Raw genomic sequence first — 57,671 nt, 5'->3', positions numbered from 1 at the left:
GATGAGGGAACACTTCAGGAACATATGATAAAAGTGGATGAGATGTTCCCGGATTATCAGAAGGTGTATCTGACGCCGGAAGCTTCGGCTGCTGTGAGGAACGGCAATTCGTTCCGTCGGGGGGATGTAATCTGGATATCGGAACTTTCTGGATTTCAGAATGCGGAAAGAGTACGGGTCTATGATGAGGAACGGAATTTTATTGCCGTGTATGAATTTGAAAAAGAAAATCAATTATTTAAAATCGTAAAAATGTTTTTTGACAAAAAAGAGAAGTAAGACTGTATACTATGACATAAAGAGGAAATGAAATGGAGTATTTCAAAGGGCTTGCATCCTACCGGGGAGACGGAAGGACAGCGATTACACTTGGAAAATTTGACGGACTTCACCGCGGACATCAGAAGCTGATTCATAAGGTGCGTCAGCTGAAGGAAGCGCATGAAGTGAAGTCGGTTGTGTTTGCTTTTGACATGACACCGCTTTTTGAGCGGCTGGGGCTGCCAAGAGATGGGATCATGTCGAACGAGGAACGGCGTATGCATCTGGAAGATGAGGTGGATGCGCTTGTGGAGTGTCCGTTTACAGAGAAAATCAGCAGTATGGAGGCAGAAGTCTTCATCCGTGACATTCTTTCCGGGCTGTTTCACGCAAAGTATGTTGTGGTCGGAACCGATTTCCGGTTCGGGCACGATAAACGCGGTGATGTGAACATGCTGGCAGAATATGCCGGAGAATATGATTATGAACTGTTCGTGATCGAGAAAGAAATGTATGGAGATCGTGAGATCAGCAGTACTTATGTCAGAGAAGAATTGCGTAAAGGAAATATGCAAGTGGTAAACGAGATGCTCGGGTATCCCTATACGGTTGCCGGAATTGTGGAATATGGAAAACAGCTTGGAAGAAGACTGGGATTTCCCACACTGAATGTCCATCCTGCCAAAGAGAAACTGCTTCCGCCGAACGGAGTCTATATAGACCGCGTGAAGCTGGACGGCGTGTGGTATGACGGAATCGGCAATGTAGGTGTAAAGCCGACGGTAACAGACGAAAAGCGGATGCTGATAGAAAGCTATCTGTTTGATTATGAAGGAAATGCTTATGGAAAAAATGTGAAGATTCAGCTTTACGAATTCCGCAGACCTGAGAAAAAGTTTGCCTCTGTCGAAGAAATGCGGCAGCAGGTAGAGTCTGATATCTCTTATGGAAGAGAGTATTTCCGTCACAAAAGAGGATAAGGAGAAAACGATATGAATATCACAACGATTTTTCTGCTGCTGGGTGGTTTGGGCCTGTTTTTGTTCGGTATGGAGCTTATGAGCGACGGACTGGAGAAAGCAGCCGGTGCCCGGATGCGGGGAATTCTTGAATTCTTTACAAAAAACCGTTTTATTGGAATGCTGGTGGGAATTCTTTTCACGGCAGTAGTTCAGTCGTCCAGTGCGACGACGGTCATGGTGGTCAGCTTTGTAAATTCCGGGCTCATGAATCTGTACCAGGCCAGTGGAGTCATTCTGGGAGCCAATATCGGTACAACAGTGACCGGGCAGCTGATTGCATTTAATCTTTCGGATGTTGCACCACTGTTCGTCATGATCGGCGTGATCATGTATATGTTCTGTAAAAAGACCAATATCAAACGAGTTGGTGTGGTGGTCCTTGGATTTGGTATCTTGTTCATGGGACTCAGTACCATGGGGGATGCCATGACATCCCTGAAAAACTCTCCGCAAGTCATGGAACTTCTCCAGTCACTGACCAATCCGCTGATGGCAATCGTGGTTGGATTTGTGATTACATCCATTCTTCAGAGTTCATCGGCTACGGTCGGTATCATTATTCTGATGGCAGGACAAGGGCTTCTGGCATTTGCCATCTGTCCGTTCTTGATCCTGGGATGTAATATGGGCTCCTGTATGTCAGCCCTTCTTGCCAGCCTTGGAGGAAAGAAGGATGCAAAGCGGGCCGCATGGATTCATTTTCTGTTTAACATTATCGGATCCTTTATTATTTTCATCGTACTGATGATTGCGACCGATCCGATTACAACGGCAATCCTGAAGTTCTCAGGAAACAATCCGTCTCGTGCGGTTGCGAACGCACATACGATCATTAAGATTACAGAAGTAATCCTGTTGTTCCCGTTCATGAACTGGGTAGTGAAAGCAACTTACAAGATTATTAAGGGTAAAGATCCTTCACCGGAAGATGAATTTGAACTTCTTTACATCGGAGAAGGAAAGATGATGACACCAAGTACCGCAACAGTGAATGCCATTCAGGAAATCGAACACATGGGACAGCTTGCCTGTGATAATCTGAAGCTTGGAATGAAAACACTCTGTGATCCGAACGAGGATGAGATCAATGTGATCTACCAGAAAGAGCGGTATATCAACTTCCTGAATCATAAGATCACGGATTATCTTGTGAAGGCCAGCGAGATGGAGATGCCGATCGCCGATTCTCAGATGGTGGGAGCACTCTTTCACGTGGTAAACGATATCGAACGTATCGGTGACCATGCGGAGAACCTTGCCGATTCAGCCAAAATGATCAGGAACGGAGAGGCACAGCTCAGCGATAAGGCAAAACAGCAGCTTCAGGATATGACAGAGATGGTTATGGAAATTCTGGACTACTCACTGGATATGTTCACACACAACAATCAGGAACATATGCAGGAAATTCTGGATCTCGAGGATGCGATCGATGAGAAAGAGAAGAAGCTCCAGAGAGCCCATGTAAAACGTCTTACTAAAAACAGATGTACACCGGAAGGCGGTATGATTTTCTCCGATACGGTATCCGGTCTGGAACGTGTGGCGGACCACGCGACAAATATTGCATTTGCGATTCATCAGCCGGACGATTACAGTGACGATGATGATTAAAAGTGCTTGACTTCATACGGCTGTTGTGATATATTAAAGCGGTGTGAAAACCGGTGTTCGGCAGATGGAATCTCCAACCGCTGCTTAATACCTGGCAATTATTAGTATATATCAGGAGGTAGTGACAAATGATCACAAAAGAAATGAAAGAACAGATTATTAAGGAATACGGAAGAACAGAAGGAGATACAGGATCTCCGGAAGTACAGGTTGCTATTCTTACAGCAAGAATCAATGACCTGAACGACCACTTCAAAGCTAACCCGAAGGATTTCCACTCAAGAAGAGGACTTCTTAAGATGGTTGGACAGAGAAGAGGACTTCTTGCATACCTTAAGAAGAATGATATTGAAAGATATCGTTCACTGATTGAAAGATTAGGTCTGAGAAAGTAATTCTGATAATTATATTGGGTGACCGGGGGACGGGTGACCAGGGGAAGATGATCAGGGGATGGGTGCATAGTCACAAAAGTGGCTATTTACTCGTTTCCCCGGTCGCCCCGGTCACACCGTCCCCTAGTCACCTTTTTATAGGAGAAATAGAAAATGTTAAAAACTATTTTTGGAATTGATGGTAGCTTCACAGGATTTATGGAGAAAATAGCAGATCTATTTCTGGTTAGCATTTTGTGGATTATATGTTCACTTCCTATTGTCACGATTGTCCTGTCGACTTCGGCATTATATTATTCTGTGGTCAAATGCGTTCGTAGAGAACGAGGTACTGCGACGCACGAATTTATCCATTTCATTGGGGAAAACTGGAAACAGGGCCTGAAGCTGGGAGCTGTATATTTGATTCTGGGAGCTTTGGCAGCTTTGAACATATATGCTGTCTTTCAGATGGAGAGAGGCTCCGTGCTTTTTCGCGTTTACAGTATTGAGTCAATATGGATTGGAATTTGTTTTATTTTCGTCAGTATTTATCTGTCCCCGTTGTTTTCCAGATTTGAGTATACAACGATTGAGAATATAAAAATGAGCTTGTTTATGTCATGGAAACATATATTCAGTTCCCTGTTGTTTTCTATTATCGCTGCAGTATTTGGGTATTTGACAGTGAGGTTTATTTTTCTGCTTGTGATCATCCCGGGACTTTTCGTGTTTATTCTTTCATTCCGGATGGAAAAGATCATGTTGAAATATATGCTTGAGCCAAAAGAGGGAGAAAATCTCTCGTGGTATTATGATGAGAAGAGCATTGTGCAAAATGACGAAAAATAATAAGAAGTGAAAAAACAAAACATAGATATTGACAAAAGAGGAATGTTGAGTTATTTTATTCTTGTAACACGACATTTCTTTTTTTTAAAAAACTATTTAAACGATTAAACTCGTAATTAACAGAGGTTAAACCATGTTGATACGAGTTAAAATTTGGAAAATAGGTTAATCGTTTAAAAAGAAGAAAGCGTAAAAAAGAAGGAGGAAAGTTATGAAAACAAAAAAAATTATTGCATCAATGATGGTGGCAGCAATGGCAACCACGCTGGTTGCTGGATGTGGATCGAAAGGTCAGGAATCCACAGAATCAAGTACAGATTCCGGAAGCAAGAAAATCACGATTGCAACATGGAATGAACCAAATTCAGACGAAGCACTCAATATGTATGCTCAGTGCGAAAAAGCATTAGGTGTTGACCTTGAAGTAACTGTTATTCCGGAAAGTGATTATTCTTCAAAATTGAATCAGATGGTTGCAACAAAAGATGATTCGATTGACATTTATATTATTTGGGAATGTGATATTGCTAACTTTGCAGCAGCAGACGGAATTCTTCCATTAGATGATTACCTTGCTGATTCTGATATTGATACAAATGATTTTATCGAAGCCGTGAATACTCTGTCAGATGGACTGGGTGGAACCTATGGGCTCCCATGGTGTGCGGCAACAGAAATTATGTACTATAATCAGGATATGTTTGATGCAGCAGGTATTGAATATCCGTCAAATGATTGGTCTTACGAAGAGTTTAAAGCAGCGGCAGAAAAGTTGACCCAGAAGGATGGAGATACTACTTCCGTATACGGATGTGATCTTCCGAATGTCCAGACATGGTGGGCCGGAATTGGCGGAGCAGGTGATCAAGTATACGATCCTGCAACCGGCAAGCTGGTAATCGGTGATGGTGCAGAAGCGTTTATTTCTGATTGCGCAGATATGGTAAGCAAGGGCGTGATGCCGGAACCATCTTCTGATACAGCTGATTTATTTGCAGCAGGTAAAGCGGCAATGAGTTGGGCAGGAAGCTGGAATATTGCAACATATGGAGATGACCTTGGATTTAACTGGGATATTGCAACAATTCCGACAAATAAAGTAAAATACAATACTTTACATACAGGATTCTATACCATTAACGCAAACAGCAAAAATGCAGATACTGCATGGTCTGTAATTGAATATCTTATGGGAGAAGAAGGACAGACGATCAACTCAAAAGCAAGTGGAAATATGTCAGCTCTTATGAAGATTGCAGATGAAGGAGCATGGAAGGTTGAGTCAGCAAAAACAATCGAGAATTGGGATGCTATGACAGATTCACTTGCTGCTGGTGTGTTTGGATATACATGCCTGCCGTCCGGTGTTACAAATAACGCGATCAGTAACTTCAATTCGGCAGTGTCCGGCAATATGACACCTGAAGAAGCTGTTGAAAAATCCTGTGATTATGCAGCCGAAACAATTGGGTACTAGGAAGTCATTTAAGAAGATAACCGTAGTTGTTTTAAAAGGCGATTCCTTTAAGGAATTGCCTTTTTCAAAAAAGGAGGCAAAGAAAAGTGAGTAAAGTGAAAACAAGTCGTTCGAATAGCTGGAGAAGACGAAATACAAGAACTGCTTATCTTTTTCTTACACCATGGTTTATAGGATTTGCATGTTTTACGTTGTTTCCAATCGCTTTTATGTTCGCAACAAGCCTTACAAACCGTAAGCTGAACGGTGTCTCAGAGTATGTCGGCTTTGCGAATTACAAAAATATGTTTTCCAGTGATATATTCTGGAATTCTGTAAAAGTTACATTATTCTTCACGATTATCATGGTCCTTGTGACAACGATCTGGGCTGTGATCATGGCTCTTTTACTGAATCAGAAACAGAGATTAAATGGAATCTTCCAGTTTTGTTATTTCCTGCCATCCGTAATTCCGTCGGTAGCGCTTGCCTATGCATTCCGCACAATTTTCGGAAAAGAAGCAGGTCTGTTTAATGCATTGCTCTCTCTGTTTTCAGGAAAGAATGTAGCAATTAACTGGCTTTATAATCACAATACAGTATATCTGGTTGTATTCTTTATCACATTGTTTACCTATAATACCGGTCAGATGATGTTGATTTTCCGTTCAGGACTCAGTGACGTACCGGCAGAATTATACGAAGCGAGTGATCTGGACGGTGCCGGCGCTTTTGCAAAATTCTTCAATATCACACTTCCAATGATTTCACCGCTTGTGTTATTCAATGCAGTTAATGGTTGTGTAAGTGCTTTGAATGGATCTTTTGCACTTTTGTATCCGTTGACCGGCGAAGGCGGAGACCCGGAGGGAATGACACAGGTTCTGAGCTTGTTAATCTACAAAGAAGCTTTTAGCAGTATGAAGGTTGGATATGCATGTGCACTTTCTGTTGTATTATTCATAATCGCGGCGTTTTTTGGAATTCTTCTGTTCGGAGTTTCTAAGAAGCTTGTATATTATGAGAACTAAGGAGGTAACGGAATGAGATCTGCAAAAAGTAAAAAAAGAACCAACAATATTATTTTATATATTTTGAAGACAATCGTTGCTGTCATTATGTTCCTTCCGATTATATGGATCATTACAGGCGGTTTTAAGACACTTACTGAATTTACAACATCGTCCAATATTATTCCCAAGAATTTTACATGGGAGAATTATAAATATATTTTTACGAATTCTAACATCTGGCTGTATTTGAGAAATACATCCTTACTGATGTTTGGAACAACAGCTGGAACTTTAATATCATCTTCGTTGGTTGCCTATCCTCTCGCAAGGATGGAATTCAAGGGTCGTAACTTGATTTTTTCAATTATTATTGTTACTATGATGATACCAAATATTGCCCTTATTATTCCGCAGTATATTATGTTTGGAAAGGTTGGATGGCTGGATACACTGCTTCCGATGATTGTACCTGCCTGCTTTGCATATCCGTATAACGTTTTTCTGTTCAGGCAGTATTTCCGTTCGATTCCAAAAGAACTGGACGAATCGGCAACCATTGATGGATGCAACAAAGCACAAACATTTTTTAAGGTTATTGCGCCATTATCAAAACCGACGTATGCTACGATTGCAGTGCTTTCCTGTGTATACTGGTGGAATGAATTAACACAGCCGGTATTTTATATCAATAGTGACAAATGGCGTACACTTACGATTGCAATTATGACCAGTTATATGTACACTTCCGGAAATGCTTTTGTGATTAACTGGCCATCTATTATGGCGGCTGCCACACTGATGATTTTACCACCAATGTTATTGTATTTCTTTGGAAATCAATTTCTTGTTGGCGGAATAAAGACTTCGGGATTAAAAGGTTAGATAACTGGTAAATCCAAAAAGGAAGGTATGCTATATGACATTAAAAGAGATTGCTGAAAAGGCAGGAGTTTCAACGGCAACTGTTTCATATGTACTGAATGGCACTGCGAAAGTTAGTGATGAGACCAGGCAGAAAGTAGAGAGAATTATTAAGGAGACAGGTTATCAATCCAATATTCTGGCGAGGAGCCTTCGGAAGAACAAGACTTCGCTGGTAGGGGTTGTGGTTGAAGACGTAACAGTATGGCATACAGCATTTATTATCGATGGAATTAATGAGCTGGCCGAAAGAAAAGGATATCAGACGATACTTGGAAATCTCAGGCTGCGGAGTAAAATCGAGTCCCAGTTTGAGCACATTTCACAATATCAGGGGGATATTGACAGAGAAGTCGCGTTATTACTCGGTATGCAGGTGGACGGTATCATTTATGTAGGCATGCATGACAGAACAATTAAAGATGTGCTTCATGATATACCCAAACCGGTAGTATATTGTTATTGCTATACGTCTAATGAAGGTTCTTCTGTTACATACAGTAATGAAAAAGCGGCGTATCAGCTGACTAAGATTTTCCTTAAGAAGGGCCATAGAGAATTTGCAGTAATTAAAGGAAATGAAAAATCCGAGGCTACGGCGAATCGAATGCATGGAATCAAACGGGCATTAAAAGAATATGGAATTGATTTGAAAAATGAGAATGTTGTTGTAGGAAACTGGCAATATAAAGAAACAAGAAAAGTAATAAAACCTGTATTACAGCAGGAACATATTCCAACTGCATTCATTGCAATGAATGATGAAATGGCAGTTGCGGTCCGGGATGAAGCGAAAGATATGGGACTTGTCGTGCCGGATGATATTTCAATTTCAGGTTTTGATAATTCCGATATTGTACATTATGGTGTACCAAAGATTACAACTGTTGACAGACCACTGCAACAGATGGGGTATCGCTCTATGGAATTGCTCATTGATAAGATCGAAAAAGGAGAGGAAGGCGAGGTCAATATTATTCTTCCTTGTAAAATCATTGAAGGGACATCAATTAGAGAAATCTAGTGGAAGGGACAATCATATGGGTAATGATAAATTGAAAAATATAGCGTTAAAAGATATTCAGATTAAGGATTCTTTCTGGAATAAATACATTGATCTGGTAGATGATGTTATACTTCCTTATCAATGGGAATTGATCAATGACCGGGTCGAAGACGCCGAGAAAAGCTATTGCATCCGCAATCTTCGCATTGCAGCAAAAAAAGAAGAAGGGGAGCATGGCGGGATGGTCTTTCAGGATACAGACGTTGCGAAATGGCTGGAAGCCGTAGGATACTCACTTGCAAAAAAGAAAAATGCGGAACTTGAAAAGATCGCAGATGAGGCAATTGATCTGATAGCTGATGCACAATGTCCGGATGGATATTTTAACACATATTTTACTATTACGGGCAAACCGCGTTGGTCCAATCTGTTTGAAGGACATGAGCTTTATACAGCAGGACATTTGATAGAAGCTGCTGTTTCATATTATGAGGCAACCGGGAAAAAGAAAATTCTGGAAGTTGCGTGCAAATTTGCGGATAATATATATGATGTGTTTGGCAAAGAAGAGGGGAAATGTCACGGCTACCCGGGGCACCCTGAAATCGAACTTGCACTTGTAAAGCTGTACAAGGTTACAGGTGAGAAGAAATATCTGGAGCTTGCAGACTATTTTGTAAGGGAACGAGGGAAAAAGCCATGCTATTTCCTTGGAGAAGAAGGAATGAAGAATGGAGATTATTTTTTTCCTGAATTTGCAGACTTTGATATGGATTATGCCCAGGCAGATAAACCGATAAAAGAGCAAACGAAAGCAGAAGGTCATGCCGTAAGAGCAGTGTATTTGTATAGTGCTATGGCAGATTTGGCAGCGGAGTATCACGATGAAGAATTGCTGCATCAATGTGAAGAATTATGGGAAAATATTGTACAGAGGAAAATGTATATTACGGGAAGTATAGGATCCGCCTCCTATGGAGAACGTTTTACGACAGATTACGATTTGCCGAATAATACGAACTATTCAGAGTCATGCGCGGCGATTGGACTGGCAATGTTTTCAAACAGAATGTTTCAGATTACGAAAGATGGCAAGTATATGGACATCGTAGAGAAAGCACTGTATAATACACTTCTTTCGGGAATTGCCATGGATGGAAGACACTTCTTTTATGTAAATCCGCTTGAAGTTGTTCCAGAAGTGGCTGAACACAATCCCACGATGCGTCATGTGAAGACAACGCGGCAAAAATGGTTCGGAGTAGCATGCTGTCCTACCAATATTGCAAGAACATTAGCATCTCTTGGAAACTATATGTACGCTGTGAGCGAGAATACATTGTACTCAAACTTGTTTATTAATAGTGAAATACATGCAGAACTTTCAAATGGTACAGTAGAAATAAGTATTGATGCAGATTATCCAAAATCCGGTGAAGTGTCTTATAAAGTGACACAGGAGAAGGCATGTGAATTTACGCTTGCTATACGAAAACCGGGATATTCTGCAAATACAACTGTAAAAGTGAATGGAGTTGAAACTGAGTATACTCTTGACAAGGGATATATTTATCTGAATCGAGTGTGGGAGCCACAAGATGAGGTTATAGTAGTTTTCGATGTGGAATTTCGTTTTGTACATTGTAATCCAAGAGTGCGCGATAATATCGGTAAAATTGCATTGATGAAAGGACCTTGGGTATATTGCCTGGAAGAAATCGATAACGGTGAATATCTGAATTCCATTAAAGTCGATGAAAATTGCAAAGTGCAGGCACTGTATGATGAAAATCTGCTTTGCGGAACAATGTGTGCAGTCTTTAGCGGGGAAAGGATAGATTACGATAAGGCAGGTAATACCCTTTACGAAAATTCGAAACCAAGTTATAAGCCGGTAACATTAAAAGCGATTCCATATTGTGAATGGAATAATCGTGGAAAAGGCGAAATGATCGTGTGGATGCGAGAAGCATAGGGGTGACCGGGTGACGGGTGACTAGTGTTAGTCACCCGTCACTTTTCCCTTGCAACTAAGGACTTGCTGTGATATAATGTGTAAGATTGTGGCAGTATGTAGATCCGAGACCACTGAAAAGCGTATCTGCATCCGGAGGGGAAGATGGGTTTTTCAGTAGTTTCGGAAAAGGCTGCCGGTGACATATAGTGAATAGTAGAAAGGAAGAATAGCATGTATAAATCATTTGAAATGGAGCTTGCAGGCAGAACTCTCCGCGTTGATGTCGGTAGAGTAGCAAAGCAGGCAAATGGAGCAGCGCTTATGCATTATGGTGATACGGTTGTGCTGTCAACAGCAACTGCATCAGACAAGCCGAGAGAAGGAATCGATTTCTTCCCGCTTAGTGTGGAATACAATGAGAAATTATATGCCGTTGGAAAGATCCCGGGAGGATTTAACAAGAGAGAGGGAAAGGCTTCCGAAAATGCGGTTCTTACCTGCCGTGTAATCGATCGTCCGATGAGACCACTGTTCCCGAAGGATTATAGAAATGATGTAACTTTAGAGAACCTGGTTCTTTCTGTAGACCAGGACTGCGCACCGGAACTTACCGCAATGCTTGGTTCTGCAATCGCAACAGCAATCTCAGACATTCCGTTTGACGGACCGACAGCATCTACGCAGGTCGGACTGGTTGACGGAGAGTTTGTTTTCAACCCGACTGCAGCACAGAAGGAGAAATCCGATCTGGCACTGACGGTTGCATCTACAAAGGAAAAGGTTATCATGATCGAAGCCGGTGCAAATGAAGTTCCGGAAGATAAGATGATCGAAGCGATCTTCGCTGCACATGAAGTGAACCAGAAGGTGATCGCATTTATCGAAACTATCGTTGCAGAGTGCGGAAAGCCGAAACATGACTATGTAAGTTTCGCTGTACCGGAAGAGCTCTTTGATGCAATGAAGGAGATCGTGACACCGGAAGAGATGGAAGTTGCGGTATTTACCGATGACAAGCAGACCAGAGAAGAGAATATCCGCAAAGTGACAGAAAGACTGGAAGAAGCATTTGCAGACAATGAAGAATGGCTGGCAAAACTTCCGGATGCAGTATATCAGTATCAGAAGAAGGTAGTCCGCAAGATGATCCTCAAAGATCATAAGCGTCCGGACGGAAGAGCAATTGATCAGATCCGCCCGCTTGCAGCAGAAGTAGATCTGCTTCCGAGAGTACACGGTTCTGCAATGTTTACCCGTGGACAGACTCAGATCTGTACCGTTACCACACTTGCTCCACTTTCAGAGGCTCAGAAAGTGGACGGACTGGATGAAGCAGAAACATCCAAGAGATATATGCACCACTACAACTTCCCGTCTTACTCTGTAGGTGAGACCAGACCTTCCAGAGGACCGGGACGACGTGAAATCGGACACGGAGCACTGGCTGAGAGAGCACTGGTGCCGGTACTCCCGTCAGAGGAAGAATTCCCGTATGCGATCCGTACCGTATCCGAGACATTTGAATCCAACGGTTCTACTTCACAGGCCAGCGTTTGTGCATCTTCTATGTCACTGATGGCAGCAGGTGTACCGATCAAATCTGCAGTAGCAGGTATTTCCTGTGGTCTGGTAACCGGAGAGACGGACGATGATTATCTGGTACTGACTGATATTCAGGGACTTGAAGACTTCTTCGGAGACATGGACTTCAAGGTAGCAGGAACCAAGAAAGGTATCACAGCGATCCAGATGGATATCAAGATTCACGGACTGACAAGACCGATTATCGAAGAAGCGATTGCACGTACAAGACAGGCTAGAATTTACATCATGGACGAAGTCATGAGTAAAGCGATCGCCGAGCCGAGACCGCAGGTTGGAAAATATGCTCCGAAGATTATTCAAATGAGTATTGATCCTTCTAAGATCGGCGATGTAGTCGGACAGAGAGGAAAGACCATCAACGCGATCATCGAAAAGACGGGCGTAAAGATCGATATCACCGATGACGGTAACGTATCAATCTGCGGAACCGACGCTGAAAACATGGAAAAAGCGAAGAAGATGATTGCAATCATCGTGACCGACCTGGAAGCAGGAATGGTTCTGGAAGGTGACGTTGTCAGCATCAAGGAATTCGGTGCTTTCGTTGAATTTGCTCCGGGCAAGGAAGGAATGGTTCACATTTCCAAGATCGCTAAGCAGAGAATTGAACATGTGGAAGATGTCCTGACACTGGGCGACCATGTGAAGGTTGTCTGCCTCGGAAAGGACAAGATGGGACGTCTCAGCTTTAGTATCAAAGATGTAGCTGAATAAAGATAAAATTGAAACAGAAAAGAACTCTTCAGAGATGAAGGGTTCTTTTTTTAGCATAAATACGGCATTTTGCCCATATATTTGGTTTAAAGAGGTGGACAAGATGAGAAGAGAGAAGAAAAACCAGATTATCCGAGTGCTTGCGGAGCGGATCCGCGGGATCATATTGAATGAAGGAATTGATTTTGCAACGCTGCAGGAGATCCGACTCCGGGAAGGACAGCCATTGGTGATCCGATGTGATGGGGAGGAAAAGCTGTTTGCGCACATTGTGACGCGCGAAGAGCTGAGAGAAACGATGGAATACATAGCTAACTATTCTTTGTATGCCTATGAAGAAGAGATGAAACAGGGGTTCCTCACGATCGATGGCGGCCATCGGGTGGGAATATCCGGAAAAATTATACCAGATGGAGGACATGTGCGCAATTTTCAATATATTTCTTCTATAAATATCCGTATTTGTCATGAAGTGAAAGGATGTGCGGACCGGCTGTTCCCGGAAGTGCTGGAAAATGGGCGCCTTTGTCACACGCTGATCATATCGCCGCCGGGGAGAGGCAAAACCACACTTCTTCGGGATATGGTGCGGCAGATATCGGATGGGAATGCCTATCTTGCAGGGCAAAATGTAGGAGTGGTGGATGAACGGTCCGAGATCGGAGGATGCTATCAGGGAGTGGCACAGAATCAGGTGGGAAAACGGACCGATATTCTGGATAACTGTCCGAAAGCGGAAGGGTTGATGATGCTCATCCGATCCATGTCTCCGCAGGTCGTGGCCGTGGATGAGATTGGAACCGCTCAAGATGTGGAGGCCGTATCCTATGCCATGCACTGTGGCGCGATCATGCTTGCGACGGTTCACGGAACATCGTTGGAGGAAATCCGTGAGAAGCCGTTCTTGAAACGTTTCTGGGAAGGTCATGATTTTAAACGGTATGTGGTGATGAAAGAAAGTGGAAAGACGGGAGAAATCGAAGGAATTTATGATGACAGAGGGAACCGGATATGCTGTGGAAACTGATCGGATGTCTCTGCATTCTGACGGCTTCTTCGGGGTTGGGGTATTTTCAAGGTATAGAGTATAGAAGGCAGATCCAGGAAATGCACTGTCTGGAACAGCTGATCCGGGAGATCGGCGGAGAGATTTCCTATACAAAAGCACCGCTCCCGGAAATCTTTCTCCGTACAGCGAGATACTGCCGCAGTCCGTACAGCCTCTGGCTCCGTGAAATGGCCAGGGAAATGCAGGAAAAGGGGGCAGTGCAGCTAGGAGCGTTATGGGAGAACAGAACGCGGAAAATTCTGGGAATACTTCCTTTGGATTCGGAGGAAATGAACGAGCTTTCGCAGGTTGGATATCAGATGAATCATCTGGATATCCGTATGCAGGAGCAGACACTTATTTGGTACGTCACACGACTGGAGGAGCGGAGAGGCCGTAAAGAGAAGATTTTATATGAGAAACAGCGTCTCAGTAATCTGCTGGGGGTGTCGGCAGGACTTTTCCTTGTGATCCTGCTTATGTGACAAAAGAAATCGGAGGAGGAATTCATGAGTGTTAATCTGATTTTTAAAATCGCAGCTGTCGGGATCCTGGTGTCGGTGCTCAGTCAGGTGTTGAAACACAGCGGGCGGGAGGAACAGGCATTTCTGACCAGTTTTGCGGGCCTTATACTGGTACTGTTCTGGATCATCCCTTATGTGTATGAGCTTTTTGAAGATATCAGGAGATTATTTGCACTGTAGAAAACAGCCGGACTGTTTTTAGAAGGGAGGCATTCGGATGAACATACTGCAGATTGCAGGAATCGGGGTAGTGGGGACGCTCCTTGCCCTGCAGTTCAAAAGCGGAAAAGCGGAATACGGTATATACACAGGGATTGCCGTCAGTCTGTTTCTACTCTTTGGAATGAGCGGAAGGCTGGAGGTGATTAAAGAGGCATTTGATACCATCGGTAGTTTTGTTAAAGTGGACAATGGCTATATGAAAGCAATTCTCAAAATGCTGGGGGTGACTTATGTGTCGGAATTTGCTTCCGCGATCTGCCGGGATGCAGGATACCAGACGATCGCATCGCAGATCGAAATCTTTGCAAAGCTGACGATCCTGGCTCTCAGTATGCCTGTACTGGAAGCACTTCTGGTCACGATTCAGGGATTCCTCGGCTGAAGGCCCGGGAAAAAGAGTATGGGATTGGGAATATGGGGAAGGAGTGAAAGATGACAGGAATACTACGGCGCATGCGGCATGGAATGTATGTTCTCTTCGTGGCTCTGCTGATTGCAGTCACGGGCACGGTACACGCCGAGGGAGAGGAGGCACAGGAAAGGGTGACGCAGGAAGACGCTGCGAAATTAAGTGAGGATGCAGCAGAGAGTCTGTTCGACGAACTGGATACCGACCAGATCGACCGTGTCTTAAAAGAGGCATATTCGCGGGAAAAAGTCCGGTTCCGAGATGTGGTGCAGGCAATGATGGACGGGGAGCAAACCATTTCCCCGGAATTGATTGTGGATTTCGTCGCGGATACTCTGTTCGGTCTTGTGAGGGAAAACAGACCCGCCATGCTGCAGATGCTTCTGCTCCTGATCGTTGCAGCCGTCTTCACCAATTTCTCCGGCGTGTTTCAAAGCAGCCAGATCGCGGACTGCGCATTTTATATCGTCTATATTCTTCTGATTGCTGTCTGCCTGACCGGATTTTCTTCTACCACGGAAACGGTCGAACAGGGGCTGGAAACTCTTCTGACCTTTATGAAGGTTCTGGCTCCTGCCTATTTCCTGTGTATGACGGCGGCGACCGGTAGTGTTTCCGGAATGGGATTCTATCAGCTCATCCTGATTCTGATCTATCTGGTGGAATTGGTGATCGTGCGGTTTGTTCTCCCGCTCGTGCACGTTTATCTGATGGTGCAGATCCTGAACTATCTGTCCGGTGAAGAATATCTTTCCAAAACAGGGGAACTTCTGGAGATGCTGATCTCCTGGGTGATGAAGACGATGCTTGCCTGTGTGACCGGAGTGAGTGTGATCCAGGGAATCTTAAGTCCTGCAATTGATCAGGTGAAACGGAGTGTCTGGACAAAAGGTGCCGAAATGCTTCCCGGAATCGGGGATGCCATCGGCGGGGTGACGGAAGTAGTACTTGGAACAGCGGTACTGATCAAAAATGCGGTCGGTATGGCGGGAGCGGTGCTGGCGGTTGGAATCTGTCTGCTCCCGATCCTGAATATGGGCGTGCTGACGATTCTTTATAAAGCGATGGCAGCTGTGGTTCAGCCGATTTCCGATAAAAGGATCGTGGAAGTGCTGTCCAGCATGGGAAATGCCTGCCGGATGCTCTTTAGCATCATTTTCACAACTTCAATCCTCTTTCTGGTGACCATTGCAGTGACGGCGGCATCCACCAGTTGAAGAAAGGAGACACAGGATGTTCAACTATTTTTATGAATGGCTTCGAAATCTGGCATTTTACATGGTGCTGGTAACGGCTGTCCTGCAGCTGATCCCGAACAGAAGCTATGAAAAATATATTCGTTTCTTCTGTGGGCTGATTTTGGTCATCCTTCTTTTGACACCGGTCATGAGAGTCATAGATGCCGGATTTGAAGGCAGGATGCGGGCGTCTGTAAGTGATGACAACTGGAAGGAACTGGAGGAGATCCGAGAGCAGGCCGAGGGTCTGGAAGATTTTGTCTATTCATTTTCCGGGGAGGAGCAGGATGGAGAAGAATAAAGAGTATCTACAATATATAAAAAAGTTCTTCGGGAAAAAGGAGCAGTGGCTGATCCTTCTGCTTGTCGGGATCCTGCTGGTCGTGATCGCGATCCCGGTCCCAAAAGAAGGGGAAGAAGAGCAGGAAGAGGTACAGGACGAAACAGCGAGTTCCGGAAGCACCGACGATGAGGCGTACGTCCGACGCCTGGAACGGAGGCTGGAGGATGCACTGGTGCAGGTGCAGGGAGTAGGAAAAGTGTCCGTGATGATCACGCTTTCTGCTTCTTCGGAGAAGATCGTGGAAAAAGACAGAGAGAGTTCCAGCGAGACGAGCGGAGAAAATGAATCCGGTTCGTCGAAAAGGAGCAGTTCCTCGGAAACCTCCGTTTATACCGGAAACGGGAGCAATGAGACGCCTTACATTACGAAAGAACTGAGCCCCGCTATTGAAGGGGTTCTGGTGATTGCGGATGGGGGAGATGATGCCGTGGTGATCGAAAATATAACCGAGGCTGTCCAGGCATTATTCCCGGTAGACACGCATAGAATTAAAGTAATGAAGCGCAATCAATAAATATTAACAGGAGGAAGGAAAGTGAAACGAATATTCAAAAAGAATCAGATAGTCATTGCGGCACTTGCAGTTATGATCGCGGTGGCCGGTTATCTTAATTACTCCGGAAAAATATTTGGAAAAAACAGTACGGCCGAGGAAGCGGACAGTACACTTGCAAGCACGGAACTTCTGGATATTTCTGACGAAGATACATCTCAGACGGACGGAGGAGTGTCCGATGCGGAAACGGAAGGTACACCGGGAGAAGCGGTTCTTACCAGCGGAACTGCAAGCGGCGTAGTGGCACAGGCAAAGATCAGCCGGGAGCAGGTACGGGCGAAAAATAAAGAAACCCTTCAGGCAATCATCGATGATGCAAATGTGAGCGATGAGCAGAAAGCAGATGCCATCGCGCAGATGGTGCAGATGACTGAGTTGGCAGAAAAAGAAGTGACGATCGAAACCCTACTGGCCAGCAAAGGGTTCAGCGAGGCAGTCGTCAGCCTTTCCGAGGATTCGGCAGATGTTGTGGTGAACAGCAGTGACCTCACGGAAGCCAAACGCGCGCAGATCGAAGACATCGTGACACGCAAGGCAGGGATCAACGCGGCAAATATTGTGATCACTCCGATCCATAGCGGGGAGAATGAATGAGCTTAATTTGTGGAATCAGAGCCATCCCCAACAACTTCTCTCTTTTATTTTGGAATAAGATGTGGTAGACTAATTAAATGACCTCATTAAGTGAGAAAAGTTGAATAAATAGATAGAAAGAACGAATACTACATTATAGAATAACAGGAGTATACCATGGCAGATTTTACGAATGAAATAAAGAAAAGAAGAACATTTGCAATTATTTCCCATCCGGATGCCGGAAAGACGACATTGACCGAGAAGTTCCTGCTTTACGGAGGAGCCATTAACCAGGCCGGTTCGGTCAAGGGAAAGGCGACAGCGAAGCATGCTGTTTCAGACTGGATGGAGATTGAGAAGGAAAGAGGTATTTCGGTAACTTCGTCCGTACTGCAGTTTGAGTACGGTGGATACTGCATCAATATTCTGGATACTCCGGGACATCAGGATTTCTCGGAGGATACGTACCGTACCTTGATGGCAGCGGATTCGGCGGTCATGGTGATCGATGGTTCCAAGGGTGTTGAGGCGCAGACAAGGAAGCTGTTTAAAGTATGTGTAATGCGCCACATTCCGATTTTTACGTTTATCAATAAGATGGACCGTGAGGCGATGGACACCTTTGAACTTCTGGATGACATTGAAAAAGAACTGGGGATCGCCACTTGTCCGATCAATTGGCCGATTGGATCGGGAAAGGAATTCCGTGGGGTGTTTGACCGGGATACCAGAGAACTGGAAATCTTTTCAGATACGAAGAAAGGAACGACGGTAGGAGAAGTCAGAAAGGCGCCGATCGACAGTGAGGAAGCGAAGCAGATCGTGACGCAGGAACAGTACGAGAAGCTGGAGGAGGAGATCGAACTTCTGGACGGTGCAAGTGCCGAGTTCGATCAGGAACTGGTAAGTAAAGGAGAGTTGTCGCCGGTGTTTTTCGGATCTGCGCTCACGAACTTTGGTGTGGAGACATTCCTTCAGCATTTCCTTAGGATGACGACTTCTCCGCTCCCGAGAATGTCCGATAAAGGGCTTATTGATCCGATGAAAGAGAAAGAATTCTCTGCATTTGTATTTAAGATTCAGGCAAATATGAATAAGGCACACCGGGACCGGATCGCGTTTATGCGGATCTGTTCCGGTGAATTTGATGCGGGAATGGATGTGTATCACATTCAGGGCGGCAAAAAGGTCCGTCTCTCCCAGCCGCAGCAACTCATGGCGAGCGAGAGAAAGATGATCGACAAGGCATACGGAGGAGACATCATCGGTGTGTTTGATCCGGGAATCTTCTCCATCGGAGACACCCTCACCAATTCTCCGGAGAAATTCGCATACGAAGGAATTCCGACCTTCGCACCGGAGCATTTCGCAAGAGTGCGCCAGGTGGATACCATGAAGAGAAAGCAGTTTATCAAGGGAATCAATCAGATCGCTCAGGAAGGCGCGATTCAGATTTTCCAGGAATTCAACACCGGCATGGAAGAGATCATCGTAGGGGTGGTCGGGGTTCTGCAGTTTGATGTGCTGAAGTACCGTCTGGAAAATGAATACAACGTGGAGATCCGCATGGATACCCTTCCGTATGAGCATATCCGATGGATCGAAAATGATAATATTGATATGGACAGGCTGGTGGGTACCTCTGATATGAAGAAGATCAAGGATCTGAAAGACCGGCCGCTCCTGCTTTTTGTCAACAGCTGGAGCATCCGTATGGTGTTGGAGCGAAATGAAGGCCTGGTATTATCCGAGTTCGGGCGTTCATAATTCTTCTTTCCAACGCATGGAAAATGTGATATAGTATGAGTAGAATGTGCCCCGATAAGGGGCGGATGAACTGAGTATACAGATGAATTTTGAAGGAGGCTTATCATGAATAAAGAAGAAAGAAACACATATACAATTGAAACCGATGAGAATCTAGGCGTTGTTCAGATCGCAGATGAAGTGGTTGCGATCATTGCTGGGCTTGCGGCAATGGAAGTAGAAGGCGTTTCTTCCATGGCAGGCAACGCTACAAGAGAACTGATCGAGAAGCTTGGTATGAAGAGCCTTTCCAAGGGTGTGAAAGTAGATGTGCTTGAAGGAATCGTGACCGTTTCTCTTGCGTTGAATCTGAAGTACGGAAGAAGTATTAAAGAGACGACCATGAAGGTGCAGGAGAAAGTAAAGGCAGCAATTGAAAATATGACCGGCCTTACCGTAGCGGACGTGAACATCCGTGTAGCAGGCGTGGATATGCCGGATGAAGAATAAATTTGGAGAGAGACGATGGGAAGAAGTGAACTGAGAGAACATATTTTCAAAATGATTTTCGGACTGGAATTCACGGAGGAGGAACAGATCGAGAAGCAGTTGGAGCTGTATCTTGACCAGCTGGATGAGGTGAGCGAGAAGGATCGCAGCTATATGCTGGCAAAGGCAAAAGCGATTGCCGAAAAAGTATGTGAGATCGATGCGATGATCAATGAGAATGCGACCGGATGGAAGACAACAAGAATGAATAAGGTGGATCTTTCTATTCTGCGGCTTGCTGTCTACGAGATGAAATTCGATGACGATGTGCCGGTGAAAGTAGCGATCAACGAGGCCGTAGAGCTTGCCAAGAGATTCTCAGGTGATGAAGGGCCGGCATTTATTAACGGAGTACTGGGAAAGCTTGCTTAAGTCTTACCCGGTCTTCGGTGCAGGAGAGATCATGCAGAATGTATATACAGTAAAGCAGGTCAATGCGTATATCAGAAATATGTTTGCGCAGGACTTTATGCTGAATCGAATTTATGTGAAGGGTGAAGTGTCGAATGTAAAATATCACACTTCGGGACATATATATTTTTCTTTAAAAGATGAGTCCGGGACGATTGCCTGTGTCATGTTTGCCGGGCAACGCAGCGGACTTTCTTTTCGTATGAGGGAAGGGCAGCAGATCATTGTCCTTGGAAGCATCAGCGTTTATGAGAGAGACGGGAAATACCAGCTCTACGCGAAGGAAATCCGTCTGGACGGGGCAGGACTTCTCTATGAACGTTTTCTGGCATTGAAGCAGGAACTGGAAGAAATGGGGATGTTTGCGCCGGAATACAAAAGGCCGATCCCGCCCTACGTGCGGACACTGGGCGTGGTGACGGCTCCGACGGGAGCGGCTGTGCGTGATATCATGAATATTACGAAAAGGCGGAATCCTTATGTGCAGATTATCCTCTACCCGGCGCTGGTACAGGGAGAAGGTGCCGCTGAGAGTATCGTGAAAGGAATCCGGATGCTGGAGGAGAAGAAGGTGGATGTCATGATCGTCGGACGAGGCGGAGGCTCCATCGAGGATCTCTGGGCATTTAATGAAGAAATCGTGGCAAGAGCCGTATTTGAAAGCACAGTTCCGGTCATTTCGGCCGTGGGACATGAGACGGACATGACAATCATTGATTATGTGGCGGATCTGCGCGCGCCGACACCCTCGGCTGCGGCGGAACTTGCGGTCTGTGAGATTCGCAAAGTGGATGAGAAGATGGAGAATTATGCACGCAAGATGCACCGGAGCCTCGTGCAGAAGCTGAATATGACGCGCCTGGTGCTGGAAACATATCAGGCAAAGATGGGGTATCTAAGTCCCAGGGGAAGACTTCTGGATCTGAGACAGCAGCTTGCGGATTACGAAGAACTGATTCCGGAGGCATTTAACGCCAGAATCAGGGATTTCCGGGATAAAGTAGACGAATACGAAGAGCTCCTTCACGCCGACATGGGAAGGCAGCTGACAGATGCAAAGCATAGGCTGGCTCTCAGGATCGAGCGGATGAAGGGGGCATCACCGCTTGACAGGCTGAATCAGGGATTCTCCTATGTGCAGCGGGAGGACGGACGCACGGTCAGACGCGTTGCGGATGTCAGAGAAAAGGAGCTCCTCAACATATATGTGACCGATGGCGTGATCCACGCACAGGTCAGGGACGTCCGGAAGGAGGATTAAAGGGTGGCAGAGACGAAGAAAAAGGCAGTGCCGAAAGAAAAATTTCAAGAAGAATGGAAACAAGAGGCTGGACCGATCAAGGAAGAGAAGGAAGCTGAACAGGAAGCGGAAGAGACACTGGAGCAACTCTTTGAGAAGCTGGACGATGTGACGAACAAACTGGAAAGCGGCGAGACATCGCTGGAGGAATCGTTCCGGCTGTACCAGAGCGGAATGGAGATGTTGAAACGGTGCAGTGATAAAATCGATAAAGTAGAAAAACAGGTGCTGATATTGGAGGAGAATGGAGAAACACATGAATTTTAGTGGAGAAATGAAGCAGAAAGTAAATGAGATCGAGGCAATCCTGGATGAGTATCTGCCGGCTGCCGAAGGATATCAGAAGCAGATCATGGAAGCAATGGCGTATAGTGTGACGGCGGGAGGAAAGCGTCTCCGCCCCATGCTGATGCAGGAGACCTTCCGCCTTTTTGGCGGAGAAGGAAAAGTCGTGGAGCCATTTATGGCGGCACTGGAGATGATCCACACCTATTCACTGGTTCACGACGACCTGCCGGCGATGGATAACGACGAATACCGCCGGGGCAGGAAGACGACCCATGTGGTTTACGGGGAAGCGATGGGAATTCTTGCGGGAGACGCACTGCTCAATTATGCGTTTGAGACGGCAGTGAAAGCATTTGACATTGCTCCCGAAAAGAGCCTTCAGATTGGGAAGGCACTTAAGATCCTGGCAGAAAAGGCAGGAATTTACGGAATGATCGGCGGACAGGTTGTGGATGTGGCATCCTGCGGTAAGGGACTGGACGAAGCGATGCTGAACTTCATCTATGAGCTGAAGACCGGAGCACTCATTGAAAGTGCTATGATGATCGGTGCAGTGCTTGCCGGTGCTACGCAGGAACAGGTAAGAACGGTGGAGAAGATCGCATCGGATGTGGGAATTGCATTCCAGATCCAGGATGACATCCTGGACGTGACGAGCACGCAGGAAGAACTCGGGAAACCGATCCACAGCGATGAAAAGAATGAAAAATCGACATATGTGACCATAAAAGGTCTGGATGAGGCGGCAAAGGACGTAGAAAGAATCTCGGAAGAAGCAGTGGAGCTGCTTCAGAGTCTGAATCTTGAGAATCCTTATCTGACATGGCTGCTTCAGGAACTGGTACATAGGAGAAAATAATGAGGTGTTGGCATGTATCTGGAACAGATTCAGAAAGCAAATGATATCAAAAAATTGAAGGACGAGGAGCTGGATGAACTGGCTCTTGAGATCCGGAAATTTCTCATAGAAAAAATCAGCCGCACCGGAGGGCATCTTGCCTCCAATCTTGGTGTGGTGGAACTCACCATGGCCATGCATTTGAGTTTCGATCTTCCGGAGGATAAGATTATCTGGGATGTGGGCCACCAATCCTATACCCATAAGATTCTGACCGGAAGAAAAGACGGGTTTGATGATTTGAGAAAATATGGCGGCATGAGCGGATTCCCGAAAAGAAAGGAAAGTGACTGTGACGCATTTGACACGGGACACAGCTCCACTTCCATTTCCGCGGGGCTTGGATATGTGTGTGCGCGGGATATCCTCGGGGAGGATTATCATGTGATTTCCGTCATCGGTGATGGATCCCTGACGGGAGGAATGGCTTACGAGGCACTCAACAACGCGGCCACACTCAAAACTAATTTTATTATTGTGTTAAATGATAACAAAATGTCTATTTCCCAGAATGTGGGCGGAATGTCCCAGTATCTGGACGGACTGCGCACCGCCAAGGCCTATACTGACTTGAAAAATGCGGTTGAGACGGTGGTGGGAAGCATTCCGGTCGGCGGCGAGAAGCTCGTAAAACATATGCGCAAGACGAAGAGCAGCATCAAACAGCTCTTTGTGCCGGGTATGTTTTTTGAAGATATGGGGATCAAATATTTAGGACCGGTGGACGGGCATAACCTGAAAGCACTCTGCCGGGCGTTCAAAGAAGCAAAGAGAGTGAAAGGGCCGGTGCTTCTTCATGTGCTGACCCGCAAAGGAAAAGGATACCTCCCGGCAGAGCAGGATCCGTCGAAATTCCACGGAACCGGGCCATTTGACATCGTAACGGGAGAGCCGTTGACAAAGAGTGCGAAAGATTCTTACACGGATGTGTTTTCCAAAGTCATGCTGGATCTTGGGAAAAAGGATGAACGTCTGGTGGCAATCACGGCTGCGATGGAGGACGGAACAGGACTTGCCGCTTTCCATAAGCATTTTCCGGACCGGTTCTTCGATGTGGGGATCGCCGAAGGGCATGGCGTGACGTTCGCGGCGGGACTTGCGGCAGCCGGCCTTCATCCGGTATTTGCGGTTTACTCATCTTTCCTGCAGAGGGGATTTGATCAGATCATCCACGATGTATGTCTGCAGAAGCTTCCGGTCGTGTTTGCCATTGACAGGGCAGGTCTGGTAGGAAGCGACGGCGAGACGCATCAGGGCGATTTTGATCTGTCCTATCTTTCGATGGTGCCGAATATGACGGTGATGTCACCGAAGAATAAATGGGAACTGGCAGACATGCTGCGCTTTGCGGTAAAAATGGGAGCACCGGCCGCGCTTCGGTATCCCCGTGGCACGGCGTACGACGGATTCAAAGAATACCGTCAGCCGATCGTCTACGGCAAGAGTGAAGCGATTTTCGAGGAGGATTCCATTGCCATCCTGAGTGTGGGACATATGTTTGAAACGGCCGTGCGTGTACGTGAACAGCTGAAGGATACCGGTTACAACTGCACGCTGATCAACGCGCGCTTCGTGAAACCGATCGATGAGGAAATGCTCCTTGCACTGGCAGGTGAACATGAACTTCTCGTTACGATCGAAGAAAATGTCAAAAGCGGCGGTTACGGAGAAAGAGTGTTGGATTTTGTTTCCAGAAAAGGATTGAAGATGAAGGTACTTATGATCGCATTGCCGGATGATTATATTGAACACGGCAGTGTGGATGTACTGCGCCGGGAAGTCCTGATGGATGATGAGTCCATAGCGAAGCGAATCATGACGGAATATATGGGACGGAGAGGATAAAAAGACATGAAAGAACGGTTGGATGTATTACTTGTAAAGCAGGGTCTGGCAGCCTCCAGAGAGAAAGCAAAGGCAATCATCATGTCCGGCAATGTGTTTGTGGACGGACAGAGAGAAGATAAAGCGGGAACCACATTTTCCGAAGATGTAAAGATTGAAGTAAAAGGGCATACCCTTCCTTATGTGAGCCGGGGAGGGCTGAAGTTGGAGAAAGCGATGAAGAATTTTGATGTCTCCATGGAGGGCAAGGTGTGCACCGATGTGGGATCCTCTACGGGAGGCTTTACGGACTGTATGCTGCAAAATGGAGCCAGAAAAGTATTTGCAATTGATGTCGGAAGAGGGCAGCTTGACTGGAAGCTAAGACAGGATGAGCGTGTTGTCTGCATGGAGAAGACCAATATCCGCTATGTGGTTCCGGAAGATCTCGGCGAGCCGATTGATTTTTCTTCCATCGATGTCTCCTTCATTTCCCTTACCAAGGTGCTCCTTCCGATCCGGAATTATCTGAAAGATGATGGAGAAATCGTGGCACTGATCAAACCACAGTTTGAGGCGGGGCGTGAGAAAGTCGGTAAAAAAGGAGTGGTCAGGGAAAAAAGTACTCATGTTGAAGTGATTGAGAAAGTAACAGAATATGCCGTTTCCATAGGATTTAAGGTAAAGGCGCTGGAGTTTTCGCCGATCAAAGGACCGGAAGGTAATATCGAATATCTGGTTCATTTGCAGAAATGCCCGCCGGAAGAAGCAAAAGTGGAGGAAGGTGTACGTATCCGTCAGGTGACGGATGCGGCGTTTGACACACTTGCATAACAGGGATATGAGGCTGAAAATGGAACGATTTTATATTATTACAAATTATGCAAAAGACGAAGACTATCGAATAACGACTCGGATCAAAGAGTGTATTGAGTCTTACGGGAAGACCTGTATCCTTTGCCAGAAGGATGACTATGAGAAGATCAGACCGGAGACGATACCGAATCAGATCGACTGTGCACTGGTCGTTGGAGGCGACGGAACGTTCATCCAGGCATCCAGAACCTTGTTCGGAAGAGAGATTCCTATGCTTGGCATCAATATGGGAACGCTTGGATATCTGACGGAAGTAGAGGTCCAGAATGTGGAGCGCGCCATCGAACAGCTGATGACAGGCAACTATGCGATCGAGAACAGAATGATGCTCTATGGTTCCGGCCCGAATCAGATGCGGGATGTGGCACTGAACGATATTGTTGTCACAAGAAGCGGACTGATGAAAATCATCCAGATCAATCTGTATGTCAATGGGGAATTTTTAAATTCGTATAAAGCAGACGGAATCATTATTTCTACACCGACCGGATCGACCGCATATAACCTTTCGGCAGGCGGCCCGATTGTGGAGCCCAGGGCATCGCTCATCGTGGTCACCCCGATCTGTTCACACGGACTGAATTCACGGAGCATTGTTTTTTCGGGAGATGATGAGATCGTGATTGAGATTGGAGCTCATCGTGCAGGACAGTGTGAAGAGGCAGCGATCAGTTTTGACGGGGCAGATGTGATTCCTTTGCATACCGGAGACCGGGTGAGAATTAAAAAAGCCTGGGAGACGGCGAAAATCGTCAAATTGAGCAAGATCAGTTTCCTGGAGACTATGCGTGAGAAGATGAAGGGAAATTAGGGCATTGCCTGATAAATATGGAAAGGAACTGGAACATGAAAGTAAACCGACACGCGAAAATAGTAGAACTTATAAATAAATACCAGATCGAGACACAGGAAGAACTTGCAGAGCGGCTGAACCAGGTTGGTTTCCATGTGACACAGGCAACGGTGTCCAGAGATATCCGGGACCTCAAGCTTACGAAAGTTCCGGCTGAGAACGGAAAACAGAAATACGCAGTACTGGAAAGCGGAAATACTGCCATGGGAGAAAAGTATATCCGCATTCTGCGTGACGGATTCGTGTCCATGGATATGGCACAGAATATTCTGGTCATCAAGACGGTCTCCGGGATGGCGATGGCAGTGGGGGCCGCTCTGGACGCGATGAAATGGACAGAACTGGTGGGATGTATTGCCGGAGACGACACCGTGATGTGCGCGGTGCGAAGTGTGGATGATACCATCCTTTTGATGGAAAAGATCAAGAAGCTGCTCGCGAAGTAGCTGAAAAGTAGAACAGGAGGAAGCATGTTACAGAATCTACATGTGAAGAATCTCGCCCTGATCGATGAGGTCGAAGTGGATTTTGCGGAAGGTCTGAATATTCTGACCGGAGAGACTGGGGCAGGAAAATCAATCGTATTGGGAAGTGTGAGTCTTGCCCTCGGCGGGCGCTATTCAGCTGATATGCTGCGAAAAGGAACGGATGCGGGGCTTGTAGAGCTTACCTTTTCCGTGAATTCTCCTGAGACGATCCGCAAGCTTGAAGAGCTGGAGATTCATCCGGATGACGGGCAGATCATCATCAGCCGCAAACTGACGGGCTCCAGAAGTGTGAGCCGGATCAACGGGGAGACGGTGACAGCCTCTAAGATCCGGGAAGTGGCATCGGCGCTTATTGATATACACGGACAGCATGAGCATCAATCCCTGCTTTATAAAAAGAATCACCTGGCCATACTCGATGCATTTGCCAAGGATGCGGACGGTGTGAAAAAACAGGTACAGGAAGCGTACCGGACATATCGTGCCGTGCAAAAGGAACTGAATGAGGCGGATACGGATGAAGCTCAGAGACTGAAGGAGATTTCCTTCCTGGAATTTGAGATCGAGGAGATCCAGAATGCGGGACTATCCGAAGAAGAAGATTTGGAAATAGAAGAAACATATCGAAAGATGGTGTCCGGCAAACGAATCGCAGAGAGTCTGGAAGAGGCCTATGCCTATCTGGCAGGAGAGAACCAGGAAAATGCAGGCGAACTTCTGGGACGCGCTGTCCGTGCCATCGCAGATGCGACCGGATACGACAAGCATACGGAAGAGCTGTACGGCCAGATACTGGAAGTGGAGAATCTGCTGGGCGATTTCAGCCGGGAACTGAGAGATTACACGGATTCGCTGTCTTTTTCACCGGAAGCTTTCTATGAAGTGGAGAGCAGACTGAACGATATCAATCACCTCAAGTCCAAATACGGCAACACCGTGACGGAGATTCTCGAATACTGTGAAAAACAGCAGCAGCGACTTCAGATCCTTCAGGATTACGATCATTATCTGGATACCCTGAAAGTCCGCCTAAAAGGCGCAGAGGATAAATTAGGGGAGCTGTGTGAAAAACTGAGCCGGATTCGCCAAAAAGAGGCGAAGAAACTGCAGGAAAAGATTCGGGAAGGGCTTTTGGATCTGAATTTCCTTGAAGTACAATTTGAGATCCGGTTCACAAGAACCCAGGATTACACAGCGGAAGGAACCGATGATGTGGAGTTTATGATTTCCATGAATCCGGGACAGCCCCAAAAGCCGCTGGCGGAGGTCGCATCCGGCGGTGAACTATCCCGAATCATGCTGGCAATCAAGTCGGTTCTTGCAGATAAAGATGAGATCGAGACACTGATATTCGACGAAATCGATGTGGGGATCAGCGGACGCACGGCGCAGAAGGTCTCCGAGAAGATGGGCGTGATCGGGCGGAAACATCAGGTGATTTGCATTACCCATCTGGCGCAGATCGCAGCGATGGCGGATGCCCATTATGCGATCGAAAAAAAAGTGGAAAATCATGTGACGAAAACCAGCATTTCCCGGCTGGACGAAGAAGCATGCGTAAGAGAACTGGCGCGGATTCTGGGAGGCGCCCAGATCACGGATGCAGTGCTTCGCAATGCCGAAGAAATGAAAAATCTGGCATCCGGTTTAAAATAAAGATATTTTTTGCATACTAAAAGCAGGAACACAAGTTTCCTGCTTTTTTTGTATCTGTTCAGAGCCGAGCAGTGGTTTCAAAGTTGGCTCTGAACACTTACGTTTTTTCATCAGAATCTTCAGAAAAAGCAGGAGAAAGGGGAACAGACATGACAGTCAGATGGTATCGAAGAATGCTGATTATTTTATTGGTGTTTGCCGTGACGGTCGGCGGCAGCTACTGCTTCCTGCAGATAAAAAGGGAGGAACTGAAAAAAGAGGTGAGCGCAGGCACCGGATCCGAGAATCTGTTGATTCCGGGAGGAATGCCAATAGGCATATACATGGAGACGGACGGAGTGATGGTACTCGGCACAGACGAGATCAAAAGCAGTGACGGGAGCTCAACTTCCCCTGCAAAACATCTGGTGAAAGACGGAGATTATATCGTCGGAATCGATGAAGAAGAGGTGGAAAATAAGCAGGAACTCATCGAAGTTATGCAGAATATGTCGAAAAAAACCGTAATTCTGCACTTACGTAGAAAAATGGAGTATATTGATGTAAAGATTCATCCTGCAAAGGATGAAGAGGGGAAGTATAAACTTGGCATCTGGGTAAGGGACAATGTGCAGGGACTCGGAACCATCACATTTCTGAATGCGAACAGCGAGTTCGGAGCGCTTGGTCACGGAATCCATGATGTGGACACGAGTGAGCTTTTGGAAATATCAGAAGGTACTCTTTATGAAACCAGTATACAAAACATCAAAAAAGGGCAGAATGGCAGTCCGGGAGGCATGGAAGGAATCATTGTATATAATCACTACAATGTACTCGGAAGTATAACGAGCAATACGGAAACGGGAATCTATGGGAAAATCGACCGGGTAGATAAGGTGTTCAAGAAGCAGGAGGCCTATCCGGCAGCTTCGAAAGAAGAAATCAAAACAGGGAAAGCGTATATCCGATGCGCCGTAAGCGGTGAAGTAAAAGATTATGAGATTCAGATTGCAAAAATCGACTTACACCCGGGGGAGGTCAATAAGGGAATCGAGATCCGGGTCACCGATGAGGAACTTTTGAGAATAACAGGCGGAATTGTGCAGGGAATGAGTGGAAGTCCTATTTTGCAGGACGGAAAAATTGTGGGAGCAGTCACGCATGTTTTCGTACAGGATTCGACAAAAGGCTACGGCATTTTCATCGAAAATATGCTGGAGAATCTTGACGAATAGCGTCAAGCGCGAAAAATGTCTAATTTTTACGACTTTGTTTTCTTGTATCCGGCAAATTCAGGAGCATATAATGTTTCCCGTAACAGCCGTAAATCTGCTGTCAAATCGAAGGAGGGTATAACTTTATGGAAAGGCTGAATGTTGCGATTGCCGACGATAATGAACGAATGCTGGATTTATTGAGCGAAATTATCGAAAGTGATCAGGAATTGAATCTTGTTGGAAAGGCGAACAACGGGGAGGATATGTATCATATTATCAAAGAAGAGGAACCGGATGTTGTACTTCTGGATCTGATCATGCCGAAAATGGACGGGATCAGTGTGATGGAACTTGTGAGCCAGGATAAGGCGGTCAAAAAACAACCCAATTTCATTGTTGTGACCGCAATCGGACAGGAGCGGATTACGGAAGATGCCTTTGAAAAAGGTGCATCATACTACATTTTAAAACCTTTCAACAATGAGACTGTGCTACAGCGGATAAAAAGTACCGGCCACGGAACAAAAGCGGCGGACCGGAAAGAAGAAACGATGGTTACAAAAGGACCGGACATGCAGGAGAACCTGGAAAAACAAGTGACGGATCTTCTTCATGAGATCGGGATACCGGCACACATCAAGGGATATCATTATCTTCGGGATTCGATATTGATGGTCGTAGACGATATGGATATTCTGAATGCGATTACCAAGATTCTGTATCCGACCGTGGCGAAAAAACATCAGACCACGGCGAGCAGAGTAGAAAGAGCAATACGCCATGCGATCGAAGTTGCATGGAGCAGAGGAAAACTCGACACGCTGGAGCGGCTGTTCGGGTATACAGTAAGCAATGGAAAAGGCAAGCCTACAAATTCTGAGTTTATCGCGCTTGTCGCAGATACGATCCGATTACAGTCAAAGCACAGATAAATCTTTTCAAATCGCCGTTTTTGCGGTATAATTAGTAGCTAGAAAGCCGCAAGAGAGAAGAAGGAGGGCGCAGGATGAAAAAGATATTGTTTGTAGCATCGGAAGCGGTGCCATTTATTAAAACGGGAGGCCTTGCAGATGTTGTCGGCTCACTTCCGAAATATTTTGACAAAAAGAAATACGACGTGCGTGTGATGATTCCAAAGTATGTATGTATGAAGGAAGAATGGAAGAATCAGCTTGTTTATAAGACTCATTTTTATATGGATCTGAATTGGCGGCAGCAGTATGTGGGAATTCTGGAACTGCAGTACGAAGGTGTTACATTCTATTTTATTGATAACGAATATTATTTTAACGGACCGAAGCCGTATGGAGATATTGCCTATGATATTGAGAAGTTCGCATTTTTCTCCAAAGCAGCGCTTTGCGCACTCCCGCTCCTGGATTTCCGCCCCGATATTATTCACTGCCACGATTGGCAGACAGGACTTGTCCCGGTATTTCTTGACAACTTCCGTTACGGAAATGAGTATTTCAGAGGAATCAAGACTGTATTTACCATCCATAATCTGAAGTTCCAGGGCGTGTGGGATAAGAAAACGGTTCGTGATATCACCGGACTTCCGGATTACTATTTCACACCGGATAAACTGGAGGCATACCGGGATGCCAACTTCCTCAAAGGCGGTATCGTGTATTCAGACCGCGTGACAACGGTAAGCAATACCTACGCAGAAGAAATAAAGACACCATTTTACGGAGAAAAGCTGAACGGACTTATGAATGCCCGTTCCAATTGTCTCTCCGGAATTGTAAATGGAATTGACTACAATGAGTTCAATCCGGAGACAGACCCGAACATTGTGAAAAATTATTCTATTGAGACATTCCGCAAGGAAAAAGTGAAGAATAAGACCGCACTTCAGGAAGAGCTTGGCCTGGAAAAAGATCCTCATAAGATGCTGATCGGTATTGTATCCCGACTGACAGACCAGAAGGGATTTGACCTGGTCAACTATGTAATGGATGAACTTTGTCAGGATGAGGTGGAGATCGTCATTCTTGGTACCGGAGAAGAACGCTATGAGAACAGCTTTCGTTATTTCGCATGGAAATATCCGGAGAAAGTCAGTGCCAATATCTATTATTCCGAGCCGATGTCACACAAAGTGTATGCATCCTGTGATGCATTCCTGATGCCGTCACTTTTTGAACCTTGCGGACTGAGTCAGCTTATGAGCCTTCGTTACGGAACCGTACCGATCGTTCGTGAGACCGGTGGACTGAAAGATACGGTTGAGCCGTACAACGAGTTCGAGAAGACGGGAACCGGATTCAGTTTTATGAACTTTAATGCGCATGAGATGCTTGGAACGATCCGTTATGCAGAACGTATTTATTATGATAGAAAACGTGACTGGAACAAGATCGTGGAACGAGGCATGCAGAAAGACTTCTCATGGAGCAATTCAGCAAGATTATATGAAGATCTCTATGAAGGAATGTAATATTTGGTAAAATTATCCCTAGTAAGAGAGTCGGTATTGAGATATAATGGAAGATAAGTATGTTAGAATAGGAGATAAGAATGAAAATCAAAGAAAGACTACAGGAAAATAAAGTACATATTTCATTTGAAGTATTTCCGCCGAAGACAGATGCAGGCTTTGAATCCGTTATGGGAGCGGTGGAGAAAATCGCTGCTCTGAAGCCCTCTTATATCAGTGTTACCTATGGTGCCGGCGGCGGAACGAGCAAGAATACAGTGAAGATCGCTTCACACATTAAGAAAGATCTGGGTGTGCCGAGTCTCGCACATCTGACTTGCGCGTCTTCCACAAGGGAAGAAGTTCATGCAGTGATCGACCGGCTGAAAGAAGAGGGAATTGAAAATATTCTTGCACTTAGGGGAGATATTCCGAAAGACGCCAGTTTCCCGATTCCGGGACAGTATCACTATGCATCCGAACTGATCCGGGACATCAAAGAACAGGGAGATTTCTGTATTGGCGCAGCCTGCTATCCGGAAGGACATGTAGAATCTGCAAGCAAGAATGAAGACATTCTCCATTTGAAAGAAAAAGTGGACTGCGGTGTGGATTTTCTTACGACACAGATGTTTTTCGATAACAGTATTCTTTATAATTTCCTTTATCGCATCCGCGAAAAAGGGATCACGGTTCCGGTGCTTCCCGGAATCATGCCGGTTACCAACGGTAAGCAGATCGCAAGGATTTGTTCGCTCTCCGGAACTGTGCTTCCGCAGAGATTTCTCGCGGTAGTGGATAAATTCGGAGATAATCCGGCGGCAATGCAGCAGGCCGGAATCGCGTATGCGACAGACCAGATCATCGATCTGATTGCAAACGGAATACAGAATATCCATATTTATTCTATGAATAAGCCGGAGGTTGCAGCGGCAATCATGGCAAATCTTTCAGAAATTATGAAATAGGTGTAACTATGACAGACTTAAGGACGAAAGAAGCGATTCGTTACCTTGGTTATGGAAAACACGCGGTAGATGAGGGAACGCTTGGGCTGATTTCAGACTCTTTCAGGGATCTGGAAGCATGTGCGGCAGCGAAATCCATCTACCGCATTTTTGAATGTGAACATACAGGGGAGAACGAATTACAAATAGGAAAAATGAATATTACAAGCAGGAGTCTCGGAAGGAACCTGAAGGGATGCGGCAGTGTGGTTCTGCTTGGAGCTACACTGGGGACCGGCGTGGATCTGATGATGAAGCGGTTCTCCCTCACAGATATGGCCAAGACGGTGGTACTTCAGGCCTGCGCCGCAGCGTATCTGGAGGAATATCTGGATCAGCTCCAGGAGAAGATCGGTGAAGAGCTAAGACAACAGGAAAAATGGCTCAGACCACGATTCAGTCCCGGGTACGGGGATTTTGACATTCATCATCAGAAGGACATTCTGCAAATGCTGGATACGGCCAAAACGATCGGCCTTACGATGACGGACAGCTATATGCTTACACCGGTCAAATCTGTGACTGCACTGATCGGGATCAGCGATTCCGATGAGAAATGTCATATCAAAGGCTGTGAATCCTGTGGGAAGACAGACTGCATTTACAGAAGAAACTAGAAGAAGTTAGAAGGAGCAATGGACATGAGTATACGAGAAAGACTGGGCAGAGAACTGCTCTTTTTTGACGGAGGAATGGGGACGCTTCTCCAGGAACGGGGACTGGAACCGGGAGAGCTCCCTGAAGTATGGAATCTGAAGCACCCGGAAGAGGTCGAGGAGATCCACCGGAGATATTTTGAAGCAGGCAGCGACATCGTCCTGACCAATACGTTCGGGGCAAATGCCTGCAAATTCCATGATGACAACTGGTCACTGGAGGAAGTTATCTGTGCTGCCGTGAAAAATGCAAAGCGGGCACAGGAGCAGGGAGTGCTGGATGGAAGAGAAACCTATGTGGCACTCGATATGGGACCCACCGGTAAGTTGTTAAAGCCCATGGGCGATCTGGATTTTGAGGATGCGTACCGCGCATTTGCAGAAGCTGCCACCCTCGGAGAAAAGAACGGTGCAGATCTCATCCATATAGAAACCATGAGTGACACCTACGAGGTGAAAGCTGCGGTACTTGCCGCGAAAGAAAACACCTCCCTTCCGGTATTTGCCACGATGATCTTCGATGAGCGGGGAAAACTTCTGACCGGCGGAGATGTCCCGTCCGTTGTGGCGATGCTTGAAGGACTGGGAGTCGATGCCATCGGAATGAACTGCGGCCTCGGACCGGACCAGATGCTTCCACTTCTGAAAGAGATGCGACGCTACACCTCTCTTCCGGTCATCGTAAAGCCAAATGCGGGACTTCCGAAGCAGAAGAACGGGGAGACATATTATGATGTAGAGCCGGAACGTTTTGCCGCCACGATGAAGAAAATCGTAGAAGAGGGTGCCTGCGTCATCGGAGGCTGCTGCGGAACCACACCCGATCATATCCGAAGAATGGTGGAAGCCTGCAAGGACCATCCAATCCTTCCGGTGGAAGAGAAGGAGGATACCATCGTTTCCTCCTATGGGAAAGCAGTGATTTTAGGGGATATGCCGCTTATTATCGGTGAGCGCATCAATCCGACCGGCAAAAAAAGGTTTAAAGAAGCATTGAAAGCGCACGATATGGATTACATCCTCAAAGAGGGAATCACACAGCAGGAGAAGGGTGCGCACATTCTGGATGTCAATGTGGGACTGCCGGATATCGATGAAGTGCAGATGATGAAGGATGTAGTGACCCAGCTTCAGAGCGTGACCAGCCTTCCGCTGCAAATCGACACGGTAGACGCAAAGGCCATGGAAGCCGCCATGCGGATCTACAACGGCAAACCTATGCTTAACTCCGTTAGCGGCAAACAGGAATCCATGAACGCCGTCTTCCCGCTGGTGAAAAAATACGGTGGTGTCGTAGTCGGGCTGACCTTAGACGAACAGGGAATACCTTCCGATGCAGACGGAAGAGTGAAGATCGCCGGAAAAATCATCGAAGAAGCCGCAAAATACGGAATCAGGAAGAAAGATATTGTTATCGATGTGCTAACCATGACCATCAGCTCCGAGAAGGACGGTGCAAAAGTCACCCTGGAAGCCCTCAGAAAAGTGCGAGAGATCTACGGAGTGCGCACCGTACTCGGCGTATCCAACATTTCCTTCGGACTTCCCAAAAGACCGGTGATCAACAGCCATTTCTACACCATGGCGATGCAGAACGGACTGACGGCAGGCATCATCAATCCTTCCTCCGAAGAAATGATGAAATCTTACGACGCATTCCTCGCACTGATGGGATACGATGAAAACTGTACCTCCTATATCACCAAATATGCTGCACAGGCAGCGGCGGAAAAAGCTGCGGCACAGGTGGCAGGCGGAAACGGAACACCCCGGATAGCGGGCGGAAACGGCCCCTCCCAGCCGGTGGGCACAGATACCGGGAACACACTGACATTAAAATACGCAATCGAAAAAGGCCTGAAGGAAGAAGCCCATCATCTCACCCGGGAACTCGTGAAAACACGGGATGCGATGGAGATCATCCAGCAGGAACTGATCCCCGCACTCAACGTCGTTGGAGACGGCTTTGAAAAAGGAACCGTGTTCCTTCCCCAGCTCCTCATGAGTGCCGACGCCGCAAAAATCGCCTTTGCCGTTATCAAAGACGTACTCGCCGAATCCGGAGCTGGCGAAGAAAAAAAAGAAAAAATCATCCTTGCAACCGTCAAAGGCGACATTCACGATATCGGCAAAAACATCGTCAAAGTCCTTCTCGAAAACTACGGCTTCGAAGTCCTGGACCTCGGCAAAGATGTACCGCCGGAACTTATCGTAGAAAAAGCAATTGAAGAAGAAGTGACACTCGTAGGCCTAAGCGCACTCATGACCACCACCGTAGTCAGCATGGAAGAAACCATCCGCCAGCTCCGCGAGAAAAAGCCCGACTGCCGCGTCATGGTAGGAGGCGCCGTCCTCAACCAGGAATACGCCGACATGATCGGCGCCGACTTCTACGGCAAAGACGCCATGCAGTCCGTACACTACGCCCAGTCCCTCTTCGGAACAGAAAACAAAGTTTAGAAAAAATTCATAAAATCAAGCCACAAAAACCACAAATTATGTGAAAATTGATTTGAAAAGAACCCATTCATATGTTATGATAAAACTAGTTTAGCAAGGGAGGCACGAGTATGGCATTTTTCTCAACACTAATCAGCACACTTATTAAAATGGCTATCATAGCAGTCTTCGCATTCCTCGGAATCCTGACCGGAAAAAAACTGCGCGACCGCAAAAACGCCAAAACCGCAGCTGAAGAAAAATAATGAAGACAGATAAAAAGATTCTCCGGATCATAAATCCGGAGAATCTTTTTATTTGTCTGACTTCCCCCGCTCAATCGGTCCCATCTATGGGACCCAATTGAGCCCCACCCAGGAAAACCACAACTTCCCCCAGAAAATGCACATCTTCCCCCAGAAAATGCACATCTTCCCCCATGGAAATGCACAGCCCCCGCCTGACAGGTATGGTTCCCGGACCGTCAAAAACGCCGGCACTTGATGGCAGCAGCCGCATGCGCGGCGCCCTGGCATCATAGTACCGCTGCGTTTTTGCCCGAGCGAAAGCGAGTCCGGGAACCATACCTGCCAGGCGGGGGCGTCCCCATTTTCCAACGCGAAACAGTTGACAAACCTCCCCACAATCTTTATAATTAAACTTTAGCAAATTGCGTGCAGAATTTTGCACGATACAGTATAGGAGGAAAAAGATGAAAGCGTACGGAGTAAACGAATTAAGACGTATGTTCCTTGAGTTTTTTGAGAGTAAGGACCATTTGAAGATGAAGAGTTTTTCGCTGGTACCGCACAACGACAACAGCCTTTTGCTGATCAACTCCGGTATGGCACCGTTAAAGCCGTATTTTACCGGACAGGAGATCCCGCCGAGACGTCGTGTGACGACCTGCCAGAAGTGTATTCGTACCGGTGATATTGAAAATGTTGGAAAGACAGCACGTCACGGTACATTTTTTGAAATGCTCGGTAACTTCTCTTTTGGAGATTACTTTAAGAGAGAAGCAATCCACTGGTCATGGGAGTTCTTGACAGAAGTTGTGGGACTGGACCCGAACAGATTATATCCGTCTGTATATCTGGATGACGATGAAGCATTTGAGATCTGGAATAAAGAAATCGGAATCGCTCCGGAGCGGATTTTCCGTTTTGGAAAAGAAGACAATTTCTGGGAGCATGGTTCAGGCCCGTGCGGTCCATGTTCTGAGATCTATTATGACCGCGGTGAGAAATACGGCTGCGGCAAACCGGGATGTACCGTAGGATGTGAATGTGACCGATACATGGAGATCTGGAACAACGTATTTACCCAGTTTGACAATGACGGACATAACAATTATACAGAACTGGAACAGAAGAACATTGATACCGGTATGGGACTTGAGAGACTTGCATGTATCGTACAGGATGTAGATTCCATGTTCGATATTGATACACTGAAGGCACTTCGCGATCAGGTATGCGAACTTGCAGGTGTGTCTTACGGTGAAGATTATAATACAGACGTATCCCTTCGCGTGATCACCGACCATATTCGTTCCGTATCGTTCATGATTTCCGATGGAATCATGCCTTCCAATGAAGGACGCGGCTATGTGCTGAGAAGACTTCTCCGCCGTGCCTGCCGTCACGGAAGACTTTTGAACATCGAGGGCGGTTTTCTGACCAAGCTTGCAGAGACTGTAATCGAAGGTTCCAAGGACGGCTATCCGGAGCTGGAAGAGAAGAAAGACTTTATCATGAATGTGATTCGCAAAGAAGAAGAGCAGTTCGACAGGACGATCGATCAGGGCCTTGTCATTCTCAATGAGATGAAAGAGAAGATGGTGGTAGAAGGCGTAAAGACTCTGTCCGGCGAGGATGCATTCAAATTATATGATACCTACGGATTCCCGCTTGATCTGACAAAAGAGATCCTGGAAGAAGAGAAAATGGATGTGGATGAAGAAGGCTTCAAGGCTGCCATGGAAGTACAGCGTCAGACTGCAAGAAAAGCACGTAAAGTGACAAACTATATGGGCGCAGACGTGACCGTTTACGAATCCATCGATCCTTCCGTGACATCCGAATTTGTCGGATATGATAACCTGACCTATGAATCAAAGATCACCGTTCTTACAACCGACGAAGAGGTTGTGGATGCACTGTCAGATGGAGAAAGAGGAACCATTTTTGTAGAGAAGACTCCGTTCTACGCAACCAGCGGCGGACAGGAAGCTGACCACGGCGTGATCAGCTGCGGAGATGGAGAATTCATCGTAGAAGATGTTGTAAAACTGCTCGGCGGCAAGATCGGTCATATCGGACGCATGACCCGCGGAATGATGAAAGCAGGAGATACGGTAACACTTACCGTAGATGCCGAGAGACGTTCTCTCTGCGCAAGAAACCACAGTGCGACTCATCTGCTTCAGAAAGCACTCCGCACGGTTCTCGGAACTCATGTTGAACAGGCAGGTTCCAGCGTAAATGACGAAAGACTGCGTTTTGACTTCTCGCATTTCTCTGCAATGACACCGGAAGAATTGCAGAGGACCGAAGATATGGTCAACGACAGCATTTCCAGATCCCTTCAGGTTATCGCGAAGAATATGCCGATCGAAGAAGCAAGAAAGACCGGAGCACAGGCACTTTTCGGTGAAAAATACGGTGATATTGTACGAGTTGTCAATATGAGTGATTACTCCATCGAATTCTGTGGAGGAACCCACGTTGCAAATACAGGAGAAATCGGAGCATTTAAGATCATATCCGAGAGCGGTGTGGCAGCCGGCGTGCGCCGTATCGAAGCGTTGACTTCCAAAGGACTTATGAAATATTACGCGGCTCTGGAAGAAAAGATGCACGAAGCTGCGAAGCTTCTGAAGGCGACCCCGGATAATCTCACTGAGAAGATCACGCATCTGCAGGCTGAGAACAAAGAACTTCACAGCGAAGTCGAGAGCCTGAAGAGCAAACTGGCAAAGGACGCTATGGGCGATGTGATGAGCCAGGTAGAAGAAGTGAACGGAGTGAAGGTTCTTGCTGTCAGCGTAGAAGATATGGATATGAACGGACTTCGCGATCTCGGCGACCAGCTCAAAGAGAAGCTTGGAGAAGGTGTGGTCGTGATTGCATCTGCTGCAGGCGGCAAAGTCAGCCTGATGGCAACCGCAACCGACGGAGCAATGAAGAAAGGCGCTCATGCCGGAAATCTGATCAAGGCAATCGCATCCTGCGTTGGCGGTGGCGGCGGCGGACGCCCGAACATGGCACAGGCAGGCGGAAAGAATCCGGCAGGCATTCCGGATGCACTTGCAAAAGTGAAAGAGGTTTTAGCAGGACAGATTCAATAAATTATGCATAATTTGGCATATTTTTAAAGAAAATTCTTGACTGTATTAAAAAATATGCTATAATCATGTGTAGTGCAATAAAATACCCGAACAGTCGTATAATGCACAATACAAGGCTGGAGGGGAGGTTAGGTGTGAGACTATGTCAAATGTAATCGTAAAAGAAAACGAGACGTTAGACAGCGCTTTACGCAGATTCAAAAGAAACTGCGCAAAGGCAGGAATTCAGCAGGAGATTCGTAAGAGAGAACATTACGAAAAACCAAGCGTAAGACGTAAAAAGAAATCCGAAGCTGCTAGAAAACGTAAATATAATTAATATGTGCAGAATAATGAGGTGTTTGAATATCAACACCTCATTTTTTTAGCGGGCAGGAGGTCGAAGGGCCAAGTGCCGGAGGAATGGATATGTGGTGGAATAGAGTGATTTTTGGAGTTGGAAGTTATGAATTAGTCATGTGGTTCCTGACTTACGGAATGCTGGGATGGCTCGTCGAATCGATCTATATGTCCTTTTGTAATAAAAAGCTGACGAACAGGGGATTCGGAAGAGGTCCGTTCTGTCCAATCTATGGTGTGGGGGCGCTGACTGTATTTTTTCTCCTCAGGCCATACAGCGAGAATCGTGTCCTGTTGTTTTTCATGGGATCCTTTTTCGCAACCATTCTGGAATATCTGACCGCACTTCTGATGCAGAAGGTGTTCGGAGAAGTCTGGTGGGATTATAATGAAAAACCTTTCAACTATAAAGGGATAATCTGTCTCGAGAGTTCGATCGCCTGGGGGTTCTATACCTTGTTTCTCTTCATGTTCCTGCAGAACACAGTGGAGGGAATCGTGGCATTGATCCCGCTTTATGTAGGACGGGTGGCAGGTTCGGTACTGATCACCGTATTCGGTATGGATTTTCTTTCATCCTTCTACAATGTAAAAAAGGATGATATGCCGGAATGTGTTACCGGACCGATCGAAAGAATAAAAGAGAATATCCGTAATTTTATTTAGAAAATTTATCTGAAATATCTATAATTTTTTTGTAAAAATTTTGTGTTGACAAATTTTAGACTGAGGTATATACTCATAATCGTTAAATGACAAAGGCGTCATGTACAGGATGTACATGGCGCTTTTTTTTATCTTGAAAGAAGATAAGACTCCCACCTTCATAGGTGGCGAGTTGCGCAAGTTACTCTTGGTGGGAGTCAAATCTACTTCATTTTGATATTTCTTACAACAATAAAGAAAATGGGAGGAATTTCTTATGAAACTCAAAGACACAGGATTAACAGCAGAAGAATTGAAAGCCATTGTAAACAAATACATGGTAGAAACCTATGCACGTTACGATTTCATCGCAGAGAGAGCAGAGGGAATGTATCTGTATGATGAAAAAGGCGTTGCATATCTTGACTTCTATGGCGGTGTTGCTGTAAACAGTGCCGGAAACAGAAATCCGAAAGTAGTTGCGGCAATCAAGGATCAGGTTGATGATATTATGCATACCTTCAACTACCCATATACCGTACCGCAGGCACTCCTTGCAAAAAAAATCTGTGACACGATCGGGATGGATAAGATTTTCTTCCAGAACTCAGGAACAGAAGCTAATGAATGCATGATCAAAATGGCAAGAAAATACGGTGTTGAAAAATACGGCCCGGAACATTACCATATCGTAACAGCTGTCAACGGTTTCCATGGCAGAACCTACGGAGCACTTTCAGCAACAGGTCAGCCGGACAATGCATGCCAGCTTGGATTCAAACCGATGCTTCCTGGATTCTCTTATGCAAAATACAATGATCTGGAAGATTTCAAATCAAAAGTAACAGAAAATACGATCGCGATCATGATCGAGCCGGTACAGGGCGAAGGCGGTGTACATCCGGCAACACAGGAATTCATCGAAGGACTTCGCAAGCTCTGCGATGAGAGAGGAATGCTTCTCCTTCTTGATGAAGTACAGACCGGATGGGGACGTACAGGTTCTCCGATGGCATTCATGGGATACGGAGTAAAACCGGACTGTGTAACTATGGCGAAAGCAATGGGCGGCGGAATGCCGATCGGAGCTTGCTGTGCAAGTGAAGAGGTTGCGAAAGTATTTACATCAGGAACACATGGTTCTACATACGGTGGACATCCTCTTGCATGTGCTGCATCTCTTGCATCTATCACAGAGATTCTGGACAACGACCTGAGCGGAAACGCAAAAGTAATGGGAGAATACTTCAAAGAAAAACTTGCAACACTTCCACATGTAAAAGAAGCAAGAGGAAAAGGACTCCTGGTAGGCTGCGAATACGATATGCCGATTGCATTGGATGTGAAATGGGCATGCTTCCGCAGAAAACTTCTGATCACGGCGATCGGAAACAATGTAAACCGTATGATTCCGCCACTTACACTTACCAAAGATCACATTGATCAGGCTATCGAGATCATGAGAGATGCGATCCTTGAAGTGACAGGAGAATAGAAGACGGCGTGAAACAATCATAAATATTGCAAATAAAGGCATTGCATGCGAACATCACAAAGCATGGCAATGCCTTTTTTTGTTCCATGCATTTGAGAAAATGGTCCATTGGATTATTGTGAGTTGTCATGTATATAATAAAATGAGCTTGCTATTTTTGTGATTTGGCAGTATATTTCTTTCAAATGGTTCCGTATATAAGGCGGTTATTTACAATGGAGGGATAAATCAATGTTGAAACGGATGCAGCTTTTTCCGCTGAATTTTTATAAAAAGGCAAAGTTTAACGGAAGTATGGGAAAGATGAATTTCCGACTGGGAAAAGAAGAAAAAGAATCTGAGGATGGCGAGAAGGAGACGATCCTTCTGGGTACGGTCTGGGAAGGACCGTACAATTACGACAACACTCCGGAGGAAAAAAAAGAGACGAAAGAATTTGCCTTTGCAGAAGAAGGAATCTGCGAAGCGCTGGACTGGTTTAATGAAAAAGGAAAAGAATATAACGGAAACATAGGATAGAAGGTTCTATTTTAATGCGGCATGGCATTTATTAGTAACAGACGAATTGGTGAAGGAGCTGTTTTATGCGTAGATTTTTGGCTGTATTTCTGGGAATCGTACTGTGCCTGCAGACGAGTTATAGGATGCCATGCTTGGTCAGCCTGGCGAATGAAGAAACGCAAACAACCGGCAATATCCAGGATGATTCCGGGGAAAAAGAAAAAAATACAGAAGAACTTGGTATTTCCGCAGAGTCAGGAATAATTATGGAAGCTTCCTCCGGGAAAGTTCTCTATGAGAAGGAGGCCGACAAAGAACTTCCGCCTGCGAGCGTGACCAAGATCATGACACTTCTGCTCATTTTTGATGCTCTCGCAAGTGGACAGATCCATCTGGAGGATGAGGTGACGACTTCCGAGTATGCGGCATCCATGGGCGGATCCCAGGTGTTTCTGGAACCGGGAGAAAAGCAGAGCGTGGAAACTATGATCAAATGCATTTCTGTGGCAAGTGCGAACGACGCCTGTGTGGCAATGTCCGAATTGATCTGTGGCAGTGAGCAGGCCTTTGTACAGAAGATGAACGAACGTGCTAAGGGGCTTGGAATGGAACATACTCATTTCGTAAACTGCAACGGACTGGATACGGACGGACACCTCACGACCGCAAGAGATATCGCACTGATGTCGCGGGAACTGATCACAAAGTATTCAGAGATTCATAAGTATTCGATGATCTGGATGGAAAATATCACCCACACGACTGCTAAAGGAACCAGCGAATTCGGTCTCACCAACACCAATAAATTGATTCGCCAGTACGAATACGCGACAGGACTGAAGACCGGCTCCACCAGTAAGGCAAAGTTCTGCCTTTCGGCAACGGCTGAAAAAGACGGGATTGAAATGATCGCTGTTGTCATGGCTGAGCCGGATTCCAAAACCCGTGTCAAGGATGCGATTTCTATGCTGAACTACGGTTTTGGAAAATGCAGCCGCTTCGTCGATGAAAATGTGCTTGAGGAGCCGATTTTTGCGGAAGTGACCAGGGGAATCGAAAAACAGGTTGAAGGCGAAGCCGAGAATTCCTTTCAGTATGTGGATGTAACAGGTGCAGATCTGAATGCCATAACGAAAGAAATAACGGTGGAAGAACTCGATGCACCGGTGAAAAAGGGCGATACCATCGGGCGGGTAAGCTACAAGCTGAACGGAGAAAAGATTGGTGAAGTTGCCATTTATGCAAAAGAAGATGTCGGAGCGATGACATTTTTTTCGGCATTGCTGGACGTATTGGAAGAAATGACAGTTTAAGGAGATGCAACGGAAATTCAGGAAAATGCTTTCGAAGGAGTTACGGCTACAGCTTTCTATCCCGGCGGGAATGAGACCTGGACAAGCGATGTGATGCAGAACTACGGCGGCACCATCACCTGGAAACCTTTCTGCAAAGAGCATGCGTGGGGTGAATGGACTGTTACCACCGAGCCTACCTGTACCGAAAAGGGTGAGGAAACCAGAACCTGCACTGTTTGCAAGGTTACCGAAACCCGCGAGGTAGATGCTCTGAATCATAAGTGGGACGATGGCGTTATCACCACAGAACCGACAGAAGATGCCGAGGGAGAAAAGACCTACACCTGTAAAATCTGCGGTGACACAAAAACCGAGTCCGTTCCGCGCTGGTGGAAGTAGCATCACGCCAAGCTGTTATCCGAAATAGAAAAGCCCCGGTCAAAGCGAAGTTTACCCTCGCTCTGGCCGGGGTTCTATTGTGACGGACCATACGATCCTCGGTTAGAAGAATTTATAAATCAGGTGTACAAATATTCAAAAATCAGATATGATATAAGTACCATGGAAATGCTTCATGAAACGGGAAAGGAATGAATCATGAAAAGATGTTTTAATAAATGAGCTTTTCAGCAGATGACATTGCAGGAATGTTAAGAGAGTACGAAGCGGATTATTATACGGGGATGGATTTAGACGAAATGTCGGAACAAGTGTATGATTATACATCCGGTTATCCGTTCCTTTCTGTATAACCTGTTTTTGTCAGAAGATGAGCTTAACAGCCGGATTTTTGCAGAAGGGAGTATGAGTCATTTGGGGAAGTATTTAAACATTGGAAATGCTGGGTTTGAAACTGTAAGAAAAGGAATATATGTAGATAAGACAGGGTTGATATCGTTTATTAACAGTACACTTGGAACAAGCGATAAGATGACATGTGTAAGCAGACCACGACGTTTTGGAAAATCATTTGCAGCAAAGATGCACGTGAGGAATTTGTTCGTGCTGTAACTACAGGGAAGCATACAGAAATTGCAAAGCTGATTCGTAACTCTGATCATCTTCTGGATGCTACATTGAATATGGATGCGGAAGAGGTGGCTGCTGCAATTAAGGATTATGGAGCAGATATTCTGTTGGTTGGAATTAATTACGATCCGAAGAGCAAAGAACATTCCTGTATGATAGAACGGGTAGAACGAGATTAAGATGACTTTAAGGAGATTTGCAGAATGATATATTTACTGGCTGCCCTCATAGCGGCAGTGCTGCTCATATTAGCTGAAATATACCGGGAGACACATCGGTTTGTAGTGACGGAATACGAGATCAGGACACCGAAGCTTCCTCCTGAAATGGAAGATAAAAGAATCGTATTTTTAAGTGATCTTCATAACCGCGAATACGGAGAGGAGAATGGTAAGCTTCTGGAAAAGATTCGGGAGCAGAAACCGGATCTGATCCTCTGCGGCGGGGATATGCTTGTGGCAAATAGAAATACGCATGGCGGCAGGGAGAGTTCCTGGGGAAAGGCGGCAGAATGCATGAAAAAACTGACCGAATTTGCCCCGGTATATTGCGCGCTCGGAAACCATGAACAGAGGATGCTTGAAGATCCGGAAAATTACGGCGACAGCTACTGGAAATATAAGAAAGAACTGGAACAGGCCGGAATCCATTTTCTGATCAATGAATCCTGCGAGATGGAATGGGAAGGCACTCGGGTTCTTCTGTATGGAATGAAGATGCCTTCGGAATGTTATGCCAGATTCGGCAGGATGGAGCCTTCCCTGCAGGATATGAAAGACGGACTGGGACAGGCAGATCCGCAGGCATGGAATGTTCTGATGGTGCATCACCCGGAATTTGTCACGATCTACAAAGAATGGGGAGCGGATCTGATTCTTTCCGGTCACCTTCACGGGGGCGTTATGCGGCTCCCTGTACTGGGAGGCGTCATCAGCCCTCAAGTAGGGCTGTTCCCGAAATATTCCGGCGACTGCTACAAAGAGGGAGATACAAGTATTGTAGTCAGCAAAGGACTGGGGACGCATACGATCAATATCCGTCTGTTCAATCCGGCGGAGCTGATCGTGCTTCATATTCATGGAATGTAGAAGAATGATTTATGCCTGTGGATATTGCCATGGGCTTATTTCAGTGGATTTGTAAGATCTATTTGCCCGAAAGCCAGAAGTGTGTTACACTGTTCTAGTGCACGGACACGCTTTGATTCGACAGACGGAAAGGCAGTAAGAATATGGGGATTCCGGTAAAACTGCAGGTGTTTGAGGGGCCGTTGGACCTTCTTCTGCATCTGATTGATAAAAATAAAATAGATATTTACGATATTCCGATCGTGGAAATCACCAACCAGTATATGGAATATATCCGAGATATGGAACGGGAAGATCTGAACATTATGAGTGAATTCCTGCTGATGGCAGCCACGCTTCTGGACATTAAGTGCCGTATGCTCCTGCCGAAGGAAGTCAACGAAGAGGGCGAAGAAGAGGACCCGAGACAGGAACTGGTGGAACAGCTCCTCCAATATAAGATGTACAAATATATGTCTTATGAGCTTCGGGATCGTCAGGTAGACGGAGAGAAGATTTATTACAAGGAGGAAACGCTTCCCGATGTTGTCAAGAGCTATGTCGAGCCTGTGGATCTGGATGAGCTTCTCGGGGATCTAACCCTTTCGAAGCTGAATGACATTTTCCAGGAAGTATTAAAACGACAGACGGAGAAGACGGATCCAATCCGAAGTAAATTCGGAAAGATTGAGAAGGAAGAAGTGACATTGCCTGAGAAACTGAATTATGTGGAAGAGTATGCGAAAGTACACCGCAACTTCAGCTTCCGGGATCTACTTACTAGACAGGCATCCAAGGTCCAGGTGATCGTTACATTTCTTGCAATATTAGAACTTATGAAAATCGGAAAGATTACGATTTATCAGGAACATACGTTTGATGATATACTGATTACCTCGAACGAGAATGAAGGGGAACATAATGAAGATTAAACAGCTGCAAGGCATAATCGAGGCGATTTTATTTGCCATGGGTGATTCGGTTGAAGTCAGCAAGATCGCTGCGGCAATCGAACAGGATGTGCCAACTACAAAGAAAATCATTCACAACATGATGGACCAATATGAGAAGGAAGGCAGGGGAATCCGCATCATTGAACTGGAGGATTCCTTTCAGCTTGCCACGAAGCCGGAAATGTATGAGTATTTGATCCGGATCGCCAAGCAGCCAAAGCGCTACGTCCTCACCGATGTCATGCTGGAGACGCTTTCGATCATCGCGTACAAACAGCCGGTTACCAGACTGGAGATCGAGAAGATCCGTGGTGTGAAATCAGACCATGCCGTGAATAAACTGATCGAGTACAATCTTGTCTGTGAGGTGGGAAGGCTCGACGCACCGGGGCGACCGTTGTTATTCGGAACCACTGAAGAATTTCTTCGAAGATTCAGCGTAACGTCGCTGGATGAGCTGCCGGGAATCGATGCGGAGAAGATGGAGACATTCAAAGAAGAGGCCGAAGACGAAGTTCAGCTGAAGCTGGATATATAACCGGGACAGAGGTATTATACATGTAAAAAGCAGAAAGCTGCAGAAATTGTAGGAAACAGGATCATTCCTGTATACATTTTCTGCAGCTTTTTTAGTTGCAGTGCAGACTCCCCAAAAGGTTCGGTAATCAATAGCTTCATAGAGAAATTGGAAGAAAGAAGATGCATGGAGAAAAGCACCCGTTCATACGATAGGATAGAGGAAAATAATGTCCTCAAGAGGAGCTATGATATGATTCGAATAGGGAGATGTGCGTAATGAAAAGAATCCGGAATCTTATATCGGTCACCTGCATTTTCATCATATCCATTAATCTCATCGTGATGCCGCAGCTTGCCGGGACTGAAGAAATACTCCATGCGCTGGCTTCTGACGAGGTATGGGAAGTGAATCAGGCATCTCAGGAATCAGTGAAGGAAGAAGAAGCAGCAGGTTCCCTGCCGGAAGAGCTGCAGAATCTGCATGCCATTTCCGCTGTGCTGATGGATGCTAAGAGCCGGCGTGTCCTGATCTCGAAGGGCGGGCAAACCATGCGGCCGATGGCAAGCACGACAAAAATCATGACCTGTATCCTTGCCCTGGAAGCGATGAACGCGGAGAATGAAAGCGCGGAGAATGAAGGTACACAGATGGAAAGTGCCGGGGAAATTGTAACCGTATCGAAGAATGCTGCTTCTCAGCCTAAGGTCCATTTGCAGATGGCAGAAGGAGAACAGTATTATCTTGAAGATCTCTTGTATTCCCTGATGCTCGAATCACACAACGACAGTGCAGTTGCCATCGCCGAGCATATTGCTGGCAGTGTGGAACAATTTGCCGAGAAAATGAATGAAAAGGCAAAAGAAATCGGGTGTACCAATGCCCATTTTGTGACGCCAAACGGACTGGACGCGGAAGATGACGGCGGAAAGCACAGCATTTCGGCTGCCGATCTGGCAAGGATCATGAGCTACTGCATTCTCGAATCACCAAAAGCAGAAGAATTTCTGGGGATCACCCAGCAGAAAAGCTATTCTTTTTCCAATGTCGAAGGGACAAGGAATTTTACCTGCACAAACCACAACTTGTTCCTGGATATGATGGAGGGAGCCATTTCAGGAAAAACCGGGTTTACAGGAGAAGCAGGGTATTGTTATGTGGGAGCACTGGAGAATGGCGGAAGAACCTTTGTCGTTGCGCTTCTGGGCTGTGGATGGCCCAATAACAAAAGTTATAAATGGGTTGATACCAAGAAATTGATGCAGTATGCGCTGAAGACGTATCAGTACCGCGATGTATGGAAAGAGCCGGCGCTCAGGGAAATTACCGTGGAAAATGGAATTCCGGATGATCAGGAGCTGTTTGGGGATGCAAAATCCACGCCGGTCCTGCAGACAGAGGAAGGAAAACAGAAGGAACTGCAGGTTCTTTTATCGGAGTCGGAACAGGTAGAGGTGACTGTCTGCCAGGAAGAAACAATGCAGGCACCGGTGACGAAAGGAACAGAAGCGGGCTATGTATGCTATACTTTGAATGGAGAAGTACTAAAAAAGTACCCTCTGGTCATTGAAGAGGAGATTCCGGTGAAAAACTATGCCTGGGTATTCCGAAAAATCTGTAAAAAATACATGATGATAAATTAGATCAATTAAATTGCTTAAATTTGTCGCTGGACTTTATAATATAGATGTGTTAGGATATGTGAGTATAACAAAATAGAGCAAGAACATTGACGAATATTTATGAATTTTGCGCGAAGACTGAAAAATTCCTATAATTCAGACAAATTACATTCTTGAGTATTTATAGAAGGAGAGAACACGATGAAGAATTTTGAAAAGTATGAAAGACAATATTTTATGCCGCCGGAAGTCAGTTATGACTGGGCGAAGAAGGATTACATTGAGAAACCACCGATCTGGTGCAGTGTGGATCTGCGTGACGGCAATCAGGCACTGATCGAGCCGATGAGCCTGGAGGAGAAGCTGGAATTCTTCCAGTTGTTAGTTAAAGTCGGATTTAAAGAGATCGAAGTCGGTTTTCCGGCAGCATCCGAGACAGAATATCAGTTCATGCGCACTTTGATCGAGAAGAATATGATTCCGGACGATGTGACCGTACAGGTACTGACTCAGGCACGTGAACATATCATCAAGAAAACATTTGAAGCAGTAAAGGGAGCGCCCCATGCGGTTGTACACCTTTACAATTCGACATCCGTTGCTCAGCGTGAGCAGGTGTTCCGCAAGAGTAAAGAGGAGATCAAGAAGATCGCGATCGACGGAGCGAAACTTTTGAAAACACTGGCTGATGAGACAGAAGGAAATTTCACCTTCCAGTACAGTCCGGAAAGCTTCCCGGGAACCGAAGTGGATTACGCAGTGGAAGTGTGCAACGCCGTTCTGGATGTATGGCAGCCGACCCCGGATAAGAAAGCAATCATCAACATTCCGACAACCGTAGAGAACGCAATGCCGCATGTATTTGCAAGCCAGGTAGAATATGTAGACAAACACCTCAGCCATCGCGATGGCGTGATCCTCTGCCTGCATCCACACAATGACAGAGGATGTGGTGTGGCAACCGCAGAGCTTGGTGTACTTGCCGGAGCAGAGCGTATCGAGGGAACGCTGTTTGGAAATGGAGAACGTACCGGTAACGTGGACATTATCACACTGGCTATGAACATGTTCTCACACGGTGTTGATCCGGGACTGGATTTCTCCAACATGATGGAAATCCGTGAGACCTATGAGCGTCTTACCAGAATGCATGTTTACGAACGTCAGCCGTATGCAGGAGATCTGGTATTTACCGCATTTTCCGGATCCCATCAGGATGCGATCGCGAAAGGTATGGCCTTCAGGGAAGAGAAAGAATGCGATAAATGGACGGTTCCGTATCTGCCGATCGATCCGAAAGATGTGGGACGTACCTATGACAAGGATGTTATCCGTATCAACAGCCAGTCCGGTAAGGGCGGCGTCAACTACATATTAAAGCAGAACTTCGGTATCAATCTGCCGAAGGAGATGAAGGAAGAAGTGGGATATCTCGTAAAAGATGTATCCGACAAGGCTCACAAAGAGCTGACTCCGGAATGGGTTTACCATATTTTCGAGGACAATTATGTCAATTACAAAGGTGTCTTTACGATTGATGAGTGTCATTTCAAACAGGAAGACGGAATCCTTGCGACAGCAACCATTTCGCATGCGAACAGCAAACGGATCGTGACAGCATCCGGTAATGGACGTCTCGATGCGGTAAGCAATGCGATCAAGCAGTATTTCAACATCAGCTACGAGCTGTCCTTCTATGAAGAACATTCTCTGACAAAGGGATCTTCTTCCAAGGCATGTGCATATGTCGGTATTATCTGCAACGGACATACATACTGGGGAGTCGGCATTGATGCAGACATTATCCACGCATCCATCGATGCACTGGCAGTTGCGGTTAATAAAATTGAAGAGATCAAAACAGCAGATGAGTGTAAGGACGAACGTATGCTTGAGATCATGAATTATATTCAGGCAAACTATCTGGATGTTTCTCTGGATGACCTCTCTGAGAAATTCTTCCTTTCCAAGCCGTACCTGTCCAAATACATCAAAGAAAAATCAGGTATGACGTTCGGGGACATCGTAAAGAAAGTCCGTATGAAAAAAGCCAGAGCCATGCTTAAGAGCAGCAGTATGACCGTGGAAAATATCGCGCTTTCTGTTGGATATCAGAACGTGGAGCATTTTAACCGGCTGTTCAAAAAAGCGTATAATATGACACCGGTACAGTTCCGGAATCAGAAATAGGTGACAAGGGGGCGAGTGACTAGGGGTGACGGGTGACCGGTGACCCTAGTCACTCGTCCCATTGTCGCCTTTGGTCTTTTTTTAATACAATGTGAAATTATTAACGAGTTATTCGCGAAAAATGTTGCAGTTTCCAGAAAATACAAGTATAATAAACTCGGCAGAAAATTTGGTTTATATTATAATTATAAAATGGAGGGCTAGATTTATGAGTAACACAACAACATCAAATCCGGCAGGCATGAGAATTGCTGCATTGCTTGATTCGGGAAGTTTTGTTGAAATCGGCGGAGCAGTAACAGCAAGATCGACAGATTTCAACATGCAGGAGAAAGAGACTCCGGCAGATGGTGTCATTACCGGTTATGGAGTCATTGACGGTAATCTTGTCTATGTGTACAGCCAGGACGCGACTGTTTTAAAGGGCGCGATTGGTGAGATGCATGCAAGAAAGATCGCACATATCTATGACATGGCAATGAAGATGGGTGCACCGGTCATTGGACTTATTGATTGTGCAGGTATGCGTCTTCAGGAAGCAACAGACGCACTGAATGCATTTGGAAGTCTCTACTACAAACAGGCAATGGCTTCTGGCGTTATTCCACAGATTACTGCTATTTTCGGAAATTGCGGCGGTGGACTCGCAACAGCTGCAGCACTGACTGATTTCACATTTATGGAGACAAAGGGCAGATTATTTGTGAACTCTCCGAATGCAATCGTCGGAAATGAAATTAAGAAATGTGACACATCCTGCGCTAAGTTCCAGAGCGAGGAATCCGGAATGGTGGATGCAGTCGGAACAGAAGAAGAGATCCTGGAAAATATCCGTGAACTCGTATGTATGCTTCCGGCAAATAATGAGGATAACGATTCTTATGATGAATGTACCGATGATCTGAACCGGATCTGTGAAGATATTGAAAATGCAGCCGAGGACCCATCCATTGTTCTGTCAATGCTTTCAGATAGCGGCGTTTTCTTCGAAACAAAGAAAGAATACGCAAAAGATATGGTGACCGGTTTTATCCGTCTTAACGGAATGACCGTAGGAGCAGTGGCAAACCGCTCAAAAGTATTTGATGAAGAAGGAAAGGCAGCAGAAGAATTCGACGGTTCTCTTTCAGCAAGAGGATGCAAGAAAGCAGCCGGATTTGTGAAATTCTGTGATGCATTTGGAATTCCGGTCCTGACACTTACCAATGTAACAGGATTCAAGGCAGCTGTATGTTCGGAGAAGAATCTTGCGAAAGCAATGGCATCACTTACCTATGCATTCGCCGATGCAACCGTACCGAAAGTTACTGTTGTAACCGGAAAAGCATACGGAAGCGCATATGTGACCATGAACAGCAAATCCATCGGAGCAGACATGGTTTATGCATGGCCGAACGCTGAGATCGGTATGATGGAAGCTGATATGGCAGCAAAGATCATGTACGTAGACGCGGATGCCGATACATTAAAAGAAAAAGCAGCGGAGTATCAGGAACTTCAGTCAAGCCCGCTTTCTGCTGCAAGAAGAGGCTATGTAGATACGATCATTGAACCGGCCGACACAAGAAAATATGTGATCGGCGCATTTGAGATGTTATTTACAAAGAGGGAAGAACGTCCTTCCAAGAAACACGGAACAGTTTAGTGAGGTGAAGCAAAGTGAAGAAAAAAATCAGTTTATTAATCTGCATTCTGGCACTTGCGTTTGCCTTTACCGGCTGCGGTAATGCGAAAGGAATCCAGTATGATCCGGAGACCATCGAGCAGAGCTGTGAACAGGTATTATATGTCGTTGCAAGCGGCGGTATCTCAGGTGAGCAGGTCAGCAGCATGTCAGACTGGAATCAGGGCTATCTGATGGCACAGTTTGAGTCCCAGACCGGCGTCCAGATGGAGGCAGAAGATTTTATTACTGCATTAGAAGGATGGAGTGCGTCAGCGGATGAATGCGGACAGTACATCAGTCACGGAGACTATGAATTCAAGACCAGCAGTACGACTCTGACGGTAACTGCACCGGCAGAATTCTCAGACAGAGAAGCTGATCTGGAGTTTACATTTGATGAGAATCTGAAGCTGGAGTCATTTACGGTAAATGCTTCCTTCAGCACGGGCGAGATTCTTAAGAAAGCCGGTTTGAATACATTATTAGGTATGGGAACTGTATTTTGTGTTTTGATATTCATGAGTTTTATTATTTCTCTGTTTAAATACGTTCCTGCATTAGTAGACAGAAAATCCAAAAAACAGGCGGAGCCTGCAAAAGCTGCTCCGGCTCCGGCACAGGCAGAAGAAGCCGCAGCAGAAGAGGAGATCGATGACACAGAGCTTGTCGCGGTTATCGCTGCAGCGATTGCTGCTTACGAAGGAACTTCTACGGACGGTTTCGTAGTACGTTCTATTAAGAGAAGAAAATCCAACAAATGGAATGCATAAATATAGTTGATATTCAGGAGGAAATAATCATGAAAAATTATACAATTACAGTGAACGGAAACGTATATGATGTGACAGTAGAAGAAAACGGAGCAGGAGCTTCACCGGCACCGGCAGCAAGACCGGCAGCGGCACCTAAGGCAGCACCAAAGGCAGCACCGGCAGCAAAAACGGCAGCAGGCGCAGGCAGCATCAAAGTGGCAGCAGGTGCAGCCGGAAAAGTATTCAAGATCGAAGCAAGCGTCGGACAGAAACTTGCAAAAGGTGATACCGTTGTGATCGTAGAAGCAATGAAGATGGAAATTCCTGTTGTGGCTCCGGAAGACGGAACCGTTGCTAGTATTGATGTAGCAGTAGGCGATATGGTAGAAGCAGGCCAGACATTAGCTACATTAAACTAAGGAGCAGCATCCTTTTGACAAACAGGAGGTTATAACATGGAATACATTACAAATACACTGGGAAATCTCCTGCATCAGACCGCATTTTTCAATCTGACTGTTGGAAACTACGTGATGATTGCAGTTGCATGTTTTTTCCTTTACCTTGCGATTAAGCATGGCTTCGAACCGCTGCTTCTCGTACCGATCGCATTTGGTATGCTTCTGGTAAATATTTACCCGGACATCATGCTTCATGCAGAGGACGCAGCAAACGGAACCGGCGGACTCTTATATTATTTCTTCAAACTGGATGAATGGGCGATCCTCCCGTCTCTGATCTTCATGGGCGTAGGAGCGATGACCGACTTCGGACCGCTGATCGCAAATCCGAAGAGTTTCCTTCTCGGAGCAGCAGCCCAGTTTGGTATCTTCGCAGCTTATCTGGGAGCCATGGCAATGGGATTCTCAGACAAAGCAGCAGCAGCTATTTCCATTATCGGTGGAGCAGACGGACCGACTTCCATCTTCCTTGCCGGTAAATTACAGCAGACGGCCATCATGGGACCGATCGCCGTGGCAGCGTATTCCTACATGTCACTGGTGCCGATTATCCAGCCGCCAATCATGAAACTCCTTACAACCGAAAAAGAACGTAAGATTAAAATGGGACAGCTTCGTCCGGTTACCAAACTGGAAAAGATCCTCTTTCCGATCGTCGTTACCATCGTTGTGTGTCTGATTCTTCCTACAACAGCACCACTGGTTGGTATGCTGATGCTCGGTAACTTATTCAAAGAATCCGGTGTAGTAAGACAGCTTACAGAGACCGCTTCCAATGCCATGATGTACATCGTTGTCATTCTGCTTGGAACATCCGTAGGTGCAACCACAAGCGCAGAAGCATTCCTGAACCTGGATACTCTGAAAATCGTGGCACTCGGTCTTGTTGCATTCGCATTCGGTACCGCAGCCGGAGTGCTCTTCGGTAAGATCATGTGCTGGGCAACTCATGGACAGGTGAACCCGCTGATCGGTTCCGCAGGTGTATCCGCCGTACCGATGGCAGCCCGTGTATCCCAGAAGGTCGGGGCGGAAGCAGACCCGACAAATTTCCTTCTGATGCACGCAATGGGACCAAACGTTGCCGGCGTAATCGGAACCGCCGTAGCCGCCGGAACATTCATGGCTATATTCGGAGTAATGTAACAACAGGAAGGAATTTGCTTGCTTGCAAGGGCAAATTCCGGTTGTTATCGAATGTCAGGCAGCACGAAGTGCGGAGATTCCGAAGGAATCACATGCGAAGTATGTGCCTGACTATGAGATAAGAATCCGTGAGCAGCCAGTCCCGTGAATCATTCAAAGACAAGCAAGGGCAAATTCCGTAATAGAAAAACTTGGAGGAAGAAATAAATGGCTGAAATTGAAAAAAAACCAATTAAAATTGTGGAAACTGTTCTCCGTGACGCACATCAGTCTCTGATCGCGACACGTCTTACAACCGAACAGATGCTTCCAATCGTTGATAAAATGGACAAAGTCGGATATCACGCCGTAGAATGCTGGGGCGGAGCTACGTTCGATGCATCCCTTCGTTTCTTAAAAGAAGACCCGTGGGACAGACTTCGTAAATTCCGTGACGGATTCAAGAACACCAAACTTCAGATGCTCTTCCGCGGACAGAATATCCTTGGATATCGTCCTTATGCAGATGATGTAGTAGAATACTTCGTCCAGAAATCCGTTGCAAACGGAATCGATATCATCCGTATCTTTGACTGTTTGAATGACTTAAGAAACCTTCAGACAGCCGTAAAAGCAGCAAACGCAGAAAAAGCAGAAGCACAGGTAGCACTTTCCTACACATTGGGAGATGCATACACACTGGATTACTGGGTAGACATCGCAAAACGTATCGAAGATATGGGAGCAAATTCCATCTGTATCAAAGATATGGCAGGCCTGTTACTTCCATATAAAGCAACCGAACTGGTAGGCGCATTAAAAGAAGCAGTGGATCTTCCAATTGAACTTCATACACACTACACATCCGGTGTTGCTTCCATGACATACCTGAAAGCAGTCGAGGCAGGAGTCGATATCATCGACACTGCAATGTCTCCATTTGCACTCGGAACCTCACAGCCGGCAACAGAAGTAATGGTAGAAACCTTCAAAGGCACACCATACGACACCGGATTTGACCAGAAGCTCCTCGCAGAGATCGCAGACTACTTCCGTCCGATCCGTGACGAAGCACTTGACAGCGGTCTTCTGAATCCGAAGAACCTCGGCGTAAACATTAAGACACTCCTCTATCAGGTGCCGGGCGGAATGCTCTCCAACCTGACAAGCCAGCTGAAAGAACAGGGTGCAGAAGACAAATTCTACGAAGTACTCGAAGAAGTACCGCGCGTAAGAAAAGACCTCGGCGAACCGCCGCTCGTAACACCATCCTCACAGATCGTCGGAACACAGGCCGTATTCAACGTCCTGATGGGTGAACGCTACAAGATGGCAACCAAAGAGACAAAAGACGTACTCAGCGGAAAATACGGCGCAACCGTAAAACCATTTAACGAAGAAGTAAAGAAAAAAGTACTTGGCGATGACGCAGAAGTCATCACATGCCGTCCGGCAGACCTGATTCCGGATGAACTGGATACCCTCGAAAAAGAAATGGCCCAGTACAAACAGCAGGATGAAGACGTACTCAGCTACGCACTCTTCCCGCAGGTAGCAATCGACTTCTTCAAATACCGCGATGCACAGCAGAAAAAAGTTGATGCAACAATCGCAGATACTGAGAATGGAAGCTACCCGGTGTAGGGACGGTTCTTTTGCCACGACCAGCGCCCTTTGGCTCGCGTTAGGTTCGGGGCTCGCGTTGGGAACGACTCTTTTGCCACGATCAGTGCCTAATGTGCAGATATAAATGATATAACGAAAGAAAAGAAGAGGACTGTCGCATTTAAGGATATGTAAACCTTAGATGCGGCGGCCTTTTTTGTCTTTTTCATAGAAAACGCTTTGAGGCACCTTAGTATTTGCCAAGAATTAAGCTTTTGTCTTTAGAGAAAATAAGTCCGGTCATAGAGGTTTTTTTAGTAAAAATATTGTAAACCCCACCTAATTGTTGTAAGATGTAAAAATGAGCAAAGGGCGCTCCTCGTGACAGGATGCTGGGGTCAAAAGGTATTTCCAACTAATTAAATAACTATTATTGATGAAAGACATATGGTATAATCATCTTATCAAATAAAGGTGGTTTGCATATGTCTTTTAAAACAAATGATGTAGAACAGTTATCTCTGTTCGATAGTTTTTCAAACCTCACTGCGCGTGAGCAAAAAGCGTTAGAAAATTCCTGGGCAAAGGTTTTCGCAGAAGAAGTGTTCCCTAAAATTGATGAGAAACCTTTTGCTGTTTTATATAGTGATAAAGCTTCACGGCCAAACACTCCTGTTAACGTAATCATCGGAGCATGCATCATCAAAGAATTGTTTGATTACTCTGACGATGAG

The 57,671-nt window shown here is 46.0% G+C and carries 57 protein-coding genes and 1 pseudogene (1 of these 58 running past the window's edge); all 58 read left to right on the top strand.

The window, feature by feature from the left end; translation table 11 throughout:
• A protein-coding gene (gene truB, locus ACTNBF_RS10285; protein ID WP_441089208.1) for a tRNA pseudouridine(55) synthase TruB crosses the window boundary here: on the top strand, positions 1–279 show its end. It extends 645 nt beyond the left edge of the window; the window shows 279 of its 924 coding nt (coding positions 646–924); its start codon lies off the left edge, out of view; it ends in the stop codon at positions 277–279.
• A gap of 32 nt (positions 280–311) precedes the next feature.
• Positions 312–1,241, top strand: a complete 930-nt coding sequence (locus ACTNBF_RS10280) for a bifunctional riboflavin kinase/FAD synthetase (RefSeq protein WP_427808003.1) — start codon at positions 312–314, stop codon at positions 1,239–1,241.
• 12 nt (positions 1,242–1,253) lie between these two features.
• Positions 1,254–2,897, top strand: coding sequence for a Na/Pi cotransporter family protein (locus ACTNBF_RS10275; protein WP_427808001.1), 1,644 nt, complete (start codon positions 1,254–1,256; stop codon positions 2,895–2,897).
• A gap of 128 nt (positions 2,898–3,025) precedes the next feature.
• Complete coding sequence (gene rpsO, locus ACTNBF_RS10270) at positions 3,026–3,292, top strand: 30S ribosomal protein S15 (protein WP_427807999.1); 267 nt, start codon at positions 3,026–3,028, stop codon at positions 3,290–3,292.
• A 153-nt stretch (positions 3,293–3,445) separates the two neighbouring features.
• Positions 3,446–4,123, top strand: a complete 678-nt coding sequence (locus tag ACTNBF_RS10265) for a YesL family protein (RefSeq protein WP_320856272.1) — start codon at positions 3,446–3,448, stop codon at positions 4,121–4,123.
• A gap of 211 nt (positions 4,124–4,334) precedes the next feature.
• Positions 4,335–5,600 carry an ABC transporter substrate-binding protein gene (locus tag ACTNBF_RS10260; protein ID WP_320856271.1) on the top strand — a complete coding sequence of 422 codons (1,266 nt, stop codon included), beginning with the start codon at positions 4,335–4,337 and terminating at the stop codon, positions 5,598–5,600.
• An 86-nt stretch (positions 5,601–5,686) separates the two neighbouring features.
• Entirely contained in the window at positions 5,687–6,610 is a 924-nt protein-coding gene (locus ACTNBF_RS10255) for a carbohydrate ABC transporter permease (protein ID WP_441089207.1), read from the top strand.
• A gap of 12 nt (positions 6,611–6,622) precedes the next feature.
• Positions 6,623–7,474 (top strand): carbohydrate ABC transporter permease, encoded by an 852-nt coding sequence (locus ACTNBF_RS10250; protein WP_320856269.1) that lies wholly within the window; start codon positions 6,623–6,625, stop codon positions 7,472–7,474.
• Positions 7,475–7,508: 34 nt separating this feature from the next.
• On the top strand, positions 7,509–8,537 hold the full coding sequence (locus ACTNBF_RS10245) for a LacI family DNA-binding transcriptional regulator (RefSeq protein WP_320856268.1): 1,029 nt from the start codon (positions 7,509–7,511) through the stop codon (positions 8,535–8,537).
• Positions 8,538–8,553: 16 nt separating this feature from the next.
• On the top strand, positions 8,554–10,494 hold the full coding sequence (locus ACTNBF_RS10240) for a glycoside hydrolase family 127 protein (protein WP_441089206.1): 1,941 nt from the start codon (positions 8,554–8,556) through the stop codon (positions 10,492–10,494).
• Positions 10,495–10,707: 213 nt separating this feature from the next.
• Positions 10,708–12,795, top strand: coding sequence for a polyribonucleotide nucleotidyltransferase (locus tag ACTNBF_RS10235; protein ID WP_427807997.1), 2,088 nt, complete (start codon positions 10,708–10,710; stop codon positions 12,793–12,795).
• A 103-nt stretch (positions 12,796–12,898) separates the two neighbouring features.
• Positions 12,899–13,822: a stage III sporulation protein AA gene (spoIIIAA, locus tag ACTNBF_RS10230; protein WP_427820433.1), complete on the top strand. Its 924-nt coding sequence runs from the start codon at positions 12,899–12,901 to the stop codon at positions 13,820–13,822.
• The gene (locus ACTNBF_RS10225) at positions 13,807–14,328 is read left to right on the top strand and encodes a stage III sporulation protein AB (protein ID WP_441089205.1); all 522 of its coding nucleotides are present in this window, start codon (positions 13,807–13,809) and stop codon (positions 14,326–14,328) included. Before spoIIIAA ends, ACTNBF_RS10225 begins: the two co-directional genes overlap by 16 nt.
• A gap of 24 nt (positions 14,329–14,352) precedes the next feature.
• Positions 14,353–14,547 carry a stage III sporulation protein AC gene (gene spoIIIAC, locus ACTNBF_RS10220; RefSeq protein ID WP_427807991.1) on the top strand — a complete coding sequence of 65 codons (195 nt, stop codon included), beginning with the start codon at positions 14,353–14,355 and terminating at the stop codon, positions 14,545–14,547.
• 37 nt (positions 14,548–14,584) lie between these two features.
• Entirely contained in the window at positions 14,585–14,971 is a 387-nt protein-coding gene (locus tag ACTNBF_RS10215) for a SpoIIIAC/SpoIIIAD family protein (protein ID WP_441017719.1), read from the top strand.
• A 50-nt stretch (positions 14,972–15,021) separates the two neighbouring features.
• Entirely contained in the window at positions 15,022–16,215 is a 1,194-nt protein-coding gene (locus ACTNBF_RS10210) for a stage III sporulation protein AE (protein WP_441089204.1), read from the top strand.
• 16 nt (positions 16,216–16,231) lie between these two features.
• On the top strand, positions 16,232–16,537 hold the full coding sequence (locus ACTNBF_RS10205) for a stage III sporulation protein AF (protein WP_441017715.1): 306 nt from the start codon (positions 16,232–16,234) through the stop codon (positions 16,535–16,537).
• Positions 16,524–17,093, top strand: coding sequence for a stage III sporulation protein AG (locus ACTNBF_RS10200; RefSeq protein WP_427820430.1), 570 nt, complete (start codon positions 16,524–16,526; stop codon positions 17,091–17,093). Before ACTNBF_RS10205 ends, ACTNBF_RS10200 begins: the two co-directional genes overlap by 14 nt.
• Positions 17,094–17,114: 21 nt before the next feature.
• A complete protein-coding gene (locus ACTNBF_RS10195; protein ID WP_441089203.1) occupies positions 17,115–17,729 on the top strand; it encodes a SpoIIIAH-like family protein in 615 nt (204 codons plus the stop codon).
• A gap of 156 nt (positions 17,730–17,885) precedes the next feature.
• Positions 17,886–19,478: a peptide chain release factor 3 gene (locus ACTNBF_RS10190; protein ID WP_427807979.1), complete on the top strand. Its 1,593-nt coding sequence runs from the start codon at positions 17,886–17,888 to the stop codon at positions 19,476–19,478.
• Positions 19,479–19,583: 105 nt separating this feature from the next.
• Positions 19,584–19,967 (top strand): Asp23/Gls24 family envelope stress response protein, encoded by a 384-nt coding sequence (locus tag ACTNBF_RS10185; RefSeq protein ID WP_427807977.1) that lies wholly within the window; start codon positions 19,584–19,586, stop codon positions 19,965–19,967.
• 15 nt (positions 19,968–19,982) lie between these two features.
• Entirely contained in the window at positions 19,983–20,378 is a 396-nt protein-coding gene (nusB, locus tag ACTNBF_RS10180) for a transcription antitermination factor NusB (protein WP_427807975.1), read from the top strand.
• A gap of 31 nt (positions 20,379–20,409) precedes the next feature.
• Positions 20,410–21,678: an exodeoxyribonuclease VII large subunit gene (gene xseA / locus ACTNBF_RS10175; protein WP_441025363.1), complete on the top strand. Its 1,269-nt coding sequence runs from the start codon at positions 20,410–20,412 to the stop codon at positions 21,676–21,678.
• A gap of 3 nt (positions 21,679–21,681) precedes the next feature.
• A complete protein-coding gene (gene xseB, locus ACTNBF_RS10170; protein ID WP_427807971.1) occupies positions 21,682–21,984 on the top strand; it encodes an exodeoxyribonuclease VII small subunit in 303 nt (100 codons plus the stop codon).
• The gene (locus tag ACTNBF_RS10165) at positions 21,974–22,864 is read left to right on the top strand and encodes a polyprenyl synthetase family protein (protein WP_441089202.1); all 891 of its coding nucleotides are present in this window, start codon (positions 21,974–21,976) and stop codon (positions 22,862–22,864) included. Before xseB ends, ACTNBF_RS10165 begins: the two co-directional genes overlap by 11 nt.
• 12 nt (positions 22,865–22,876) lie before the next feature.
• Complete coding sequence (gene dxs, locus ACTNBF_RS10160) at positions 22,877–24,748, top strand: 1-deoxy-D-xylulose-5-phosphate synthase (RefSeq protein ID WP_441089201.1); 1,872 nt, start codon at positions 22,877–22,879, stop codon at positions 24,746–24,748.
• A gap of 6 nt (positions 24,749–24,754) precedes the next feature.
• Positions 24,755–25,561 (top strand): TlyA family RNA methyltransferase, encoded by an 807-nt coding sequence (locus tag ACTNBF_RS10155; protein WP_441025370.1) that lies wholly within the window; start codon positions 24,755–24,757, stop codon positions 25,559–25,561.
• Positions 25,562–25,580: 19 nt separating this feature from the next.
• The gene (locus tag ACTNBF_RS10150; RefSeq protein WP_427807963.1) at positions 25,581–26,414 is read left to right on the top strand and encodes an NAD(+)/NADH kinase; all 834 of its coding nucleotides are present in this window, start codon (positions 25,581–25,583) and stop codon (positions 26,412–26,414) included.
• A 35-nt stretch (positions 26,415–26,449) separates the two neighbouring features.
• The gene (argR, locus tag ACTNBF_RS10145; protein WP_427808035.1) at positions 26,450–26,902 is read left to right on the top strand and encodes an arginine repressor; all 453 of its coding nucleotides are present in this window, start codon (positions 26,450–26,452) and stop codon (positions 26,900–26,902) included.
• Positions 26,903–26,926: 24 nt separating this feature from the next.
• Positions 26,927–28,600, top strand: a complete 1,674-nt coding sequence (recN, locus tag ACTNBF_RS10140; RefSeq protein WP_441089200.1) for a DNA repair protein RecN — start codon at positions 26,927–26,929, stop codon at positions 28,598–28,600.
• A gap of 149 nt (positions 28,601–28,749) precedes the next feature.
• Complete coding sequence (spoIVB, locus tag ACTNBF_RS10135; protein WP_441089199.1) at positions 28,750–29,817, top strand: SpoIVB peptidase; 1,068 nt, start codon at positions 28,750–28,752, stop codon at positions 29,815–29,817.
• Between the two features lie 125 nt (positions 29,818–29,942).
• Entirely contained in the window at positions 29,943–30,731 is a 789-nt protein-coding gene (gene spo0A / locus ACTNBF_RS10130) for a sporulation transcription factor Spo0A (RefSeq protein ID WP_427807957.1), read from the top strand.
• Between the two features lie 74 nt (positions 30,732–30,805).
• Positions 30,806–32,242 (top strand): glycogen synthase GlgA, encoded by a 1,437-nt coding sequence (glgA, locus tag ACTNBF_RS10125; RefSeq protein WP_427807955.1) that lies wholly within the window; start codon positions 30,806–30,808, stop codon positions 32,240–32,242.
• Between the two features lie 80 nt (positions 32,243–32,322).
• Positions 32,323–33,189 carry a methylenetetrahydrofolate reductase [NAD(P)H] gene (metF, locus tag ACTNBF_RS10120; protein ID WP_441017705.1) on the top strand — a complete coding sequence of 289 codons (867 nt, stop codon included), beginning with the start codon at positions 32,323–32,325 and terminating at the stop codon, positions 33,187–33,189.
• Between the two features lie 8 nt (positions 33,190–33,197).
• Positions 33,198–33,845, top strand: coding sequence for a vitamin B12 dependent-methionine synthase activation domain-containing protein (locus ACTNBF_RS10115; RefSeq protein ID WP_427807951.1), 648 nt, complete (start codon positions 33,198–33,200; stop codon positions 33,843–33,845).
• A 24-nt stretch (positions 33,846–33,869) separates the two neighbouring features.
• Positions 33,870–36,344, top strand: coding sequence for a homocysteine S-methyltransferase family protein (locus ACTNBF_RS10110; RefSeq protein ID WP_441089198.1), 2,475 nt, complete (start codon positions 33,870–33,872; stop codon positions 36,342–36,344).
• A 110-nt stretch (positions 36,345–36,454) separates the two neighbouring features.
• A complete protein-coding gene (locus tag ACTNBF_RS10105; RefSeq protein WP_427807947.1) occupies positions 36,455–36,589 on the top strand; it encodes a hypothetical protein in 135 nt (44 codons plus the stop codon).
• Between the two features lie 446 nt (positions 36,590–37,035).
• Positions 37,036–39,675 carry an alanine--tRNA ligase gene (gene alaS / locus ACTNBF_RS10100; RefSeq protein WP_441089197.1) on the top strand — a complete coding sequence of 880 codons (2,640 nt, stop codon included), beginning with the start codon at positions 37,036–37,038 and terminating at the stop codon, positions 39,673–39,675.
• A 142-nt stretch (positions 39,676–39,817) separates the two neighbouring features.
• Positions 39,818–39,994, top strand: coding sequence for a 30S ribosomal protein S21 (gene rpsU / locus ACTNBF_RS10095; RefSeq protein ID WP_004054229.1), 177 nt, complete (start codon positions 39,818–39,820; stop codon positions 39,992–39,994).
• Positions 39,995–40,083: 89 nt separating this feature from the next.
• Positions 40,084–40,680, top strand: coding sequence for a putative ABC transporter permease (locus ACTNBF_RS10090; RefSeq protein WP_427807943.1), 597 nt, complete (start codon positions 40,084–40,086; stop codon positions 40,678–40,680).
• A 256-nt stretch (positions 40,681–40,936) separates the two neighbouring features.
• Positions 40,937–42,154 carry an aspartate aminotransferase family protein gene (locus ACTNBF_RS10085; RefSeq protein WP_427807941.1) on the top strand — a complete coding sequence of 406 codons (1,218 nt, stop codon included), beginning with the start codon at positions 40,937–40,939 and terminating at the stop codon, positions 42,152–42,154.
• Between the two features lie 231 nt (positions 42,155–42,385).
• Entirely contained in the window at positions 42,386–42,673 is a 288-nt protein-coding gene (locus ACTNBF_RS10080; RefSeq protein WP_427820665.1) for a hypothetical protein, read from the top strand.
• Between the two features lie 65 nt (positions 42,674–42,738).
• Positions 42,739–43,968: a D-alanyl-D-alanine carboxypeptidase family protein gene (locus ACTNBF_RS10075; protein ID WP_427820666.1), complete on the top strand. Its 1,230-nt coding sequence runs from the start codon at positions 42,739–42,741 to the stop codon at positions 43,966–43,968.
• Between the two features lie 93 nt (positions 43,969–44,061).
• Complete coding sequence (locus ACTNBF_RS10070; protein ID WP_441089196.1) at positions 44,062–44,349, top strand: hypothetical protein; 288 nt, start codon at positions 44,062–44,064, stop codon at positions 44,347–44,349.
• Positions 44,350–44,567: 218 nt separating this feature from the next.
• Positions 44,568–44,702 carry a hypothetical protein gene (locus ACTNBF_RS10065; RefSeq protein WP_441089195.1) on the top strand — a complete coding sequence of 45 codons (135 nt, stop codon included), beginning with the start codon at positions 44,568–44,570 and terminating at the stop codon, positions 44,700–44,702.
• Complete coding sequence (locus ACTNBF_RS10060) at positions 44,665–44,961, top strand: AAA family ATPase (protein WP_441089194.1); 297 nt, start codon at positions 44,665–44,667, stop codon at positions 44,959–44,961. The genes ACTNBF_RS10065 and ACTNBF_RS10060 overlap by 38 nt, the downstream gene beginning before the upstream one ends.
• Positions 44,886–45,158, top strand: coding sequence for a hypothetical protein (locus ACTNBF_RS10055; RefSeq protein ID WP_441089211.1), 273 nt, complete (start codon positions 44,886–44,888; stop codon positions 45,156–45,158). The genes ACTNBF_RS10060 and ACTNBF_RS10055 overlap by 76 nt, the downstream gene beginning before the upstream one ends.
• 24 nt (positions 45,159–45,182) lie before the next feature.
• On the top strand, positions 45,183–46,067 hold the full coding sequence (locus tag ACTNBF_RS10050; protein ID WP_441025380.1) for a metallophosphoesterase: 885 nt from the start codon (positions 45,183–45,185) through the stop codon (positions 46,065–46,067).
• 143 nt (positions 46,068–46,210) lie between these two features.
• Entirely contained in the window at positions 46,211–46,978 is a 768-nt protein-coding gene (locus tag ACTNBF_RS10045; RefSeq protein WP_427805859.1) for a segregation and condensation protein A, read from the top strand.
• Positions 46,968–47,537 (top strand): SMC-Scp complex subunit ScpB, encoded by a 570-nt coding sequence (scpB, locus tag ACTNBF_RS10040; protein ID WP_427805858.1) that lies wholly within the window; start codon positions 46,968–46,970, stop codon positions 47,535–47,537. The genes ACTNBF_RS10045 and scpB overlap by 11 nt, the downstream gene beginning before the upstream one ends.
• A gap of 257 nt (positions 47,538–47,794) precedes the next feature.
• Positions 47,795–49,159: a D-alanyl-D-alanine carboxypeptidase family protein gene (locus tag ACTNBF_RS10035; protein ID WP_441025384.1), complete on the top strand. Its 1,365-nt coding sequence runs from the start codon at positions 47,795–47,797 to the stop codon at positions 49,157–49,159.
• Positions 49,160–49,339: 180 nt separating this feature from the next.
• On the top strand, positions 49,340–51,328 hold the full coding sequence (locus ACTNBF_RS10030; RefSeq protein WP_427805856.1) for a 2-isopropylmalate synthase: 1,989 nt from the start codon (positions 49,340–49,342) through the stop codon (positions 51,326–51,328).
• 208 nt (positions 51,329–51,536) lie between these two features.
• Positions 51,537–52,973: an acyl-CoA carboxylase subunit beta gene (locus ACTNBF_RS10025; protein WP_441089193.1), complete on the top strand. Its 1,437-nt coding sequence runs from the start codon at positions 51,537–51,539 to the stop codon at positions 52,971–52,973.
• 14 nt (positions 52,974–52,987) lie between these two features.
• Positions 52,988–53,764: an OadG family transporter subunit gene (locus ACTNBF_RS10020; RefSeq protein ID WP_441029380.1), complete on the top strand. Its 777-nt coding sequence runs from the start codon at positions 52,988–52,990 to the stop codon at positions 53,762–53,764.
• A gap of 29 nt (positions 53,765–53,793) precedes the next feature.
• Positions 53,794–54,165 (top strand): biotin/lipoyl-containing protein, encoded by a 372-nt coding sequence (locus ACTNBF_RS10015; protein WP_427805853.1) that lies wholly within the window; start codon positions 53,794–53,796, stop codon positions 54,163–54,165.
• A 36-nt stretch (positions 54,166–54,201) separates the two neighbouring features.
• Entirely contained in the window at positions 54,202–55,353 is a 1,152-nt protein-coding gene (locus tag ACTNBF_RS10010) for a sodium ion-translocating decarboxylase subunit beta (protein ID WP_427805852.1), read from the top strand.
• Between the two features lie 207 nt (positions 55,354–55,560).
• The gene (locus tag ACTNBF_RS10005) at positions 55,561–56,976 is read left to right on the top strand and encodes an oxaloacetate decarboxylase subunit alpha (RefSeq protein ID WP_427805851.1); all 1,416 of its coding nucleotides are present in this window, start codon (positions 55,561–55,563) and stop codon (positions 56,974–56,976) included.
• Between the two features lie 446 nt (positions 56,977–57,422).
• Positions 57,423–57,671: pseudogene (locus ACTNBF_RS10000) on the top strand (transposase); the annotation flags it as partial.

Origin of the sequence: Bariatricus sp. HCP28S3_A4, assembly GCF_052066395.1 — a bacterium.
GTDB lineage: Bacteria > Bacillota > Clostridia > Lachnospirales > Lachnospiraceae > Allocoprococcus.
Note: the sequence above shows the minus strand (reverse complement) of the source record. Positions and strands in the feature narration are given on the sequence as shown.

Bases quoted from the DNA above. Each gene is read 5' to 3' on its own strand.
- ACTNBF_RS10190 (WP_427807979.1), top strand. From the start codon at position 17,886: ATGGCAGATTTTACGAATGAAATAAAGAAAAGAAGAACATTTGCAATT.
- ACTNBF_RS10205 (WP_441017715.1), top strand. From the start codon at position 16,232: ATGTTCAACTATTTTTATGAATGGCTTCGAAATCTGGCATTTTACATG.
- ACTNBF_RS10065 (WP_441089195.1), top strand. From the start codon at position 44,568: ATGAGCTTTTCAGCAGATGACATTGCAGGAATGTTAAGAGAGTACGAA.
- dxs (WP_441089201.1), top strand. From the start codon at position 22,877: ATGTATCTGGAACAGATTCAGAAAGCAAATGATATCAAAAAATTGAAG.
- ACTNBF_RS10250 (WP_320856269.1), top strand. From the start codon at position 6,623: ATGAGATCTGCAAAAAGTAAAAAAAGAACCAACAATATTATTTTATAT.
- ACTNBF_RS10275 (WP_427808001.1), top strand. From the start codon at position 1,254: ATGAATATCACAACGATTTTTCTGCTGCTGGGTGGTTTGGGCCTGTTT.
- ACTNBF_RS10265 (WP_320856272.1), top strand. From the start codon at position 3,446: ATGTTAAAAACTATTTTTGGAATTGATGGTAGCTTCACAGGATTTATG.
- xseA (WP_441025363.1), top strand. From the start codon at position 20,410: ATGCAGAATGTATATACAGTAAAGCAGGTCAATGCGTATATCAGAAAT.
- scpB (WP_427805858.1), top strand. From the start codon at position 46,968: ATGAAGATTAAACAGCTGCAAGGCATAATCGAGGCGATTTTATTTGCC.
- rpsO (WP_427807999.1), top strand. From the start codon at position 3,026: ATGATCACAAAAGAAATGAAAGAACAGATTATTAAGGAATACGGAAGA.
- spo0A (WP_427807957.1), top strand. From the start codon at position 29,943: ATGGAAAGGCTGAATGTTGCGATTGCCGACGATAATGAACGAATGCTG.
- recN (WP_441089200.1), top strand. From the start codon at position 26,927: ATGTTACAGAATCTACATGTGAAGAATCTCGCCCTGATCGATGAGGTC.
- ACTNBF_RS10240 (WP_441089206.1), top strand. From the start codon at position 8,554: ATGGGTAATGATAAATTGAAAAATATAGCGTTAAAAGATATTCAGATT.
- ACTNBF_RS10235 (WP_427807997.1), top strand. From the start codon at position 10,708: ATGTATAAATCATTTGAAATGGAGCTTGCAGGCAGAACTCTCCGCGTT.
- spoIIIAA (WP_427820433.1), top strand. From the start codon at position 12,899: ATGAGAAGAGAGAAGAAAAACCAGATTATCCGAGTGCTTGCGGAGCGG.
- ACTNBF_RS10085 (WP_427807941.1), top strand. From the start codon at position 40,937: ATGAAACTCAAAGACACAGGATTAACAGCAGAAGAATTGAAAGCCATT.
- ACTNBF_RS10025 (WP_441089193.1), top strand. From the start codon at position 51,537: ATGAGTAACACAACAACATCAAATCCGGCAGGCATGAGAATTGCTGCA.
- ACTNBF_RS10060 (WP_441089194.1), top strand. From the start codon at position 44,665: ATGATTATACATCCGGTTATCCGTTCCTTTCTGTATAACCTGTTTTTG.
- ACTNBF_RS10070 (WP_441089196.1), top strand. From the start codon at position 44,062: ATGCAGAACTACGGCGGCACCATCACCTGGAAACCTTTCTGCAAAGAG.
- ACTNBF_RS10105 (WP_427807947.1), top strand. From the start codon at position 36,455: ATGGCATTTTTCTCAACACTAATCAGCACACTTATTAAAATGGCTATC.
- ACTNBF_RS10050 (WP_441025380.1), top strand. From the start codon at position 45,183: ATGATATATTTACTGGCTGCCCTCATAGCGGCAGTGCTGCTCATATTA.
- ACTNBF_RS10280 (WP_427808003.1), top strand. From the start codon at position 312: ATGGAGTATTTCAAAGGGCTTGCATCCTACCGGGGAGACGGAAGGACA.
- glgA (WP_427807955.1), top strand. From the start codon at position 30,806: ATGAAAAAGATATTGTTTGTAGCATCGGAAGCGGTGCCATTTATTAAA.
- ACTNBF_RS10080 (WP_427820665.1), top strand. From the start codon at position 42,386: ATGTTGAAACGGATGCAGCTTTTTCCGCTGAATTTTTATAAAAAGGCA.
- ACTNBF_RS10005 (WP_427805851.1), top strand. From the start codon at position 55,561: ATGGCTGAAATTGAAAAAAAACCAATTAAAATTGTGGAAACTGTTCTC.
- ACTNBF_RS10035 (WP_441025384.1), top strand. From the start codon at position 47,795: ATGAAAAGAATCCGGAATCTTATATCGGTCACCTGCATTTTCATCATA.
- nusB (WP_427807975.1), top strand. From the start codon at position 19,983: ATGGGAAGAAGTGAACTGAGAGAACATATTTTCAAAATGATTTTCGGA.
- ACTNBF_RS10260 (WP_320856271.1), top strand. From the start codon at position 4,335: ATGAAAACAAAAAAAATTATTGCATCAATGATGGTGGCAGCAATGGCA.
- ACTNBF_RS10090 (WP_427807943.1), top strand. From the start codon at position 40,084: ATGTGGTGGAATAGAGTGATTTTTGGAGTTGGAAGTTATGAATTAGTC.
- ACTNBF_RS10045 (WP_427805859.1), top strand. From the start codon at position 46,211: ATGGGGATTCCGGTAAAACTGCAGGTGTTTGAGGGGCCGTTGGACCTT.
- ACTNBF_RS10055 (WP_441089211.1), top strand. From the start codon at position 44,886: ATGTGTAAGCAGACCACGACGTTTTGGAAAATCATTTGCAGCAAAGAT.
- ACTNBF_RS10110 (WP_441089198.1), top strand. From the start codon at position 33,870: ATGAGTATACGAGAAAGACTGGGCAGAGAACTGCTCTTTTTTGACGGA.
- ACTNBF_RS10015 (WP_427805853.1), top strand. From the start codon at position 53,794: ATGAAAAATTATACAATTACAGTGAACGGAAACGTATATGATGTGACA.
- ACTNBF_RS10210 (WP_441089204.1), top strand. From the start codon at position 15,022: ATGACAGGAATACTACGGCGCATGCGGCATGGAATGTATGTTCTCTTC.
- spoIVB (WP_441089199.1), top strand. From the start codon at position 28,750: ATGACAGTCAGATGGTATCGAAGAATGCTGATTATTTTATTGGTGTTT.
- rpsU (WP_004054229.1), top strand. From the start codon at position 39,818: ATGTCAAATGTAATCGTAAAAGAAAACGAGACGTTAGACAGCGCTTTA.
- ACTNBF_RS10225 (WP_441089205.1), top strand. From the start codon at position 13,807: ATGCTGTGGAAACTGATCGGATGTCTCTGCATTCTGACGGCTTCTTCG.
- ACTNBF_RS10200 (WP_427820430.1), top strand. From the start codon at position 16,524: ATGGAGAAGAATAAAGAGTATCTACAATATATAAAAAAGTTCTTCGGG.
- spoIIIAC (WP_427807991.1), top strand. From the start codon at position 14,353: ATGAGTGTTAATCTGATTTTTAAAATCGCAGCTGTCGGGATCCTGGTG.
- ACTNBF_RS10215 (WP_441017719.1), top strand. From the start codon at position 14,585: ATGAACATACTGCAGATTGCAGGAATCGGGGTAGTGGGGACGCTCCTT.
- ACTNBF_RS10030 (WP_427805856.1), top strand. From the start codon at position 49,340: ATGAAGAATTTTGAAAAGTATGAAAGACAATATTTTATGCCGCCGGAA.
- ACTNBF_RS10150 (WP_427807963.1), top strand. From the start codon at position 25,581: ATGGAACGATTTTATATTATTACAAATTATGCAAAAGACGAAGACTAT.
- argR (WP_427808035.1), top strand. From the start codon at position 26,450: ATGAAAGTAAACCGACACGCGAAAATAGTAGAACTTATAAATAAATAC.
- alaS (WP_441089197.1), top strand. From the start codon at position 37,036: ATGAAAGCGTACGGAGTAAACGAATTAAGACGTATGTTCCTTGAGTTT.
- ACTNBF_RS10115 (WP_427807951.1), top strand. From the start codon at position 33,198: ATGACAGACTTAAGGACGAAAGAAGCGATTCGTTACCTTGGTTATGGA.
- ACTNBF_RS10245 (WP_320856268.1), top strand. From the start codon at position 7,509: ATGACATTAAAAGAGATTGCTGAAAAGGCAGGAGTTTCAACGGCAACT.
- ACTNBF_RS10165 (WP_441089202.1), top strand. From the start codon at position 21,974: ATGAATTTTAGTGGAGAAATGAAGCAGAAAGTAAATGAGATCGAGGCA.
- ACTNBF_RS10155 (WP_441025370.1), top strand. From the start codon at position 24,755: ATGAAAGAACGGTTGGATGTATTACTTGTAAAGCAGGGTCTGGCAGCC.
- ACTNBF_RS10010 (WP_427805852.1), top strand. From the start codon at position 54,202: ATGGAATACATTACAAATACACTGGGAAATCTCCTGCATCAGACCGCA.
- metF (WP_441017705.1), top strand. From the start codon at position 32,323: ATGAAAATCAAAGAAAGACTACAGGAAAATAAAGTACATATTTCATTT.
- ACTNBF_RS10185 (WP_427807977.1), top strand. From the start codon at position 19,584: ATGAATAAAGAAGAAAGAAACACATATACAATTGAAACCGATGAGAAT.
- ACTNBF_RS10075 (WP_427820666.1), top strand. From the start codon at position 42,739: ATGCGTAGATTTTTGGCTGTATTTCTGGGAATCGTACTGTGCCTGCAG.